The organism is Pseudomonas sp. AP42 (genome assembly GCF_001728935.1).
Taxonomy (GTDB): domain Bacteria; phylum Pseudomonadota; class Gammaproteobacteria; order Pseudomonadales; family Pseudomonadaceae; genus Aquipseudomonas; species Aquipseudomonas lactis.
On sequence record NZ_LYSO01000042.1, the window covers coordinates 1 to 48,271 of the forward strand.

43 protein-coding genes and 1 pseudogene are annotated in these 48,271 nt (G+C 60.8%); 21 read left to right on the forward strand and 23 right to left on the reverse strand.

Features of this window, described 5'->3' with window-relative positions; all coding sequences use genetic code 11:
- Window positions 1-233: 233 nt before the first annotated feature.
- Entirely contained in the window at window positions 234-1,730 is a 1,497-nt protein-coding gene (locus A7K61_RS16530; RefSeq protein ID WP_069557949.1) for a YifB family Mg chelatase-like AAA ATPase, read from the forward strand.
- Between the two features lie 122 nt (window positions 1,731-1,852).
- Here the strand turns inward: A7K61_RS16530 and A7K61_RS16535 are convergent, their stop codons facing one another.
- Together A7K61_RS16535 and A7K61_RS16540 are read right to left on the reverse strand one after the other, a co-directional pair.
- A complete protein-coding gene (locus tag A7K61_RS16535; RefSeq protein ID WP_069557950.1) occupies window positions 1,853-3,829 on the reverse strand; it encodes a methyl-accepting chemotaxis protein in 1,977 nt (658 codons plus the stop codon).
- A 176-nt stretch (window positions 3,830-4,005) separates the two neighbouring features.
- The gene (locus A7K61_RS16540) at window positions 4,006-4,926 is read right to left on the reverse strand and encodes a LysR substrate-binding domain-containing protein (protein WP_003195439.1); all 921 of its coding nucleotides are present in this window, start codon (window positions 4,924-4,926) and stop codon (window positions 4,006-4,008) included.
- A 152-nt stretch (window positions 4,927-5,078) separates the two neighbouring features.
- Between A7K61_RS16540 and A7K61_RS16545 the strand changes: the two genes are divergently transcribed.
- The gene (locus A7K61_RS16545) at window positions 5,079-6,482 is read left to right on the forward strand and encodes a NorM family multidrug efflux MATE transporter (protein WP_044269818.1); all 1,404 of its coding nucleotides are present in this window, start codon (window positions 5,079-5,081) and stop codon (window positions 6,480-6,482) included.
- Window positions 6,483-7,047: 565 nt separating this feature from the next.
- Here A7K61_RS16545 and A7K61_RS16550 read toward each other — a convergent pair.
- Window positions 7,048-8,712, reverse strand: coding sequence for a bifunctional diguanylate cyclase/phosphodiesterase (locus A7K61_RS16550; protein ID WP_020302860.1), 1,665 nt, complete (start codon window positions 8,710-8,712; stop codon window positions 7,048-7,050).
- A gap of 267 nt (window positions 8,713-8,979) precedes the next feature.
- Between A7K61_RS16550 and rep the strand changes: the two genes are divergently transcribed.
- Window positions 8,980-10,989 carry a DNA helicase Rep gene (gene rep / locus A7K61_RS16555; protein WP_003195444.1) on the forward strand — a complete coding sequence of 670 codons (2,010 nt, stop codon included), beginning with the start codon at window positions 8,980-8,982 and terminating at the stop codon, window positions 10,987-10,989.
- 58 nt (window positions 10,990-11,047) lie between these two features.
- Window positions 11,048-11,620 (forward strand): xanthine phosphoribosyltransferase, encoded by a 573-nt coding sequence (locus A7K61_RS16560; RefSeq protein WP_003195447.1) that lies wholly within the window; start codon window positions 11,048-11,050, stop codon window positions 11,618-11,620.
- 132 nt (window positions 11,621-11,752) lie between these two features.
- On the opposite strand, the gene A7K61_RS16565 is transcribed toward A7K61_RS16560, so the two are convergent.
- The 6 genes from A7K61_RS16565 to dadA form a co-directional block, all read right to left on the reverse strand.
- Window positions 11,753-13,675, reverse strand: coding sequence for an acetyl-CoA hydrolase/transferase C-terminal domain-containing protein (locus A7K61_RS16565; RefSeq protein ID WP_069557951.1), 1,923 nt, complete (start codon window positions 13,673-13,675; stop codon window positions 11,753-11,755).
- 138 nt (window positions 13,676-13,813) lie between these two features.
- Window positions 13,814-14,224 (reverse strand): cytochrome c5 family protein, encoded by a 411-nt coding sequence (locus A7K61_RS16570; protein WP_003195451.1) that lies wholly within the window; start codon window positions 14,222-14,224, stop codon window positions 13,814-13,816.
- A gap of 182 nt (window positions 14,225-14,406) precedes the next feature.
- Entirely contained in the window at window positions 14,407-14,955 is a 549-nt protein-coding gene (locus tag A7K61_RS16575) for a cupin domain-containing protein (protein WP_044269825.1), read from the reverse strand.
- A gap of 116 nt (window positions 14,956-15,071) precedes the next feature.
- Entirely contained in the window at window positions 15,072-16,145 is a 1,074-nt protein-coding gene (gene alr / locus A7K61_RS16580; protein WP_032894547.1) for an alanine racemase, read from the reverse strand.
- A 77-nt stretch (window positions 16,146-16,222) separates the two neighbouring features.
- Complete coding sequence (locus A7K61_RS16585; protein ID WP_044269829.1) at window positions 16,223-16,576, reverse strand: RidA family protein; 354 nt, start codon at window positions 16,574-16,576, stop codon at window positions 16,223-16,225.
- On the reverse strand, window positions 16,548-17,849 hold the full coding sequence (gene dadA, locus A7K61_RS16590; RefSeq protein ID WP_003195458.1) for a D-amino acid dehydrogenase: 1,302 nt from the start codon (window positions 17,847-17,849) through the stop codon (window positions 16,548-16,550). The genes A7K61_RS16585 and dadA overlap by 29 nt, the downstream gene beginning before the upstream one ends.
- 156 nt (window positions 17,850-18,005) lie before the next feature.
- Between dadA and A7K61_RS16595 the strand changes: the two genes are divergently transcribed.
- On the forward strand, window positions 18,006-18,494 hold the full coding sequence (locus A7K61_RS16595; RefSeq protein ID WP_003176896.1) for an Lrp/AsnC ligand binding domain-containing protein: 489 nt from the start codon (window positions 18,006-18,008) through the stop codon (window positions 18,492-18,494).
- A 132-nt stretch (window positions 18,495-18,626) separates the two neighbouring features.
- On the opposite strand, the gene A7K61_RS16600 is transcribed toward A7K61_RS16595, so the two are convergent.
- Entirely contained in the window at window positions 18,627-18,980 is a 354-nt protein-coding gene (locus A7K61_RS16600) for a YkgJ family cysteine cluster protein (RefSeq protein WP_003195461.1), read from the reverse strand.
- A gap of 115 nt (window positions 18,981-19,095) precedes the next feature.
- Between A7K61_RS16600 and A7K61_RS16605 the strand changes: the two genes are divergently transcribed.
- On the forward strand, window positions 19,096-20,388 hold the full coding sequence (locus A7K61_RS16605) for an FAD-binding oxidoreductase (protein WP_069557952.1): 1,293 nt from the start codon (window positions 19,096-19,098) through the stop codon (window positions 20,386-20,388).
- Here A7K61_RS16605 and A7K61_RS16610 read toward each other — a convergent pair whose 3' ends face one another.
- The gene (locus A7K61_RS16610; RefSeq protein WP_069557953.1) at window positions 20,389-20,613 is read right to left on the reverse strand and encodes a DUF1127 domain-containing protein; all 225 of its coding nucleotides are present in this window, start codon (window positions 20,611-20,613) and stop codon (window positions 20,389-20,391) included.
- Between the two features lie 166 nt (window positions 20,614-20,779).
- Here A7K61_RS16610 and A7K61_RS16615 point away from each other — a divergent pair, with 166 nt between their 5' ends.
- Entirely contained in the window at window positions 20,780-22,198 is a 1,419-nt protein-coding gene (locus A7K61_RS16615; protein ID WP_044269838.1) for a PLP-dependent aminotransferase family protein, read from the forward strand.
- Between the two features lie 2 nt (window positions 22,199-22,200).
- Here the strand turns inward: A7K61_RS16615 and A7K61_RS16620 are convergent, their stop codons facing one another.
- The 4 genes from A7K61_RS16620 to A7K61_RS16635 form a co-directional block, all read right to left on the reverse strand.
- Window positions 22,201-22,716, reverse strand: coding sequence for a hypothetical protein (locus A7K61_RS16620; RefSeq protein ID WP_069557954.1), 516 nt, complete (start codon window positions 22,714-22,716; stop codon window positions 22,201-22,203).
- Window positions 22,717-22,730: 14 nt separating this feature from the next.
- The gene (locus A7K61_RS16625; RefSeq protein ID WP_256557884.1) at window positions 22,731-25,178 is read right to left on the reverse strand and encodes a fimbria/pilus outer membrane usher protein; all 2,448 of its coding nucleotides are present in this window, start codon (window positions 25,176-25,178) and stop codon (window positions 22,731-22,733) included.
- On the reverse strand, window positions 25,178-25,885 hold the full coding sequence (locus A7K61_RS16630; protein ID WP_069557955.1) for a fimbria/pilus chaperone family protein: 708 nt from the start codon (window positions 25,883-25,885) through the stop codon (window positions 25,178-25,180). The genes A7K61_RS16625 and A7K61_RS16630 overlap by 1 nt, the downstream gene beginning before the upstream one ends.
- A 141-nt stretch (window positions 25,886-26,026) precedes the next feature.
- Entirely contained in the window at window positions 26,027-26,677 is a 651-nt protein-coding gene (locus A7K61_RS16635) for a DUF1120 domain-containing protein (protein WP_044269845.1), read from the reverse strand.
- Between the two features lie 316 nt (window positions 26,678-26,993).
- Between A7K61_RS16635 and A7K61_RS16640 the strand changes: the two genes are divergently transcribed.
- On the forward strand, window positions 26,994-28,490 hold the full coding sequence (locus tag A7K61_RS16640; RefSeq protein ID WP_256557885.1) for a phospholipase D family protein: 1,497 nt from the start codon (window positions 26,994-26,996) through the stop codon (window positions 28,488-28,490).
- A 123-nt stretch (window positions 28,491-28,613) separates the two neighbouring features.
- On the opposite strand, the gene A7K61_RS16645 is transcribed toward A7K61_RS16640, so the two are convergent.
- Both A7K61_RS16645 and A7K61_RS16650 read right to left on the reverse strand, forming a co-directional pair.
- The gene (locus tag A7K61_RS16645; protein ID WP_069557957.1) at window positions 28,614-29,756 is read right to left on the reverse strand and encodes an MFS transporter; all 1,143 of its coding nucleotides are present in this window, start codon (window positions 29,754-29,756) and stop codon (window positions 28,614-28,616) included.
- 159 nt (window positions 29,757-29,915) lie between these two features.
- Window positions 29,916-31,409, reverse strand: a complete 1,494-nt coding sequence (locus tag A7K61_RS16650; protein WP_003195472.1) for an aldehyde dehydrogenase — start codon at window positions 31,407-31,409, stop codon at window positions 29,916-29,918.
- Between the two features lie 230 nt (window positions 31,410-31,639).
- Here A7K61_RS16650 and A7K61_RS16655 point away from each other — a divergent pair, with 230 nt between their 5' ends.
- Window positions 31,640-32,002 (forward strand): cupin domain-containing protein, encoded by a 363-nt coding sequence (locus tag A7K61_RS16655; protein WP_014720478.1) that lies wholly within the window; start codon window positions 31,640-31,642, stop codon window positions 32,000-32,002.
- A gap of 71 nt (window positions 32,003-32,073) precedes the next feature.
- On the opposite strand, the gene rpmG is transcribed toward A7K61_RS16655, so the two are convergent.
- Together rpmG and rpmB are read right to left on the reverse strand one after the other, a co-directional pair.
- Entirely contained in the window at window positions 32,074-32,229 is a 156-nt protein-coding gene (gene rpmG / locus A7K61_RS16660) for a 50S ribosomal protein L33 (protein WP_003176906.1), read from the reverse strand.
- Window positions 32,230-32,240: 11 nt separating this feature from the next.
- Entirely contained in the window at window positions 32,241-32,474 is a 234-nt protein-coding gene (gene rpmB, locus A7K61_RS16665) for a 50S ribosomal protein L28 (RefSeq protein ID WP_003176907.1), read from the reverse strand.
- A gap of 457 nt (window positions 32,475-32,931) precedes the next feature.
- Here rpmB and A7K61_RS16670 point away from each other — a divergent pair, with 457 nt between their 5' ends.
- The gene (locus tag A7K61_RS16670; RefSeq protein WP_069557958.1) at window positions 32,932-34,524 is read left to right on the forward strand and encodes an ABC transporter substrate-binding protein; all 1,593 of its coding nucleotides are present in this window, start codon (window positions 32,932-32,934) and stop codon (window positions 34,522-34,524) included.
- Window positions 34,525-34,651: 127 nt separating this feature from the next.
- Here A7K61_RS16670 and radC read toward each other — a convergent pair whose 3' ends face one another.
- Complete coding sequence (gene radC, locus A7K61_RS16675; protein WP_047712074.1) at window positions 34,652-35,326, reverse strand: DNA repair protein RadC; 675 nt, start codon at window positions 35,324-35,326, stop codon at window positions 34,652-34,654.
- A gap of 142 nt (window positions 35,327-35,468) precedes the next feature.
- On the opposite strand from radC, the gene coaBC reads away from it, so the two are divergent.
- From coaBC to argB, 4 genes and pseudogenes are all read left to right on the forward strand, one after another.
- Window positions 35,469-36,677, forward strand: a complete 1,209-nt coding sequence (gene coaBC, locus A7K61_RS16680) for a bifunctional phosphopantothenoylcysteine decarboxylase/phosphopantothenate--cysteine ligase CoaBC (protein ID WP_003195481.1) — start codon at window positions 35,469-35,471, stop codon at window positions 36,675-36,677.
- 5 nt (window positions 36,678-36,682) lie between these two features.
- Window positions 36,683-37,138 carry a dUTP diphosphatase gene (gene dut / locus A7K61_RS16685; protein WP_003195482.1) on the forward strand — a complete coding sequence of 152 codons (456 nt, stop codon included), beginning with the start codon at window positions 36,683-36,685 and terminating at the stop codon, window positions 37,136-37,138.
- Between the two features lie 254 nt (window positions 37,139-37,392).
- A pseudogene (locus A7K61_RS16690) lies at window positions 37,393-38,799 on the forward strand (phosphomannomutase/phosphoglucomutase); the annotation flags it as partial.
- A gap of 19 nt (window positions 38,800-38,818) precedes the next feature.
- Window positions 38,819-39,724 (forward strand): acetylglutamate kinase, encoded by a 906-nt coding sequence (gene argB / locus A7K61_RS16695; protein ID WP_032894535.1) that lies wholly within the window; start codon window positions 38,819-38,821, stop codon window positions 39,722-39,724.
- Between the two features lie 197 nt (window positions 39,725-39,921).
- Here the strand turns inward: argB and pyrE are convergent, their stop codons facing one another.
- The gene (gene pyrE, locus A7K61_RS16700; RefSeq protein ID WP_003195489.1) at window positions 39,922-40,566 is read right to left on the reverse strand and encodes an orotate phosphoribosyltransferase; all 645 of its coding nucleotides are present in this window, start codon (window positions 40,564-40,566) and stop codon (window positions 39,922-39,924) included.
- An 82-nt stretch (window positions 40,567-40,648) separates the two neighbouring features.
- On the opposite strand from pyrE, the gene A7K61_RS16705 reads away from it, so the two are divergent.
- Window positions 40,649-41,428, forward strand: coding sequence for an exodeoxyribonuclease III (locus A7K61_RS16705; protein ID WP_003195493.1), 780 nt, complete (start codon window positions 40,649-40,651; stop codon window positions 41,426-41,428).
- Between the two features lie 59 nt (window positions 41,429-41,487).
- On the opposite strand, the gene A7K61_RS16710 is transcribed toward A7K61_RS16705, so the two are convergent.
- Window positions 41,488-41,856 (reverse strand): DUF4870 domain-containing protein, encoded by a 369-nt coding sequence (locus tag A7K61_RS16710; protein ID WP_044269858.1) that lies wholly within the window; start codon window positions 41,854-41,856, stop codon window positions 41,488-41,490.
- Window positions 41,857-41,878: 22 nt separating this feature from the next.
- A complete protein-coding gene (gene rph / locus A7K61_RS16715) occupies window positions 41,879-42,601 on the reverse strand; it encodes a ribonuclease PH (RefSeq protein WP_003195497.1) in 723 nt (240 codons plus the stop codon).
- 287 nt (window positions 42,602-42,888) lie between these two features.
- Between rph and A7K61_RS16720 the strand changes: the two genes are divergently transcribed.
- The 6 genes from A7K61_RS16720 (at window position 42,889) to A7K61_RS16745 (ending at window position 48,182) form a co-directional block, all read left to right on the forward strand.
- On the forward strand, window positions 42,889-43,752 hold the full coding sequence (locus tag A7K61_RS16720) for a YicC/YloC family endoribonuclease (RefSeq protein ID WP_003195504.1): 864 nt from the start codon (window positions 42,889-42,891) through the stop codon (window positions 43,750-43,752).
- 10 nt (window positions 43,753-43,762) lie between these two features.
- On the forward strand, window positions 43,763-44,383 hold the full coding sequence (gene gmk, locus A7K61_RS16725) for a guanylate kinase (protein ID WP_003195506.1): 621 nt from the start codon (window positions 43,763-43,765) through the stop codon (window positions 44,381-44,383).
- Window positions 44,384-44,550: 167 nt separating this feature from the next.
- Window positions 44,551-44,814, forward strand: a complete 264-nt coding sequence (rpoZ, locus tag A7K61_RS16730) for a DNA-directed RNA polymerase subunit omega (protein ID WP_003195508.1) — start codon at window positions 44,551-44,553, stop codon at window positions 44,812-44,814.
- A 60-nt stretch (window positions 44,815-44,874) separates the two neighbouring features.
- Window positions 44,875-46,980, forward strand: coding sequence for a bifunctional GTP diphosphokinase/guanosine-3',5'-bis pyrophosphate 3'-pyrophosphohydrolase (spoT, locus tag A7K61_RS16735; RefSeq protein ID WP_003195510.1), 2,106 nt, complete (start codon window positions 44,875-44,877; stop codon window positions 46,978-46,980).
- A gap of 24 nt (window positions 46,981-47,004) precedes the next feature.
- Window positions 47,005-47,385: a RidA family protein gene (locus tag A7K61_RS16740; protein WP_003176922.1), complete on the forward strand. Its 381-nt coding sequence runs from the start codon at window positions 47,005-47,007 to the stop codon at window positions 47,383-47,385.
- Window positions 47,386-47,441: 56 nt separating this feature from the next.
- Window positions 47,442-48,182, forward strand: coding sequence for a hypothetical protein (locus A7K61_RS16745; protein ID WP_047712077.1), 741 nt, complete (start codon window positions 47,442-47,444; stop codon window positions 48,180-48,182).
- The last annotated feature ends 89 nt before the right edge of the window (window positions 48,183-48,271 follow it).

Genomic DNA, 48,271 nt, shown 5'->3' on the forward strand with positions numbered 1-48,271 from the left:
GGTTACCTTGCTGCGACAGCCTACAAAGTTGTGTAGATACCTAAGCTGCGATGGCGGTGCATCAGCGGATGATTCTTTGCTGACACACCGCCATCGCAGGCAAGCCCGCTCCCACATTTGTTTTGCATTGCCGCCCGGATACGTTCTGTAAAACCTCCCCCGCCCCGCTCCATCTCCCCTCGTCTACCCTTGAAAAAACCGCAGGAAGCGGCCCTCCCATTCAAGGAACGAGCATGTCCCTCGCCATCGTCCACAGCCGCGCCCAGGTCGGTGTAGAAGCCCCCGCCGTCACCGTCGAAGTGCATATGGCCAATGGCCTGCCGTCTCTCACCCTGGTGGGCTTGCCCGAAACCGCAGTGAAGGAAAGCAAAGACCGCGTGCGCAGTGCCATCCTCAATTCGGCGCTGCAATATCCGGCCCGCCGCATCACACTCAACCTCGCGCCCGCCGACCTGCCCAAGGACGGCGGGCGTTTTGATCTGGCGATTGCCCTGGGCATCCTGGCGGCCAGTGTGCAGGTGCCGGCCTTGACGCTCGATGACGTGGAGTGTCTTGGGGAACTGGCGTTGTCCGGCGAGGTGCGTGCGGTGAAAGGGGTATTGCCGGCCGCGCTGGCAGCGCGCAAGGCCGGGCGCACCGTGATAGTGCCGCGCGCCAATGCCGAGGAGGCGTGCCTGGCGTCGGGGTTGAAGGTGATTGCGGTGGATCACTTGCTGCAAGTGGTGGCGCACTTGAATGGGCATGTACCGATTGAGCCCTATAGGTCCGACGGCTTGCTGTACTTGAACAAGCCTTACCCGGACCTGAGTGAAGTACAGGGCCAACTCGCGGCCAAGCGCGCATTGCTGATCGCGGCGGCGGGCGCGCATAACCTGCTGTTCAGCGGGCCACCGGGTACCGGCAAGACCTTATTGGCCAGCCGGCTACCGGGCTTGCTGCCGCCATTGAGCGAGCAGGAAGCGCTGGAGGTGGCCGCAATCCAATCCGTGGTCAGCCTGGCCCCTCTGAGCCATTGGCCCAACCGCCCGTTTCGCCAGCCGCACCACTCGGCATCCGGGCCGGCGCTGGTGGGTGGCGGCTCGAAGCCACAACCGGGGGAAATCACCCTGGCCCATCACGGGGTGTTGTTCCTGGATGAGCTGCCAGAGTTCGATCGCAAGGTGCTGGAGGTGCTGCGTGAGCCGTTGGAGTCGGGGCATATCGTAATCTCCCGGGCCCGAGACCGTGTGAGTTTCCCGGCGCGCTTTCAACTGGTCGCGGCGATGAACCCCTGCCCTTGCGGCTACATGGGCGAGCCCAGCGGGCGTTGTCGGTGTACACCGGAGCAGATCCAGCGCTATCGCAACAAGCTCTCCGGGCCGTTGCTGGACCGGATTGATTTGCACCTGACCGTCGCGCGGGAGGCCACTGCCCTGAGCCCCACACAACAGGCGGGCGATACCACGGCCGATGCCTCGGTGCGGGTAGCGCAAGCACGCGAGCGTCAGCAGCGACGCCAGGGGTGTGCCAATGCTTTTCTGGACCTGCCGGGGCTGCGCCAGCACTGCAAGCTGCCAAAGGTCGACGAGGGTTGGCTGGAGACCGCCTGCGAGCGACTGACACTGTCACTGCGGGCGGCCCATCGACTGCTGAAGGTGGCGCGCACCCTGGCGGACCTGGACCAGATGGACGCCATCACCCGTGACCATTTGAAGGAAGCCCTGCAGTACCGCCCCACATCCGTGACTTGAGCCTTACGCAATATCAATGTGGGAGCGGGCTTGCTCGCGAATGCGGAGTGTCAGTCACCCATTTGCTACTGATTTACCGCATTCGCGAGCAAGCCCGCTCCCACAATTTGTTTGGCGGTGCGTCAGCGAAACCGATCCACCTCATGGCGCAAGCCTGCTGCCAAGGTCTCCAGTTCCTTGGCGGTAACCGCCAGGTTCGACACCACTTCGCGCTGCTCGCTGTTGGCCAGCGCAATGCTCTGAAGGTTGGCGCTGAGCAAGGTCGCGGTGCTGCTCTGCTCCTGGGTGGCGGTGGTGATCGCAGCAAATTGCTGGCCGGCCGAGCGGCTTTGCTCGTCGATACGCGCCAGGGCCGAGGCCACGTCGGCGTTGCGCGACAGGCCTTCCTGCATCAGCGCATTACCATGCTCCATGGTGCTGATGGCGTTGCCGGTTTCCTGCTGGATGCTCTGGATCATGCCGGAAATTTCATCGGTGGCCTGGCGGGTGCGCGAAGCCAGGTTGCGCACTTCGTCGGCGACCACGGCAAAACCACGGCCTTGCTCACCGGCACGGGCGGCTTCGATGGCGGCGTTGAGCGCCAGCAGATTGGTCTGTTCAGCGATGGCGGTAATTACGCCGACGATCCCGCCGATTTCCTGGGAACGCTGGCCCAGGGTGTTGATCACGGCAGCGGTGCTGTTCAGCGCGGTGGCGATATGTTCCAGGGACGATGAAGCCTCTTGCATCGAGGTACGGCCGATACGGGTTTGCTGGGCATTCTCTTGAGCCAGGCGCTCGGTGTTGCCCATGTTGTCGGCAATGTTCAGCGAAGTAGCACTGAACTCTTCCACCGCACCGGCCATGCTGGTGATCTCGCCGGACTGTTGCTCCATGCCTTCGTAGGCACCGCCGGACAAGCCCGACAGCGCCTGGGCGCGGCTGTTGACCTGTTCGGCGGCGGTACGGATATGCGACACCATGGTCGACAGCGCCTCACCCATCTGGTTGAAACTACGCGCCAACTGGCCGATTTCGTCATGGCTGGACACATTGAGCCGCGCACTCAAATCCCCCGCACCCAGGGCCTGAGCCTGGCGTACCAGCTCGCTCAATGGCGCCAGCTTGCTGCGCAACAGCCACACCGTGGCGCCCACTGCCAGCAACATCGCCAACACGCTGCCGATCACCAGGCGGATGCCGACTTCCCAGGTCACGGCGCGAATCTCAGCCTTGGGCATGCTCGCTACCACCGCCCAAGGGCCGCCTTCGAACGGCACCGAGACGCTATAGAAATCTTCGTTCTTGTCGCTCCAGAAACGGCCTGCACCCGGCTTTTTCGCCAGGTCGAGCATCACGGCAACCGCCTGATCCGGCGCTTGCACGCCAGCCGGCGGCACCAGCCAGTGCTTTTGCTCATCGAGCAGCGCGAGGGAGCCGGTCTGGCCAATGCGGAAGTGCTTGAGGTTTTCAAACTGGGCGTTCTGGGCATCGGTGTAATCGAAACCGATGAACAGCACGGCAATGACCTGGCCACTACTGTCACGCACGGGGCTGTATTGGGTCATGTAGGAACGGTCGAACAACACGGCACGGCCGATGTAGGTCTGCCCGCTCACAACGCGCTGGTAGGCCGCGCCCTGACGGTCAAGCACGGTGCCAATGGCGCGATTGCCATCCTGCTTGGTCAGGGAGGTGCTGACGCGGACAAAGTCGTCGCCGCTGCGCACGAACACCGTGGCCACGCCACCGGACATCTGCTTGAACTCATCCACTTCTTCGAAGTTGTTGTTCAGCACCTCGTTGCCCAGGTAGAGGCTCGGCGTCTGCACGCCGGCCACGGCCACGGGCTGGTCCGCACGCACACTCAAGCCGGCACCGAAGCGCTTTTCAAACAGCCCGCTCAAACGCTGGGTGCTTTCGCGCAAGGTGCTGTGGAAGGTGTTGAGTTGGTCGGCGAGCAAGCGCGCCTCGCTGGCCAGGTGTTCCTCGCGGGTGGCGAGGTTGGCGGAGTCGAGGGTACGCAAGGCAAAGACCGTACTGCCACTGATGACGACAGCGAGAATCACGGCGAGTGCGAGGCCTAACTGGGAGGCAATCCGGGCACGGGGTTGAGACATGACAGCTCCTGGCCGAGGCCAGGATCATCCTGATCTCATAGCGCTGCTCGGCAAATTATCTAGTGGGAAACGTTGATGCACGATGGTTCCAACCCCCTTCTTCGGCGGCATCTGGCAATACTTGAGCGAATCACAGGGGTATCCCGCAAACGATTGCACTAACAACTCGCCGCCACTCAATCGAGGCGTTCGACCTGGGGCAATTCCATCGCCTTGACTTCCCCCTGAAGAAATTCCGCCAGCCGTCGCAAGCGCTCCCCACCCGGACGAGTTTTCGGCCATACCAGGTAGTAGCTTTCTCCGCTGGCGACCGCCGTCGGCCAAGGCAGGCTCAAGCGCCCCTGTGCTACATCTTCGGCCACCATCAGCAAATCACCCATGGACACGCCATAGCCTCGGGCGGCGGCGATCATGCCCAGCTCAAGCGTGTCGAACACCTGCCCACCCTTGAGTGAAACCTGAGACGACAGCCCCATGCGCTGCAGCCAGTAACGCCAGTCTCGGCGGTCCGGGGTCGGGTGCAGCAGTTCGGCGGTTGCCAACCGCGTCACGTCCCAGGGACCGTCGTCCAGCAGATTGGGCGCTCCCACCGGGATGAGCATTTCCGCAAACAGATAACTGGCCTCCCAGTCCGCCGGAAAGTGCCCGTTGCTGAGCAACACCGCGCAGTCGAACGGTTCTTGGTTGAAGTCCACTTCATCGATGCTCATCCACGCACTGGTGAGCTGCACCTCATTGCCTGGCTGCAAGGCGCGGAAGCGACTCAGCCGCGCCAGCAGCCAGCGCATGGTCAAGGTGGACGGCGCCTTCATGCGCAGGATGTCATCTTCGGCATTCAAGGTATGGCAAGCACGCTCGAGGGCAGCGAAGCCTTCCCGTACGCCAGGCAGCAACAAACGCGCCGCTTCCGTGAGCTGCAACGTGCGACCGCTGCGCTGGAACAACCGGCAGGCGAAATAATCTTCGAGCGTGCGGATATGCCGGCTGATAGCACTTTGGGTAATCGACAATTCTTCAGCCGCACGGGTAAACGAGTGGTGGCGGGAGGCGGCCTCAAATGCCCGCAAGGCGTAAAGAGGAGGAAGACGACGGGACATGCTGAAAGCTCCGACTGCGCAATCTGGAAACCCTACCAGAATCGCTCAAGTATGAGTTTTAATCATGCAAACGATCGCTTTTATCCTTTTGTGCAATGCGCTGAATGCGCCGAGAATCAACCCTTCCCCACTGTCCTGACTATTCGAGTGTGATGATCATGCAACATCCGGCACGTACCGAACTCTGGGCCATTCTGCGGCTATCGGGGCCGTTGATTGCCTCACAGTTGGCGCACATGCTGATGGTGCTGACCGACACCCTGATGATGGCGCGCCTGAGCCCCGAGGCCCTGGCCGGCGGAGGCCTGGGCGCGGCGAGCTATTCGTTCGTGGCGATCTTCTGCATCGGCGTGATTGCAGCCGTGGGCACCCTCGTCGCCATTCGCCATGGCGCCGGCGATATCGACGGCGCCACTCGCCTGACCCAGGCCGGGCTGTGGCTGGCGTGGTTGATGGCCCTGGCGGCGGCGCTGCTGCTATGGAACTTGAAGCCGGTGCTGTTGATGTTCGGCCAGACCGAAACCAACGTGCAGGCAGCCGGGCAATTCCTGACGATCCTGCCCTTTGCCCTGCCCGGCTACCTGAGCTTCATGGCCCTGCGCGGCTTTACCAGCGCCATTGGCAAGGCCACCCCGGTGATGGTGATCAGCCTATGCGGCACCGTGGTCAACTACCTGCTCAACCATGCGCTGATCGAAGGCATGTTCGGCCTGCCGAAACTGGGCCTGATGGGCATTGGCCTGGTGACCGCCATCGTCGCCAATGGCATGGCGCTGGCATTGATGTGGTACATCCGCAGCAACCGCGCCTACGCCGCTTACCCGCTGGGCACCGGCCTGCTGCGTCTGAATACCCACTACCTGCGCGAACTGTGGCGCCTGGGCCTGCCGATTGGCGGCACCTATGCGGTAGAGGTCGGGTTATTTGCCTTTGCGGCGTTGTGCATGGGCACCATGGGCAGCACACAGTTGGCGTCGCACCAGATCGCCCTGCAGATTGTGTCGGTGGCCTTCATGGTACCGGCGGGGATGTCGTACGCGGTGACCATGCGCATCGGTCAGCACTACGGCGCCGGGCAGTTGCTGCAAGCACGCTTGGCCGGGCGGGTCGGCATAGGGTTCGGCGCCATGGTGATGTTGGGATTTGCCGCGGTGCTGTGGCTGTTTTCCGACCCGCTGATCGGACTGTTCCTCGACCATGACGACCCGGCATTCCATGACGTCATCGTCCTGGCGGTAAGCCTGCTGGCCGTCGCCGCCTGGTTCGAATTGTTCGACGGCGTGCAAACCATCGCCATGGGTTGTATCCGTGGCTTGAAGGACGCCAAGACCACCTTCCTGGTGGGGTTGGGTTGCTATTGGCTGATTGGTGCACCGTCGGCCTGGTTGATGGCGTTCACCCTGGGCTGGGGGCCAACCGGCGTCTGGTGGGGCCTGGCACTGGGCCTGGCGTGTGCGGCGGTGAGCCTGACCTGGGCGTTTGAGGCGAAGATGAAACGGATGATTCGGCAGGAGCCGGATGCTCCTGTTGGATTCCAAGCGGCACTGCCTGACTAGCGAATGCACGCGGTCCATGTGGGAGCTGGCTTGCCTGCGATAGCGGTAGTGAATCCAACACCGCCATCGCAGCACAGGATCTACACAACTTTGTGGGTTGTAACAGCAGACGGTAACCACGATGCGAAGCGAGTCGCTCTTGATCTGCTTTTGATCTCAGGCGCCCCGTTAAACCACGCTGGCCGAACGCAGGCTTGAATTCGTGGGTAACCCGGCAGGACGCCGGGTTAGCCGCCCCGCGCCATGGATGGCGCGTGGCGGCGGCCCACGAATTCAAGCCTGTGTTCGGGCACACCGAGCCCAAGCGAGGTGCCGAGTGGTGGGGCAAGAGCGCTTTGCTTACTTTCGCGCTTTTCGAAAGTGAGCCGCCGTCAGGGCGGAACCCTAAGTAGCCGTTACCGCAGCAATGGATATATACCCAATCCAACTGTGTCGCCTGCCAGGCCGCCTTCGCGAGCAAGCCCGCTCCCACAGTGGGATCGTTGGAGTGTCAGGTAGATAGGCGTCGGCTGCCAGGCCGCTATCGCAGGCAAGCCCGCTCCCACATTTGAACCACTTTAAAGGCTTAACCCAACAGCGCCTGCTGGCTTTGCCCGAACAGCAGGTATTCCACCAGTTCTGGCAAGGGCAACGGCTTGCTGATCAGGTAACCCTGGACCTGGTCGCACCCAAACAAGCGCAAAAGCTCAAGCTGCTCGGGGGTTTCCACGCCTTCGGCCACCACTTCCAGGTTGAGGTTGTGGGCCAGGTTGATCATGGCGTGCACCAGCTTGCGGTTTTCTTCGCGTTCTTCCATGCCGCCGACAAAACTCTTGTCAATCTTCAACAAGGCAATCGGCAGGCTGTTGAGGTGCACAAACGATGAAAAACCGGTGCCGAAGTCATCCAGGGAAAACCGCACACCCAACCGGCCAAGGGCATCCATGGTCTGTTTGACCAGGTCGCTGCGGCGCATCACGGCGGTTTCGGTCAGTTCGAACTCCAGCCATTGCGCTTCCACGCCGCGCTCGGCAATCAGGCGGCTGAGGGTGGACAGCAACTGGCTGTCCTGAAACTGGCGAAACGACAGGTTGACCGCCATGTGCAGTGGCGGCAGGCCGCGTTCACGCAGGTCTTGCATGTCGCGCAGGGCGCGGGAGATCACCCAGTAACCCAATGGCACGATCAGGCCACTCTGTTCAGCCAGCGGCACGAATTCGCTGGGCGGCAACAAGCCACGCTCGCCGTGGCGCCAGCGCACCAGGGCTTCGAGGCCAACGATATGGCCGTCGTCCAGGTCCAGGCGCGGCTGGTAATGCAGCTCCAACTCATCACGACGCAAGGCCCGGCGCAGTTCGCTTTCCAGGTCGGCAAGGCTGCGGGCGTTGCGGTTGATGCGTTCATTGAAGATATGAAAGGTACAGCCCTGGGTGCTTTTGGCCTGCTGCATGGCGATATGGGCGTGCCACATCAACGGGTCGGCGCCAGCACGGGCGCGCGCATGGGCCATGCCCAGGCTGCAACCGATCAACAGGCTTTCGCCATCTACCCAATAGGGTTCGGCCATCACTTCAGTGATGCGCTCGGCCATCCATTCGGCGCGCTGGGGCGCCCGGCGGGTATCAATCAACAAGGCAAACTCATCGCTGCCCAGGCGCGCCAGTTGGTCCCCGGCTTCGAGCTGGCTCTTGAGCCGCGACACCACTTGCAGGATCAACCGGTCGCCCGCCTGATGACCGAGGGCATCGTTGGCGTGACGAAAATTGTCCAGGTCCAGATGACCGAGGGCCAGGCCACGGCCGTCGTTGTCCGCCAAGCGCGCGGCCAGCAGGGTCTGGAAGCCCTGGCGGTTGGCAATACCGGTGAGCGGGTCCTGCTCGGCCAGGCGCTGCAAGGTGTTCTCCAGCACGCCGCGCTCGCGCACATGCCGCAGACAGCGGCGCAATGTGTCGGCGTCCAATGCCTCCAGCACCAACCAATCGCTGACACCCAGCGGCGACACCAGTGGCTCCTGCTCCAGCAGCAATACACACGGCAGGCTGCACCGGCCGGGGCCGGGCTGCAGGCTGGGCGTGGTCAATAACACAGCACCCTGGTCGTCATCGAACAGGCGGCTCACCGAGTCCCAGTTGGGCGCACTGATCAGCACAGCCCCTTCGCCCATCGGCGCCAGGCACTCGCGCAACAACGCCGCCCACTCGGGCTCATCGGCCAGCAGCAGCAAACGCAAGGGTTCGACAGGCGTAGACACGCTAACTCCCTAGACTCTGCAAAATTTCATTAGCGGTGCCATTATGACGTGCGGCCTGACAATGACAAAGGATGACAAATGATAGGTGTTATCAAACACGTAGACTGTAAATATTAGTCTCGAATAATCCTTAACATCCTGCGGCAAAGTAGCAAAACCGGCAAATTTAGATCGAGTGGTACGTCACACCGTCGTTCTATGGCAGCAGAATCTTTCCAGCCTGTTAAAATGCCCGCCCTTTTGAACAACGACCCCTAAAAATTCCGTATGTCCCGACTCAATCCCCGGCAGCAAGAAGCCGTGAACTACGTCGGCGGCCCTCTATTGGTGCTCGCCGGTGCAGGCTCCGGCAAGACCAGCGTGATCACCCGCAAGATCGCGCACTTGATCCAGAACTGCGGCATCCGCGCCCAGTACATCGTCGCCATGACCTTCACCAACAAGGCGGCGCGGGAAATGAAAGAGCGCGTCGGCACCCTGCTCAAGGGTGGCGAAGGCCGTGGCCTCACCGTGTGTACCTTCCACAACCTGGGCCTGAACATCATCCGCAAGGAGCATGTGCGGCTGGGCTATAAGCCGGGCTTCTCGATCTTCGACGAGACCGACGTCAAGGCCTTGATGACCGACATCATGCAGAAGGAATACGCGGGCGACGACGGCGTCGACGAGATCAAGAACATGATCGGCGCCTGGAAAAACGACCTGATCCTGCCCGCCGAAGCCCTGGAAGCCGCACGCAACCCCAAGGAACAGACCGCCGCCATCGTCTACACCCACTACCAGCGCACGCTCAAGGCGTTCAACGCGGTGGACTTCGACGACCTGATCCTGCTACCGGTCAAGCTATTCCAGGAGCACAAGGACATCCTGGAGAAGTGGCAAAACAAGGTGCGCTACCTGCTGGTGGACGAATACCAGGACACCAACGCCAGCCAATACCTGCTGGTGAAGTTGCTGATCGGCACGCGCAACCAGTTCACCGTGGTAGGCGACGACGACCAGTCGATCTACGCCTGGCGCGGCGCCCGCCCGGAAAACCTGATGCTGCTCAAGGAAGACTACCCCTCCTTGAAAGTGGTGATGCTGGAGCAGAACTACCGCTCCACCAGCCGCATCCTGCGCTGCGCCAACGTGCTGATCTCCAACAACCCCCACGAGTTTGAAAAACAACTGTGGAGCGAGATGGGCCATGGCGACGAGATCCGTGTGATCCGCTGCCGCAACGAAGACGCCGAAGCCGAGCGCGTGGCCGTGGAAATCCTCAGCCTGCACTTGCGCACCGACAGGCCCTACAGCGACTTTGCGATCCTGTATCGCGGCAACTACCAGGCCAAGCTGATCGAGCTGAAATTGCAGCACCACCAGGTGCCGTATCGCCTTTCAGGCGGCAACAGCTTTTTCGGACGCCAGGAAGTCAAAGACCTGATGGCCTACTTCCGGTTGATCGTGAACCCGGACGACGACAACGCCTTCCTGCGCGTGATCAACGTGCCGCGCCGGGAAATCGGCTCCACCACCCTGGAAAAGCTCGGCAACTACGCCACCGAACGCAAGATCTCGATGTACGCCGCCACCGACGAAATCGGCCTGGGCGAACACCTGGACACGCGCTTCACCGATCGCCTGTCACGCTTCAAGCGCTTCATGGACAAGGTGCGCGAACAGTGCGCCGGCGAAGACCCGATCAGCGCCCTGCGCAGCATGGTCATGGACATCGACTATGAAAACTGGCTGCGCACCAACAGCTCCAGCGACAAGGCCGCGGATTACCGCATGGGCAACGTCTGGTTCCTGATCGAGGCACTGAAGAACACCCTGGAAAAAGACGAAGACGGCGAAATGACCGTCGAGGACGCCATCGGCAAGCTGGTGTTGCGCGACATGCTCGAGCGCCAGCAAGAAGAGGAAGACGGCGCCGAAGGCGTGCAGATGATGACCTTGCATGCGTCCAAGGGCCTGGAATTCCCCTACGTGTTCATCATGGGCATGGAAGAGGAAATCCTTCCGCACCGCTCCAGTATCGAAGCCGACACTATCGAAGAAGAACGCCGCCTGGCCTACGTGGGCATTACCCGCGCACGTCAGACCCTGGCCTTCACCTTTGCCGCCAAGCGCAAGCAATACGGTGAAATCATCGATTGTGCCCCCAGCCGGTTCCTGGATGAACTGCCGCCGGACGACCTGGCCTGGGAAGGCAATGACGACACCCCCACCGAGGTGAAGGCCGTTCGCGGCAACACTGCCTTGGCGGATATACGCGCGATGCTAAAGCGCTAGAATCGACTACTTTTTAATCTACTTTCGGCGCACAACGCGCCATTAGAGGAAGCTTTCCGTGGAAGCACTGCACAAGAAAATTCGCGAAGAAGGCATCGTGCTTTCCGATCAGGTCCTCAAGGTTGACGCCTTTTTGAACCACCAGATCGACCCGGCGCTGATGAAACTGATCGGCGACGAATTCGCCGCGCTGTTCAAGGATTCGGGCATCACCAAGATCGTCACCATCGAAGCCTCGGGCATTGCACCGGCGATCATGACCGGGCTGAACCTGGGCGTGCCGGTGATCTTCGCCCGCAAGCAGCAATCCTTGACCCTCACGGAAAACCTGCTGTCGGCCACGGTGTATTCCTTCACCAAGAAAACCGAAAGCACCGTGGCGATCTCCCCGCGCCACCTGACCAGCAGCGACCGCGTGCTGGTGATCGATGACTTTTTGGCCAACGGCAAGGCGTCCCAGGCACTGATCTCAATCATCAAGCAGGCCGGCGCGACCGTCGCCGGTTTGGGCATTGTGATCGAGAAGTCGTTCCAGGGTGGGCGGGCGGAGCTGGACGCCCAAGGTTATCGGGTTGAGTCACTGGCGCGGGTGAAGTCGCTGGCCGGTGGTGTCGTGACCTTTATCGAATAACGTCTGCCTGAACATGGGTAAACATGTGGGAGCGGGCTTGCTCGCGAATGCGCAGTGTCAGTTGATATATTCATCACTGACCCACCGCCTTCGCGAGCAAGCCCGCTCCCACACTTGGTTTTGCGCTGGATTTTAATCCGTGGTGGCCTGCAAGCCCGCCAGCAGCAAGCGTTGATACAGGTCTTCCTTGATGCCCTCCGGCTTATCCAAGCGCATGCGCTGCAAATGCTTGGGAAAGGCCTCCGGCTCCGGCGCGTCGAGTGCCGCCTTGCCCAACTCCAGAATCTCGGTGAGCTTGAATTTGCTCTTGAGCCAGTTCAGCGCCCGCAACAAATCCCGCTCCTCATCCGTGAAGTCGCTGCCCAAGGGGTATTCCGGGAACAGGCGACGATGCTTGGCCTGAATCGCCTGAAGCCGCTCTGGCGTGTTGTCGGCAAAACGCGGATCCAGTTGGAAATCCTTGGGCAATTTGCCGGCCTTTTGCGCCTGTTCAATCAAGTCGCGCTGGAACCTGGAGTCGGTGATGTTCAGCAGCGCTTCGATCACCTTGGCATCCGTCTGGCCGCGCAAGTCGGCAATGCCGTATTCGGTAATGACAATATCCCGCAGGTGCCGGGGAATGGTGCAGTGCCCGTACTCCCAGACAATATTGGAACTGACCTCTCCCGCCGACTCACGCCAGCTGCGCAAAATCAGGATTGAGCGTGCGCCTTCCAGTGCATGCCCCTGGGCTACGAAATTGTACTGCCCACCCACACCGCTGAGCACGCGACCGTCTTCCAACTGATCGGCCACGCCCGCGCCGAGCAAGGTGACCATGATGGCGCTGTTGATAAACCGCGCATCCAGGCGCTGCAAGCGCTTGAGTTCTTCCTGGCCGTACAGCTCGTTGATGTAGCTGATGCGGGTCATGTTGAATGCCTGGCGCTTGGCGTGGGTCATTTCCTGCAGGCGCTGGTAAAAACTGCGCGGCCCCAGGAAGAAACCGCCATGGATCGCCACGCCGTCGGGTTGCGCGGCGTCGTCCAGGGCGCCCGCGTTGGCCTGCGTCTGGGTCGCCACATCCGGGTAGACCTTGCGCCGCACAATACCGGCATCGGCCAATACCAGCAGGCCGTTGACGAACATCTCGCTGCAACCGTAAAGGCCACGGGCAAACGGCTCGACACCGCCTTCGCGGCTGATCAACGGCGCCCACTGGTACACATCCAGGTCGGTGAGCAACAGGCGATAGGCCTCGTTGTCGGCTTGGCGCGCCAGCAAGGCAGCGGTCAGCGCATCGCCCATGGAGCCGATACCAATCTGCAACGTACCGCCATCACGCACCAGGGTACTGGCATGCAGGCCGATAAAATGGTCTTGAAAGCCCACCGGCATATTCGGCGTGGAGAACAACGTGGTGCTGTCTTTTTCATCCAGCAGGTAGTCGAACTCATCCATGCCCAGCTCGGCATCACCGGGCATGTAGGGCAAGTCGCTATGGACCTGGCCAACGACCAGAATGGTCTCCCCGGCCGCGCGGCGCTTGGCGATCATGGGCATCAGGTCGAGGGTGATATCCGGGTTGCAGCTCAGGCTCAGGCGGTCGGGATGCTCGCTGCTACTGGCAACCAGTTGCGCCACCAGGTTCAGGCCGGCGGCATTGATGTCGCGCGCCGCATGGCTGTAGTTGCTGCTGACGTAATCCTGCTGCGCCGCGGCGCTGTGGAGCAGGCTGCCAGGCTGCATGAAGAATTGCTGCACACGGATATTCTTCGGCAGGCTGCCCTTGTGCAGGTCGGCGAGAAAGTCTAGTTCGGGGTAGTCGCCAAACACCCGTTCGATAAAGGGTTCGAGAAAGCGTTTCTGCAAGCCATCCCCCATCGTCGGGCGACCCAAGCTCAACGCGGTGTAGATAGTCAGCGCCCGCTCCGGCAACTTGGCGATGCGCCGGTACAGCGCGTTGACGAACAAATTGGGCTTGCCCAGGCCCAAGGGCATGCCCATGTGGATATGCGCCGGCAGGCGCTCCAGTACGTCGTCAACTGCTTGCTCGATTGAACACAACTGCACCATCCGACTGCTCCCGAACATTCCATGAATTGGAGTTGGACCGAGCTTGCCGGGTCTTTGCTGCAATGAACAGCCTCAATACATAAATCGCAGGCACAAAAAAGCCGCTCGTAAGCGGCATTTTTGGCGAAGATCGGCCGATTACAGCCCGGACATCTTCTTGATCGCACCCTTGAGGTCGTCATCCGAGCAATCAGCGCAGGTGCCTTTAGGCGGCATGGCGTTGATACCGGTGATGGCCTTGGCCAGGATGCCATCAAGGCCACCTTGATGGTCGGCGCGTTCTTTCCATGCGGCGGTGTCGCCAATTTTCGGCGCACCCAACAAGCCCGTGCTGTGGCAGGCATTACAGTGCTTGGCGATGATCTCGTCCGGGGTTTTCGCGCCACCGCCGCCCGCTGCCACGGCGACTTCCATGCCCTTGCATTCCTGGCCCTGGACGCAAACCTGGCCCACAGGCTCCAGGCGCTTGGCAATGTCGTCGTTGGTCGCAGCTTGAGCGCTGACAGCCCATAGGGCCAGTACGGTTGCTGGTGCAGCCAGCATTTTCATAATTAGGTTCACGCGTTCACCCTCAATGGTGGCTATTCACGCCTGCGGCCACGGTTTCGCAGGCGGCGAAAGTATAACGGTTAGCCCGCTCGGCCGAAACAACCCTATTAAATAAAGGGAGATTCGGCCTCACGGTGTACAACTGCGGGAACCTCTGCAACGCTGGCAGGGCGCCTCTATTCTTAAAAGTTCGCGGGGGTGGCTGCGCTGATTAGTCGCGCCGGCACGTCGAACGGATTGCGAAAACGATGGGGCTTGGTACTTTCAAAGTAGTAGCTATCGCCCGCCTCGAGCACAAAAGTTTCAAGACCGACCACCAATTCCAGGCGACCTTCCACCAGAATCCCGGTTTCTTCGCCTTCATGGGTGAGCATTTCTTCGCCCGTGTCGGCACCTGGCGGGTAGATCTCGGTGAGAAACGCGATGGCCCGGCTCGGGCGCGCCCGGCCCACCAGTTTCATGGTGACGGCACCGTCAGAGATGTCGATCAGCTCATTGGCTTTATAGACGATCTGCGTCGGTATTTCCTGGAGGACTTCCTCGGAGAAGAACTCGACCATGGACATGGGGATACCGCCCAGCACCTTGCGCAGGGAGCTGATCGAGGGGCTGACGCTGTTTTTCTCGATCATCGAAATGGTGCTGTTGGTGACACCCGCACGCTTGGCGAGCTCACGCTGGGAAAGACCTTTGAGTTTACGGATGGATTGCAGTCGTTCGCCGACGTCCAATGCAGGAGCCTCCTAGGATTCAGGCTTTGTTGTAATTGAGCGTTATCATGGCGACAGCGTTCAGTATTTACAACACTTGGGCCTAAATCCCGGCCTGCTCGGTTCGTTGCCGGCGGCTAAGCGCCGCAATAGAGCCTTGGCACTCGGCGCAGGTTGCAAAAAATCTGATAGGGGATGGTCTCGGCGGCGACGGCAACGTCACTGGCGAGGATGTGCTTGCCCCACAGTTCCACAGTGGAACCGAGGCCCGCTTGGGGCAAGTCGGTGAGGTCGACACACAGCATGTCCATGGACACGCGCCCCAGCAACCGGCTGCGCTGGCCAGCCACCAGCACCGGTGTGCCGGTCGGCGCATGGCGCGGGTAACCATCGGCATAGCCCATGGCAACCACACCGACGCGCATCGGCTTGGGCGTGACGAACCTGGCGCCGTAGCCCACCGGCTCACCGGCTGGCAATTCGCGCACGCAGATCACTTTGGACTCCAGGGTCATCACCGGCTGCAAGCGCGCGGCGAGTGCCTGGTCTTCGCCAAAGGGCGTTGCGCCGTACAGCATGATGCCGGGGCGCACCCAGTCACTGGACACGCTCGGCCAGCCCAATACAGAGGGTGAGTTGCGCAGGCTGACTTCAGCCGCCAGCCCCTGACGCGCCGCCTCGAAGACCGTTACTTGTTCGTTGCTGCTGACGCAATCGAGCTCATCGGCGCGGGCAAAATGGCTCATCAACACAATTTTCGCCACTTTGCCGCTGGCCAGCAGGCGCTGATAGGCCTCCTGGTAATCCTTGGGGTGCAGGCCCACACGGTGCATGCCCGAATCCAGCTTCAGCCACACTGTGAGCGGTTTGCTCAGGCGCGCCTGTTCGATGGCCTCCAACTGCCACAACGAATGCACCACGCACCACAAATCCTGCTCGATGATCAGCGGCAACTCGTCGGCTTCGAAAAAACCTTCCAGCAGCAACACCGGCGCACGAATGCCGGCGGCTCGCAGTTCCAGCGCTTCCTCGATGCACGCCACGGCAAACCCGTCAGCTTCGGCTTCCAGCGCCTGGGCCACGGGCACCGCACCATGGCCGTAGGCATCGGCCTTGATCACGGCAAGGGCCTTGGCCCCGGTGACTTCTCGGGCCAGTTGGTAGTTATGGCGCAGGGCTTGGAGGTCGATCAGGGCACGGGCTGGACGCATGGCGGCAGGCTTCTAGGCAGCAAAGTAAAAAAAACCGGTGCCGACCAACAACCTCGGCACCGGGAGAGGGATCGTTGTTAAGGCAGCGCAGCCACGACAGACAGCTCTACCAGAATCTCGGGTTCGCACAGCTTGGCTTGCACGGTGGCGCGGGCCGGGGCGACGCCTTTGGGCAGCCATTTGTCCCATACCGCGTTCATCAGGGCGAAGTCGGCGTCAATATCCTTCAGATAGATCGTCACCGACAGCAACTTGGTCTTGTCGGTACCGGCAAGGTCCAGCAAGCGCTCGATATTGGCCAGGGTTTCACCGGTCTGTTGTTCAATCCCGGCGCTCATATCGTCGCCGACTTGCCCTGCCAGATACACGGTACCGCTGTGGACAACGATCTGGCTCATGCGCTCATTGGTGAGCTGGCGCTGGATTGACATGTTGTGCGGACTCCTGGTGGTTGCCATAACGGGAAATATCGAGGCCTGCGGCGCTGATCTGCGGCGTTTTTTTCGCCATCAGGTCGGCCAGCAAGCGACCGGAACCACAAGCCATGGTCCAACCGAGGGTACCGTGGCCTGTGTTCAGGAACAGGTTCTTGAACGGCGTGGCACCCACAATCGGCGTGCCGTCCGGGGTGGTCGGGCGCAGGCCGGTCCAGAAACTGGCTTGGGCCAGATCGCCGCCCTGAGGATAAAGGTCGTTGACGATCATCTCCAGGGTTTCGCGTCGCCGCGGGTTCAGCGACAGGTCAAAACCGGCTATTTCAGCCATGCCACCGACGCGAATGCGGTTGTCGAAACGGGTGATCGCGACTTTGTAGGTCTCATCGAGAATGGTCGAGGTCGGCGCCATTGCCGGGTTGGTGATCGGCACAGTCAGCGAATAACCCTTGAGCGGGTACACCGGCGCCTTGATCCCGAGTGGCTTGAGCAGCTTGGGCGAGTAACTGCCGAGGGCCAGGACATAGCGGTCGGCGGTTTCCAGCTTGCCGTCGATCAGCACACCGTTGATGCGGTCGCCTGCGTAGTCCAGGCGCTGGATGTCTTGTTCGAAGCGGAATTCCACGCCCAATTGTTTGCACATGTCGACCAGGCGCGTGGTGAACATCTGGCAATCGCCCGTCTGATCGTTGGGCAGGCGCAGGGCCCCGGCGAGGATATCGGTGACGCTGGCCAGCGCCGGTTCAACCCGCGCAATGCCGGCACGGTCGAGCAATTCGAACGGCACACCGGACTCTTTCAGCACGGCGATGTCCTTGGCGGCGCCATCGAGCTGGGCCTGGGTGCGGAACAATTGGGTGGTCCCGAGGCTGCGGCCTTCGTAGGCAATGCCGGTCTCGGCGCGCAGTTCGTCGAGGCAGTCGCGGCTGTACTCGGACAGGCGCACCATGCGCTCCTTGTTCACCGCATAGCGGCTGGCCGTGCAGTTGCGCAGCATCTGCGCCATCCACAAGTATTGATCGATATCGGCAGTGGCCTTGATCGCCAGCGGCGCGTGGCGCTGAAGCAGCCATTTGATGGCCTTGAGCGGCACACCCGGCGCGGCCCATGGCGAGGCGTAGCCAGGGGACACCTGGCCGGCGTTGGCGAAACTGGTTTCCATGGCAGCGGCAGGCTGACGATCAACCACCACAACGTCGAAGCCGGCCCGCGCCAAATAGTAGGCACTGGTCACCCCAATGACGCCGCTACCCAAGACCAGAACGCGCATTTTTATATCCTCATCGCGGGCTTGGCCGCTGACGTGTGTTATTCGAGCAATGATGGGCGCAGTGTAAAAAACAATCGGCAGTGCATTTCACTATATAAATGCCTATATTTGGCGACAATTCTTGGCAAAAACCCTTTTGACAGAGGCGTATCCCCTATGCGTACCAACACCCAGACCAAGCGGGAGCTGGACAAGATCGACCGCAATATCCTGCGCATCCTGCAAACCGACGGGCGTATCTCGTTCACGGAGCTGGGGGAAAAGGTCGGACTGTCCACCACGCCCTGCACCGAGCGCGTGCGGCGCCTGGAGCGCGAAGGGATCATCATGGGCTACAACGCACGGCTCAATCCCCAGCATTTGAAGGGAAGTTTGCTGGTATTTGTCGAGATCAGCCTGGATTACAAGTCGGGTGACACCTTTGAAGAATTTCGTCGCGCGGTGCTGAAACTACCCCATGTGCTTGAGTGCCACCTGGTGTCGGGGGATTTCGACTACCTGGTGAAAGCGCGCATTTCCGAGATGGCGTCGTACCGCAAATTGCTGGGCGATATCCTGCTCAAGCTCCCTCATGTGCGCGAATCCAAGAGCTATATCGTGATGGAAGAGGTGAAAGAGAGCCTGAACCTGCCGATTCCGGACTGACCCACTGACACAACACGGTCAAATGTGGGAGCTGGCTTGCCTGCGATAGCGTCGGTTCAGAGGCATAGGTGCTAGCTGACCCACCGCTATCGCAGGCAAGCCAGCTCCCACAGTTTTAACCGAGTACATCCGCTAGACCAGCACCTGCCGGGTGCTCGCCATGTACTCGTGAATCTGCTTCTCCACCCGCGGATGAATCAGCTCCACCGGCCGGCGGCCATTAGGGCACGGCAAGGTCTTGGTGGTGCCGAACAGGCGACAGATCAGCGGCCGCTCGTCATACACCGTGCAGCCCTTGGGCCCCAGGTGCACGCAGTTCAGCTCGTCCATCGCCGCCTCTTGCTCGGCGGCGGTCTTGCGCGGCAGGCGCGACATTTCCTCGGGCGAGGTGGTCACCGGCCCACAGCAGTCGTGGCAACCCGGGACGCACTCAAACGAAGGAATCTGGCGACGCAGCGCGCTGATTTTCTGACTGTTGCAACTCATCGAAACCCATACCGAACGGCGAATAGACGTGGATTCTGACGCAAAACGCCCCGCGCAGACAGCGTCGTGCGACCACTGTATCCTGCGTCAAATTTTCCAGACAGGGAGGTTCCCCATGACCGCCAGCGCCCGGCACACCGCTTCCTACTACGCTGCCAGCAGCGTGCCGCAACCGGATTACCCGACGCTGACGGGTGAGGTGAACGCCGATGTCTGTGTGATCGGCGGGGGGTTCTCCGGGCTCAACACCGCCCTGGAATTGGCCGAGCGCGGCTTTCGCGTGGTGTTGCTGGAGGCGCGCAAGATCGGCTGGGGCGCCAGCGGGCGCAATGGCGGCCAGTTGATTCGCGGTGTCGGCCACGGGCTGGATCAGTTCACCCAGGTGATCGGCAGCGACGGCGTGCGCCAGATGAAGCTGATGGGCCTGGAAGCCGTGGAGATCGTGCGCGAGCGTGTCGAGCGCTTCCAGATCCCCTGCGACCTGACCTGGGGCTACTGCGACCTGGCCAACAAACCCCGCGACCTGCAGGGCTTGGCCGAGGATGCCGAAGAGCTTCGCAGCCTGGGTTACCGCCACGACGTGCGCCTGTTGCAAGCCAGCGAGATGGGCACGGTAATCGGCTCTGATCGCTATGTAGGCGGCATGATCGACATGGGTTCCGGCCACCTGCACCCGCTGAACCTGGCACTGGGTGAGGCCGCCGCTGCCCAGCAGTTGGGCGTGGCGCTGTACGAGCAATCCCAAGTGACCCGCATCGACTATGGCCCTGAGGTCAAGGTGCATACCGCCCAAGGCACTGTGCGCGCCAAAACCCTGGTACTGGCGTGCAACGCCTACCTGAACGGGCTCAACCCGCAACTGAGCGGCAAGGTGCTGCCCGCCGGCAGCTACATCATTGCCACCGAGCCCTTGAGCCAAGCGCAAGCCATCAGCCTGTTACCGCAGAACATGGCCGTGTGTGACCAGCGCGTGACGGTGGATTACTTCCGCCTGTCCGCCGACCGTCGCCTGTTGTTCGGCGGCGCCTGCCACTACTCCGGTCGAGACCCCAAGGACATCGGCGCCTACATGCGGCCGAAGATGCTGCAGGTATTCCCCCAATTGGCTGACGTGAAGATCGACTACCAATGGGGCGGCATGATCGGCATCGGCGCCAACCGCCTGCCGCAAATTGGCCGCCTGGCCGATCAACCCAACGTGTATTACGCCCAGGCCTATGCCGGCCATGGCCTCAACGCCACGCACCTGGCGGGCAAGCTGTTGGCCGAGGCCATCAGCGGCGAGCAACAGGGGCGCTTCGATCTGTTCGCCCAAGTGCCTCATATCACCTTTCCCGGCGGCAAACACCTGCGTTCGCCGCTGCTGGCCCTGGGGATGCTCTGGCACCGTCTCAAAGAACTGCTCTGATCAATCGCGCCAGAAGGGTTTCAAACCCTCACGGCGCGCCTGCTCGGCGGTCAGCCCGATGTCGCGTAACTGCTCGCGGCTCAGGTCCAGCAGGGCCTTGCGCGTATGGCGACGGCGCCAGAACAGACTCCAGCGGCCAGGCGCAGGGGCAGTGATCACCTGTTCCTGCGCCATTTCCAGTTCCTGACTGCGTAACGCCAGCCGTACATCGCTCATGCCGCTCATTTGACTGCCCCTCATTGGCCTGTTGCCTTGAGTGACCAGCATGCGCGGGCGGCCAGAACCATGACAGATTCAGCAAACTTTTATTAAACCCATACAGATACTCCCTCTGCGCGGCTGAATCCTGTATTTTGCCTCTATCTGTACTGGTCCCTCGGGAGTGAGCACCATGACCCTTTACGTCAACCTCGCCGAATTGCTCGGCACCCGCATCGAACAGGGCTTCTATCGGCCGGGCGATCGGCTGCCTTCAGTGCGGGCTTTGAGCGTGGAGCATGGGGTGAGCCTGAGCACCGTGCAGCAGGCGTATCGGTTGCTCGAAGACAACGGTTTGGCGACGCCCAAGCCCAAGTCGGGCTATTTTGTGCCGGTGGGCCGTGAACTGCCGGCGCTGCCCGAAATAGGCCGCCCGGCCCAACGGCCAGTGGAGATCTCCCAGTGGGACCTGGTGCTGGAACTGATTCGTGCGGTGCCGCGCAAAGACGTCATACAGATGGGTCGGGGCATGCCGGATGTACTGTCGCCTACCTTGAAGCCGCTGCTGCGTAGCCTCGCCCGTGTCAGCCGCCGCCAAGACCTGCCGGGGCTGTATTACGACAACATCCTCGGCTGTATGGAGCTGCGTGAGCAAATTGCCCGGCTGTCATTAGATTCTGGCTGCCAACTGAGCGCCGAAGACATCGTGATCACCACCGGTTGCCACGAAGCCCTCTCCGCCAGCATTCACGCGATTTGTGAGCCCGGCGATATCGTCGCGGTGGATTCGCCCAGCTTCCACGGCGCCATGCAGACCCTCAAGGGCCTGGGCATGAAAGCCCTGGAAATCCCCACCGACCCGCTCACCGGCATCAGCCTCGAAGCCCTGGAACTGGCGCTGGAACAGTGGCCGATCAAAGTCATCCAGCTCACCCCAAACTGCAACAACCCCTTGGGCTACATCATGCCGGAAGCGCGCAAACGCGCCTTGCTGACCCTGGCACAGCGCTTTGACGTGGCGATTATCGAAGACGATGTGTATGGCGAACTGGCCTACAGCTACCCGCGCCCGCGCACCATCAAATCCTTCGATGAAGACGGCCGTGTGCTGCTGTGCAGCTCCTTCTCCAAAACCCTGGCGCCCGGCCTGCGCATTGGTTGGGTCGCACCGGGACGCTACCTGGAACGGGTGCTGCACATGAAATACATCAGCACCGGTTCTACGGCCACACAGCCGCAGATCGCCATTGCCGAATTCCTCAAAGGCGGGCATTTCGAGCCGCATTTACGCAGGATGCGCGCCCAATACCAGCGTAATCGCGACTTGATGCTTGATTGGGTCAGCCGTTATTTCCCCGCTGGCACGCGCGCCAGCCGGCCCCAGGGCAGCTTCATGCTGTGGATCGAACTGCCTGAAGGGTTCGACACCTTGAAGCTCAACCGCGTGCTGTTGGAACAAGGCGTACAGGTGGCGGTGGGCAGTATCTTCTCAGCCTCCGGCAAGTACCGTAACTGCTTGCGCATGAACTACGCTGCCAAGCCAACGGCGCAGATTGAAGAGGCCGTGCGCAAGGTGGGTGCAGCCGCTGCGGCATTGCTTGCAGAAGCCTGAGCCTATTCAAGCCGGAAGCTGCCCAGGGCCTGGAACTGGCTCAAATCAGTAATACTCACGGCCTGCCGTTTGACGATAGGCTCAACGATCATCTCAACCTGCCATTGCTGACCCTGGGTCAACGCTGCGTTTAGCCCTGGCCGAAGACGGTCGCCCGGCCGCAACAGTGAAGCGTTACGCACGCCGTCAGGCTCCCGTGACCATTCGATCATTCTCCCATCGAGCCGAGCAGAGACCACTCGCAACTGCAACTCACCCGGACCAAACCGATAAGTATCCCGACTTGCCGCCGGCGCATCGAAGCGCACTTCGAGCGCCTGCATGCGCGGGCAGTCCACACTCAATCTCACGCGCCGCTCGCCGAAACTCAACGCTGCGCCATGCCCGGAAACTTGAAGCATATTGAGCGTGCGTGCCTCATAACTGACTGAGGAGGGACTGAGCGCCAGCGTGCAATCGCCGTTCGCGTTCGCAGCGCTGGCACACACCAGCGTGGTCAGTAAAAAAAAACTTTTCATGGCTATCCTGTCGGTCAAAGGTCAATCACCCGACAACTGGCATCAGCCGTCTGGTAGGGCGCATTGGTTTGCGCAGGCTGGCGCGTGTCCAATTCAACAATACAGCGGCGCTCACCAGGTAATGGCAGGTGCAATACGACAATGGGCTCAGGCGCATCGTCCAGGTACACCACACCGGTATCAACCACCGTGGTCAAGTAGCGACCATTGCGGTCGTACACCCCCCCTCCCTTGGGTACCCACTCTCCGGTGTCGGTACGCACATTCAACATCAGCGGTCGGTGATTGCTGACGGCAAAATCGAGCCTTGGCACTGCGCCACGTCCTGCTTCAACTTGCTGAAAACCGTTGAGGACCTGCGTTTTGCTCCCTAGGCTGGCATGGTCAACTTCCAGCCGGCTCAGTTGGTAGGCCGGCAGGCTAGGTGCAACAGCGCGTCCGGCACGGTCTGTCCAAACCGGCCCTTGAGGCGTACGGACCTTGACGCCAGCGGCATCTCCGACCTTGATCAGACCAAAAGTGTCCTGCAGCGCATAAGGCGATGCAGTCACACCCTGGTCATGAATAGCCAAGCCACCTTCCACGGTCAGATCATAACTACGGTTGCCTCTGCTGCTACGGGAATGCCCGACATCGACACTGGCGTAGCGCGGCACCAGGCCGAGCCGCGCATTGAAGTCCGCCTGGCCAGTCTCGGTGCGGTCGGTGGCAAGGCTGTACCGCGCGGTGTCGCTGAGTTGCTCACTGTAGCGAGCCCCCGTGCGAGCTCCGCGATGGTCATCGCGGCGAGCGTAGACACTCAAGTTGCGACTCTGCCCCAACGGCACGCTCAACGTCGCGTAAACCCCAAGGCCCCGCGCATTGGCGCCGCTGTCGCGGTCCATGCTCAATGACAGATTTACCCCCTGGAACGAGCGCGACCAACCCGCCCCCACTCTCGATATACCGCCTGCGCTGCCGCCGTCGTAACGCGAAAACGAACTGCTCAGTGCGCCCCAATAAGGGTCTGCGTAGCTCAACGAGGCACTCCACTGGCGTTCTGTCCGGGCGAAGGGGTTATCGATCGGGACGTCGGCGTCGGTGTCGTCCAAGGTTCTGAATTGCTTGCTGCGGCGAATCGCCGTGAGGTTGGCGGAAAGCTTAGGCCCGACAGAAACATTCAAACCAACCTGAGTGCTTTGACCTATTCCAGTCGACGCAGCGGAAGAACTCAATTGTTGAACATTACCCCTCAAATAGCGCGTCAACGCATGCTCCAACCCTAGGCCCAGCACGTGATAATCGGTGGCCGCCATCGCTCCGGCAGTGAACAATGTCGCCGTGTCCCACTGCCACTCCTTAGTCCCGGCAACGAAATTCGGACGATCACGCTTATCGTTGGAAAACCTGCGCACTTGCCCCCCCGCCAAAGCGAATCCTGGTGTGTTCACTACACCCGCCGGACGCAAATTGGCCGCAGGTACCCAGAATTTACGCGGCTCGGCGCCTTCCTCGATGATCGTCACTTCAAGGTCCAACTGCAGGCTCAAAAGTGGCAAATCACGCAAGGTAAAGGGGCCGCTGGGCACCAACGTGGTGTAAATCAACGCACCATTCTGTCGCAACTCAATACGCGACGGCCCATACGCCACCCCTTCCACAGCGGATCCCGAGCCAAGCAACCCGCCGTTCCTGGACGTAAGCCCGGTATCAGGCAGCACTTGAACCCCGCTGAAGGCACCGCCCCCAAATAACGAAGAACGCAAAGTGAGCTGCCCCAATTGCACATTGGCCTGATAACGCTCCCACGTCCTCGATGCCTGGGTGTAGACGTTTTCAAACCGGGAGCGGTTATCCGACTGGGTGTAATTCTGTCGACTGCGCAATACCCAATCGCCAGCGTTCAAACCGACTTCCGTATTGATGTGGCGATACTGGTTTGACGTTGAAGGGCCAGATACCGCAACCGCCAATGCGCTGTAATTCAAGACCCCGGCTACACCACCACGGGACCAGGTGCGCTGTAATGGCGAGGACTTGGTCAGCCAATCTACAGGCACCAGCAATGAGACCTGCTGCGTGCCAGGATCTGGACGCACCAACACATCAGTAAAATGCTGGGCCAAACGCGGACACCGAGCCTTGCCCAATGCCTCAGGCACTGCCGATACCGGAGCCTCGATGCCGGCTTGTTGAAGCAACTGCGCATCGAGACATAGATGCCCCTCGTCATCAAAAAGGGCCAATACCTGCCCGACGGAAGCACCATTGACTATCAACTCCACCTGATTTGGCCCGGCGTCGAACCGTGGTGCTGCCCGAAAGTACTCGGCCACTTGTGGACTTAGCCCCCGCGCTTCAAGCACTGCCGAATCAAAATTGATCCATTCCTGACCCCAAGCGTTTCCAGCGACAGTCATCTGTGCGGTCACGCCCACGCGTAAAGCGCAGCGAATAATGAGCTGACTCACCCCCTTGAGCATTAATGACGGCTCAGTGGGGCGTCGTAACTGCCGACGGCAAATCCGTAGGCACTTGCGGGGGAAAGCCTTACATGCGTCCCCAGCAACGAGCTTGCTTCAAGCACCAAGCGCTCATCGGGCAAGATATACGTGCGGCCCAGGTCCAGGACAGCGCCACCGGGGAGCAAGGTCACGGACTTGGCCAGACGGACAACATACGGGCTGGGGTTACTGACCTCCACCTTGTCGCCCACGACGCTCCAGACCAACCGCCTCCAAGGTGTGCGATCAACCGCCAGATTGGCTGGACGCACAATGAGCGGAATATTCTGTCTGACCCCAAGGCTGATACGCGCGCCCGTGCCGTCCTGGCTCGGCTTGATGCCCTCGAACACCACACGCTTGAGCCGCTCTGTTTTGAGTGGCGCAGTAGCGCGCATGATAAATCTGACCTGCTGGCTCTTGCCCGGCTCGACCCTTGCAACAGGAGGAGCCAGCAGCACCAACGGTTCGCTATCCTCGGCAATATGTTCGAGGGTGCTATAAAGCAAGGCGGGTTGATCGTCGCTGTTTTTCACATTCAACGTGGCTTCTCCCAAGCCCTCGTCGACAATCACAATGGGTGTTTCCGGCACCATGCCAACAGCGCACGCGCTAGAGCTGGTAACAAAAGCCAGGCACGACAACGTCATGGCGACGAGTGCGCGTAAAGAAATAAGGCAGTGCATGCCACTCTCCGAGAGGGCCTCGTCCGCCGTGTGCAAACTCACGCCGGACGACGCCCAGTGATGCGTTGATCACGAGCCGAGAGCCTCCGTGCGAGGCATCCCGGTCAAATCAGAATCTAAAGCTCCACGCAGTACGTGGGCTCACAGATACTTCATTTCGAAGGTGACCGAACCGTCGAGCTTGTACTCGTCAGTAACGGCTGGTAGCTGGGAGGTGGGACGGATAACTGCCGCCACTCTCATTTCCAGTGCGTGCTGGGTTACTGCGACGGGGCCTTGTGTAGCGTTCACACCCCACGAATAGGAGAGTGGAGCCCCCAGCACCAAACCATTGCTTGCAACCCCCCACACGGGATTAAGCGAGCTACGCACGAGGAGTTCATGCGGGTAGCCACCGGCATAAGCCCTGTTGGCCAGTAGGGCAAAACCACCAATGCCCACGCCTTGAACGTTACCCAACCCATAATAATTGGCATCAGAAGTCTGATTATTGAAGATCAGCCCTGGTGCTTTGGTGGCAAAGCGGTTATCCACCACCGACACTTCAACCGCAGCCGGGGCGTCACACTGGATCCTCAGCGTGACGTTACGTGTCGGCAGATTATTTTGTGCAGTCGGGCTCAAAGCCGCGGAATGAATACGCCCCAGGTCAACGGTCGAACCACCGTTGAATGACGGAACGCAGGAAGTCGGAATAACCGTGCCGGTCACGAGCAGATCAACGCTTGCCGCCTGTGCTGCAAAGGGTGTCATGGCAGCGACCAGCGTGACGCTCAGGAGTTGCTTTTTCATAGAAATACCAAAGTGAAGGTGGTTGAAATACACAAGATCAAAAGCGTCTCCCTACGGATCCAGTGCACACCGATCATTTCGAATCTTGAAAGAGCAACACACAGGAATAATCCAACCGAAGCGTAGGAAGCGTCACCCTTCCTAGTAATCGGCTCCACAAATCGCATGTGGGATCTTTCGAGCTTGCTGTGGTCCGATTCCGTACCATGCAGCAACGTCCCCCCACCCGAGGCACCGCACTTTGAGACTTAGCCTGCCCCTTCTACTGGCTTTGGTACTTGCGCTGCCTCTGGTCGGCTGCGCCAACGTTGAATCCATGCGCCAACCAAGCCAGGCTCTGCCGGCCGCGCAATCGTCGTTCGGTCGCTCGATCCAGGCCCAGGCCGCCCCCTACCAAGGGCGCTCGGGCTTTCGCTTGCTGCCCAACAGCCGTGAGGCCTTCATGGCGCGCGCCGAGTTGATCCGCAACGCCCAGACCAGCCTCGACTTGCAGTACTACATCGTGCACGACGGCATCAGCACACGCATGCTCGTGGACGAACTGCTCAAAGCCGCCGACCGCGGCGTGCGCGTGCGCATTCTGTTGGACGACACCACCAGCGATGGCCTCGACCAGATCATCGCCACCCTCGCCGCCCACCCCAAGGTGCAGATACGCCTTTTCAACCCGCTGCATCTGGGGCGCAGCACCGGCGTTACACGCGCCATGGGCCGGGTATTCAACCTGTCACTGCAACACCGGCGCATGCATAACAAACTGTGGCTGGCCGATAACAGCGTGGCCATCGTGGGCGGGCGCAACCTGGGCGACGAGTATTTCGACGCCGAACCCAATCTGAATTTCACCGACATCGACATGCTCAGCGTCGGGCCGGTGGCCGAGCAATTGGGTCACAGCTTCGACCAGTACTGGAACAGCGCCCTGAGCAAGCCGATCGATGACTTTGTCTCGAACAAACCCTCCAAGGTCGACCTCGCCGTCGCCCGCGGGCGCCTTGAGGCCTCCCTCGCCCAATCCCGTCAGCAGAACCACGCGCTGTATAACCGCCTGCGCACGTACCAGACCCAACCCCGCATGGACATCTGGCGCCGCGAGTTGATCTGGGCCTGGAACCAGGCGCTGTGGGACGCACCGAGCAAGGTACTGGCCAAGGCCGACCCCGACCCACGACTGCTGCTGACCACTCAGCTGGCGCCAGAGCTTGCGGGGGTCAGCCATGAACTGATCATGATTTCGGCTTACTTCGTGCCAGGCCAACCTGGGCTGGTCTACCTTACAGGGCGCGCCGATGCGGGTGTTTCGGTGCGCCTGCTGACCAACGCCCTCGAAGCCACCGACGTGCCGGCCGTGCATGGTGGTTACGCACCGTATCGCAAGGCGTTGCTGGAGCACGGGGTGAAGCTCTATGAACTGCGCAGGCAACCCGGCGACCCCAGCGCAAGCAGCGGCCCGCGCCTGTTTCGGCATGGCAGCTGGCGCGGCTCGGACTCCAGCCTGCACAGCAAGGCGATGATTTTTGATCGAGAAAAGTCGTTTATCGGCTCATTCAATTTCGACCCGCGCTCAGTGCTGTGGAACACCGAAGTCGGCGTACTGGTGGACAGCCCCGAGCTGGCCGAACACGTACGCAACCTCGCGCTGCAAGGTATGGCGCCAGCGTTGAGCTATGAGGCCAAACTGCAGGACGGCCAGTTGGTGTGGGTGACAGAAGACAACGGCCAGATGCACACCCTGACCCGCGAACCGGGCAGTTGGTGGCGGCGGTTCAACGCCTGGTTCGCCACCAGTGTTGGCCTGGAACGCATGCTCTAAAAACCCTGTAGGAGCGAGCTTGCTCGCGAAAACGCCAACGATAACGCAGCGCATCTGGTTTAACGCGGCGCCCTCCGGTTTTTCGCGAGCAAGCTCGCTCCTACAATGGGTTGCATTTCGAGGTCAGGCCGGCTGCGCGGCACCGAATGCACCTTGGCGCAGCAACAGCACCACCAACCCCAACGCCCCAGCCGCCATCAGCAGCGGCAGCGCATGCCCGCTGATCCACTGGCTGCCCGCTCCCGCCACTAGCGGCCCGATCAGGCAGCCAATGCCCCACAGCTGCGCCACGTGAGCGTTAGCACGCACCAACGCATCGTCGCGGTAGCGCTCGCCAATCAAAATCAGCGACAAGGTAAACAACCCACCGGCACTCGCACCGAACACCACCCACACCGGCCAGATCAGCAACGTGTGCATCAATACCGGCACCGCCAGGCTCGACGCCAGCAACAGCAGCGCACAGGCCAGGAACAGGGTCCGTCGCGGCAGGTAGTCGGCCAGTGCGCCAATGGGCAATTGCAGCAACGCATCGCCCACCACCACCGTACTGACCATCGCCAAGGCGATCTCGGCGGTAAAACCCTGTTGCAGGCAGTACACCGGCAACAACGTCAGAATCATCGCTTCGAAGGCAGCGAACAACGCCACGGCCCAGGCAATCGCTGGCAGGCCCAGGCAAAAGCGCCACAGGTCGCCAAACGTCACGCTGAACGAATCCGCCGTCGGCGCCCCGGTGCGTCCCAGCAACAGCAGCGGCGCCACCACCAAAAGGCCCGCGCCGACCCAGAAGCCGTAGTCATGGTCGGTGCCAATCAGGCCCAGCAGCAACGGTCCCGACAGCTGGCTCAAGGCATAACTGCAGCCATACAGCGCCACCAGCCGGCCACGCCACTGTTCGACCACCAGTTGGTTGATCCAGCTTTCGCCAAGGATGAATACGATGGTCAGGATCACCCCGATCATCAGCCTGAGCACCAGCCACACCGGGTAGCTGGGCAGGATCGCCAGCAAGCCGATGGACACCGCACCAGCCCACAGGCACAGGCGCATCAGGTTGGCAGTGCCGAGCCAGGACGCCATGCGGCTGGAGATCTTGGCCCCCAGCAGCACGCCGAACGCCGGCATCGCCGCCATCACGCCAATGGCGAAACTGCCATAACCCCAGCCTTCCAGGCGCAGGGATACCAACGGCATACTGACCCCCAGGGCCAGGCCAACGCTGAGTACCGAGGCCAGCACGGCGAAATAAGTCGCCCAACGCATTGCCACGCTCCTGTGGATAATTCTGGTTTGCAAAACGAACTGTAGGAGCGAGCTTGCTCGCGAAAAACGTTAACGATGACGCGTTCATGCTGGATAAACGCGGCGCCTTCAGGTTCTTCGCGAGCAAGCTCGCTCCTACAGGGGGATCAGCAGTGTTGCTTAGAGCTTGATCCAGGTCGCTTTCAGTTCGGTGTACTTGTCGAACGCATGCAGCGACTTGTCGCGGCCATTACCCGACTGCTTGAAACCACCGAACGGTGCGGTCATGTCGCCGCCGTCGTACTGGTTAACCCACACGCTACCGGCACGCAGAGCCTTGGCCGTCAGGTGTGCCTTGGAGATATCCGCCGTCCACACCGCTGCGGCCAGGCCATATTGGGTGTCGTTGGCGATGGCGATGGCCTCTTCGGCGCTGTCGAAAGTGATCACCGACAGGACTGGGCCAAAGATCTCTTCCTGGGCGATCTTCATGGCATTGGTCACGCCGTCGAAAATCGTCGGCTCGACGTAGGTGCCGCCGGACTCTTCCAGGGTGCGCTTGCCACCTGCGACCAGCTTGGCGCCGTCGGCGTGGCCGGCTTCAATGTACGACAGCACGGTGTTCATCTGCTGCGTATCCACCAAGGCACCGACCGTGGTGGCTGGGTCCAGCGGGTTGCCAGGCTTCCAGCCCTTGAGGGCCTCGATCACCAGCGGCAGGAAGGTGTCCTTGATCGAACGCTCGACCAGCAGCCGCGAGCCAGCGGTGCAGACTTCGCCCTGGTTGAAGGCAATGGCGCTGGCGGCGGATTCGGCGGCCGCTTGCAGGTTCGGCGCATCGGCAAACACGATGTTCGGGCTCTTGCCACCGGCTTCCAGCCAGACACGCTTCATGTTCGACTCGCCGGAGCGGATCAACAGTTGCTTGGCGATCTTGGTGGAGCCCGTGAACACCAGGGTGTCGACGTCCATATGCACCGCCAGGGCGTTACCCACGGTGTGGCCATAGCCAGGCAGCACGTTGAACACGCCTTTTGGAATACCAGCCTCAACGGCCAACGCGGCAATGCGGATGGCAGTCAGCGGGGATTTTTCGGACGGCTTCAGGATGACAGAGTTACCGGTGGACAGCGCCGGGCCGAGCTTCCAGCAGGCCATCATCAACGGGAAGTTCCACGGCACGATGGCGCCAACGACGCCGACGGGCTCGCGGGTCACCAGGCCCAGTTGATCGTGAGGCGTGGCGGCGACTTCGTCGTAGATCTTGTCGATCGCCTCGCCGCTCCAGCTCAGGGCTTGCGCCGCCCCGGGGACGTCGATGTTCAGGGAGTCGCTGATGGGCTTGCCCATGTCCAGGGTTTCGAGCAGCGCCAGCTCTTCGGCGTTGGCCTTGAGCAGCGCGGCGAAACGGATCATGACGGACTTGCGCTTGGCCGGCGCCAGGCGCGACCACACGCCGGAATTGAAAGTGGCACGCGCATTTTCTACGGCGCGCTGGGCGTCGCTGGCATCACAGCTGGCGACAGTGGCCAGCAAGCGCCCATCCACCGGGCTGATGCATTCGAAGGTGTCGCCGGAAACGGCGGCGGTGTATTCGCCATTGATATAGGCGCGGCCTTCGATCTTCAGAGCCTTGGCGCGTTGTTCCCAGTCGGCACGGGTCAGGGTGGTCATGCGAGTGTCCTCCTCTTATTGAATACAAGGGCCTGGGAGGTTTATCCCGGCGCCATCACGAATGCTTGCCCGACCAGCCTGCGGTTCGGCTCAAGGCAGCTGCCACCCTAAACCAGCGGCTGGGGATGTTTCAATATATTTGACATAACGGTGGCAAACGCCCTTGCGATGTTCATTTTAATAAACATAGACTTTGGGCTCTCCAACCGCAGGCCAGACGGGAAATGCACATGAGCATCCAGGACATCGTCGATTTCAGCCAAGCCAACACCGCCCCCGAACGTTACCGCCCTGCCGCCGAGAAAATCCTCAAGGGCGATCCCGAGCAGACACTCTACAACCACTACAACAGCCCATGCGGCCAGATGAACGCCGGCGTCTGGGAAGGTGAAGTGGGCCAGTGGAAAGTCAACTACACCGAGCATGAGTACTGCGAGATCGTGCAAGGCGTGTCGGTTTTGCGCGATGCCGAGGGGAATGCCAAGACCCTGCGGGCCGGCGACCGCTTTGTGATCCCTGCCGGTTTCAGCGGTACCTGGGAAGTGCTGGAAGCGTGCCGCAAGATCTACGTGGTGTTCGAAGAGAAAGCCTGATCACCAAACTCCAGGCAAAAAAAAGCCCGCATCGTGAGATACGGGCTTTTTTTCACAAGGAAGAAAATCAATTACTTGATTTTGCCTTCTTTGTAGATCACGTGCTTGCGAACGCGCGGGTCGAACATTTTCTTTTCGAGCTTGTCCGGGGTAGTACGCTTGTTCTTGTCGGTAGTGTAGAAGTGACCAGTACCGGCGCTAGAGATCATTCGAATCAATTCACGCATGATAGAGCTCCTTAGATCTTGCCAGCGGCACGGATTTCGGCCAGCACGACAGTGATGCCACGCTTGTCGATAATACGCATGCCTTTAGCAGATACACGCAGGCGAACAAAACGTTTCTCTTCTTCAACCCAGAAGCGGTGATGCTGCAGGTTCGGCAGGAAACGACGACGGGTTTTGTTATTTGCGTGGGAAATGTTATTCCCAGTCACCGGACCCTTACCGGTAACTTGACAGACTCTCGACATGCCTCAGCCCTCTAAAACCACATGCCCAACCCGGCATGGGTTGGCCGCTTAATCTCTCAGTCATTTGGCGCCAGGCGCCGCGTTTCTTTAGGGTCTTACCGGCTACACCTACAGTGAAGGAACCGGGCCCCTAGAAAAGAGCGCTGCTTTATACCAGAAAGACCCCAGTGCAACAACAACCAGTGTACTTTTAGCAGCGTAAATCGTGACCACAAGCGCCTGAACCGCTGCCAGGATGGGCCGCTGTAACAGCCGACCGCTCGTCGCACAGAATGATTTACAACGCCTGCGGTCACAGGGAAGTGCACGGCGCAACACGCGCAGGCGCCATCAAAACAGCATTTTGGCCAAAAGCACAGGCAAAAATGGGCTAGTCATTTATCAATCAGACCTCTACGGTAGGCTTTTTCCAGACTGCACTCGCAGATGGGCCTTCGATCTGCACAGGAAACCGAATATGCGCCTCGCTGCCCTACCGCTATTGCTTGCCCCTCTCTTTATTGCGCCAGTGGCCGTTGCCGCCACCAATTTGAGCGTTTGCACCGAGGCCAGCCCCGAAGGGTTCGATGTGGTGCAGTACAATTCGCTGACCACCACCAACGCCTCGGCCGATGTGCTGATGAACCGCCTGGTGGAATTCGACGCGGCCAGTGGCAAGTTGGTACCCAGCCTTGCAGACAGCTGGGAAGTGTCGCCCGATGGGCTCACGTACACCTTCAAGCTGCACCCCGATGTGAAATTTCATCGCACCAGCTATTTCAGCCCTAGCCGCACCTTGACCGCCGAAGACGTGCGTTTCAGCTTCGAGCGCATGCTCGACCCGGCCAACCCGTGGCACAAGATCGCCCAGAGCGGTTTTCCTCACGCCCAATCCCTGCAATTGCCCACACTGGTCAAGAAAATCGACGCCCTTGACCCGCTGACCGTGCGCTTCACCCTCGACCACGCCGACTCCACCTTCCTGCCGGCACTGAGCATGGGCTTTGCCTCGATCTACCCGGCCGAATATGCCGACAAACTGCTCAAGGCCGGCACACCCGGGAAGCTCAACAGCCAACCCATCGGTACCGGCCCGTTTGTGTTCGTGCGTTTCCAGAAAGACGCCGTGGTGCGTTACAAGGCCAACCCGGACTACTTCGCCGGCAAACCGGCGGTGGATAACCTGATTTTCGCCATCACCCCGGACGCCAACGTACGCCTGCAGAAGCTGCACCGCGATGAATGCCAGATCGCCCTGTCGCCCAAGCCCCTGGATGTGGGCGAAGCGGAAAAGGACCCGGCACTGAAAGTCGAGAAAACCGCTGCGTTCATGACCGCATTCGTCGCCATCAACAGCCAGCACCCGCCACTGGACAAGCCCGAAGTACGCCAGGCAATCAACCTGGCCTTTGATAAGGGCAGCTACCTCAAGGCCGTGTTCGAAGGCACCGCCGAAGCGGCCAACGGTGTCTACCCGCCGAACACCTGGAGCTATGCCAAAGAGTTGCCAGGCTACCCGCAGGACCTCACCAAAGCCAAGGCGCTGCTGGGCCGCGCCGGGCTCAAGGACGGCTTCAAGACTACGATATGGACACGCCCTACCGGCAGCCTGCTCAACCCCAACCCGAACCTCGGCGCCCAACTGTTGCAGGCCGACCTGGCCAAGGTTGGCATCCAGGCCGAGATTCGCGTGATCGAATGGGGCGAGTTGATCCGCCGCGCCAAGGCCGGCGAGCACGACTTGCTGTTCATGGGCTGGGCCGGCGACAACGGCGACCCGGATAACTTCCTGACGCCGCAGTTCTCCTGCGCGGCGGTGAAGTCCGGTACCAACTTCGCCCGCTATTGCGACCCCACCCTGGATAAGTTGATCAGTGCCGGCAAAACCACCAGCGAGCAAGGTGTGCGCAGCAAGCTGTATCAACAGGCCCAGGCGCAGATCCAGCAACAAGCGCTGTGGTTACCGCTGGCGCACCCAACGGCGTTTGCCTTGACCCGCAAGAACATCGATGGGTACCAGGTAAGCCCGTTCGGCCGCCAGGACTACTCGAAGGTCAGCCTCAAGCCCTAAGCCCCACCACCTGTAGGAGCGAGCTTGCTCGCGAAAATCGACAACGATGACGCGGCAAGCCTGACGCCCCGCGGGGTTCTCAGGTTTTTCGCGAGCAAGCTCGCTCCTACAGACAGAGGCGGGGTTATTACAGCCAACCGTATTCAGCCATCGACAACGGATCACCATCGCCCACGATGATGTGGTCCAGCACACGCACATCCACCACATCCAGCGCCTTTTGCAGCAATTTGGTCAATTTTCGATCAGCCGCGCTGGGCTCCGCGCTCCCCGACGGGTGGTTGTGACACAGGATCAACGCCGCCGCGTTGTACGCCAAGGCGCGCTTGACCACTTGTCGCGGATAGACAATCGCAGCGTCGATGGTGCCCTGGGACATGACCTCGAACCCCAGCACCCGATGCTTTGAGTCCAGGAACAGGCAGCCGAAGATCTCATGGGGCTCATGGCGCAGCAGCGCCTTGAGGTACTCGCGCACGGCCAACGGGCTCTCCAGCACCGAGTCAGCCCGCAAGCGCTCGGCCAGGTGGCGCCGGGACATTTCCAGCACCGCCTGCAGTTGAGCGAACTTCGCCGGCCCCAGCCCCAGATGCTGGCTGAACAGCGTCTGGCTGGCCTCCAGTAACGGGCGCAGGCCACCGAATTGCGCCAACAGATGGCGCGCCAAGTCGACCGCACTTCGGCCGGCAACTCCCGTACGCAGGAAGATCGCCAACAGCTCGGCATCGGACAGGCTCGCCGCGCCACCGTCCAATAACTTCTCCCGCGGACGCTCCGCCACGGGCCAATCACGAATACTCATCCCACCTCCCTGTATCTGCTCCGCTGTTGCCCGGCGGGCGCTGTGTTATCGTAGGGCCCTCTTTTTTGCCGGCGATTTCACCTGGGGAGGGGTCATCGCAGGCGTCACTGAACTGGCATCACTGAACTGGAAAGGCAAACCAATGCAGCGTCTGTATCGGAAACGCATCGTTCTCGGCGTCGGCGGCGGCATTGCCGCCTACAAGAGCGCAGAGTTGGTTCGCAGGCTCCTGGACCAGGGCGCCGAAGTGCGCGTGGTCATGACCCGTGGTGGTAGCGAGTTCATCACCCCGCTGACCATGCAGGCCCTGTCCGGCCACCCGGTTCACCTCGACCTGCTGGACCCGGCAGCAGAAGCCGCCATGGGCCATATCGAACTGGCCAAATGGGCCGACCTCGTGCTGATCGCCCCGGCCACCGCCGACCTGATCGCCCGTCTGGCCCAGGGCATTGCCGATGACCTGCTGACCACCCTGGTATTGGCCACCGACGCCACCGTCGCTATCGCACCGGCCATGAACCAGGCCATGTGGCGCGACCCGGCCACCCAGGCCAATACCCAACTCCTGCAAACCCGCGGCCTCAAGGTGTTCGGCCCGGCGTCCGGCAGCCAGGCCTGCGGCGACGTCGGCCTGGGCCGCATGCTCGAAGCCACCGACCTTGCGCAGTGCGCCGCCGAGTGCTTCCAGCACCTGGCCCTGACCGGCAAGCACGTGCTGATCACCGCCGGCCCAACCCAGGAAAACATCGACCCGGTGCGCTACATCACCAACCATAGCTCAGGAAAAATGGGCTTTGCGTTGGCAGAAGCCGCGGTCGAGGCAGGCGCACGGGTCACGCTGATCACAGGCCCCGTGCATTTGCCAACCCCTGATCGCGTCACGCGAATCGACGTAGTCAGCGCCCGGGACATGTTGGCGGCCTGCGAAGCTGCCATTCCTTGCGACCTGTTTATCGCCTCGGCAGCGGTTGCGGATTACCGCCCGGAAGTCGTCGCCCCGCAGAAGCTCAAGAAAGACCCTACGAGCGGCGACGGCCTGCTCCTGCAAATGGTGCGTAACCCAGACATCCTGGCCACCATCGCTACCCGTCCAGACCGTCCGTTCAGCGTCGGCTTCGCTGCCGAGACCGAGCACCTGCTGGACTACGCCGCACGCAAACTGAAAGACAAAAACCTCGACCTGATCGTTGCCAATGATGTCGCCAACCCGAGCATCGGCTTCAACAGCGAGGAAAATGCGTGCAGCGTGATCGACCGCGAACTGCACGCCACCCTTTTCGCCCAGACCAGCAAGGGCAAGATTGCCCGCCAACTGATCTCTTTTATCGCCCAACGGCTGAACCAGGTTTAATCTCCATGCACGCTTTGCAAGCCAAGATCCTCGATCCACGCCTCGGCAACGAATTCCCCCTGCCGGCCTACGCAACACCCGGCTCCGCCGGCCTGGACCTGCGCGCCATGCTCAAGGAGGACACCGTCCTTGAGCCGGGCCAGACCATCCTGATTCCTACTGGCCTGTCGATCTATGTCGGCGATCCAGGCTTGGCGGCGTTGATCCTGCCGCGCTCCGGCCTGGGCCACAAACATGGCATCGTGCTCGGCAACCTGGTCGGCCTGATCGATTCGGACTACCAGGGCGAGTTGATGGTGTCGTGCTGGAACCGTGGCCAGACGGCTTTCAACATCGCCATCGGCGAGCGCATCGCCCAACTGGTACTGGTGCCGGTGGTGCAGGCGCATTTTGAATTGGTGCAGGAATTTGACGAAACCCAACGCGGCGCAGGCGGTTTTGGGCATTCCGGCAGTCACTGACTAAGCTGAACGTGGCCGGACGCCATCGTCCGGCCACGCGCCACCGCCCGGCTTTTCAGGATGAAGAATGCGCGGAAATAATCATCGAGATTTCTCTAATGAAATCAAAGGACTACGTAAAAATAATGCTAAAGCCAGAGCGCCGATGGCATTTTTACACCACGAACTCTCTGCCGAAAACGCCGTCATACCCTTCAGTTTGAGCCTGCCGGCCAGCCACATCAGGCCAGCCTTGCCCCCTTTCAGATGGAGTTTCCCCCGCGATGAGTACCGCAGCCCGCGTAGCCCCGACCTTTCCCGACAGCATTTTTCGCGCCTATGACATCCGTGGCGTGGTCCCCAAGACCCTGACCGCCGAAACCGCCTACTGGATCGGCCGCGCCATCGGCTCCCAGAGCCTGGCCCAGGGCGAACCCAACGTTTCGGTAGGCCGTGACGGCCGCTTGTCTGGCCCGGAGTTGGTCGAGCAACTGATCCAGGGCCTGGCTGACAGCGGCTGCCACGTCAGCGACGTCGGCCTGGTACCAACCCCCGCGCTGTACTACGCCGCCAACGTACTGGCGGGCAAATCCGGGGTCATGCTCACCGGCAGCCACAACCCGTCGGACTACAACGGCTTCAAGATCGTCATCGCTGGCGACACCCTGGCCAATGAACAGATCCAGGCCTTGCACACCCGCCTGAAGACCAACGACTTGACCAGCGGCACCGGCAGCATCACCAAGGTCGATATCCTCCCGCGCTACTCCGATGAAATCACCCGTGACGTCAAGCTCGCCCGCCGCCTGAAAGTCGTGGTGGACTGCGGCAACGGCGCAGCCGGCGTGATTGCCCCGCAACTGCTCGAAGCCCTGAACTGCGAAGTGATCCCACTGTTCTGCGAAGTGGACGGCAACTTCCCCAACCATCACCCAGACCCAGGCAAGCCGGAAAACCTGGTGGACCTGATCGCCAAGGTCAAGGAAGTGGGCGCCGACGTCGGCCTGGCCTTCGATGGCGACGGCGACCGTGTAGGCGTGGTGACCGAAACCGGCGAGATCGTGTTCCCGGACCGCCTGCTGATGCTGTTCGCCCGTGACGTAGTGGCGCGCAACCCCAACGCCGAGATCATCTTCGACGTGAAATGCACGCGTCGCCTCACGCCATTGATCAAGGAATACGGCGGTCGCCCGCTAATGTGGAAGACCGGTCACTCGTTGATCAAAAAGAAAATGAAGGAAACCGGCGCGCTGTTGGCCGGTGAAATGAGCGGCCACGTCTTCTTCAAGGAGCGCTGGTTCGGGTTTGACGACGGTATTTACAGCGCCGCTCGTCTGCTGGAGATCCTCAGCAAGGAGAAATCCACGGCGCAAGAGCTGTTTCAGACCTTCCCGAATGATATTTCTACGCCTGAGATCAATATCCATGTGACCGAGGAGAGCAAATTCAGCATCATTGACGCATTGCACGATGCGCAATGGGGTGAAGGCGCCAACCTGACCACCATTGATGGTGTGCGAGTCGATTACGCCAAAGGCTGGGGCCTGGTTCGCGCGTCCAACACCACACCGGTGCTGGTCCTGCGTTTCGAGGCGGATACCGAAGCGGAGTTGCAGCGCATCAAGGACGTGTTCCACGCCCAGTTGAAACGTGTTGCCCCTGATCTCCAATTACCGTTCTGATTTTTGCCCGGAGCCCTGAATGACCCTCGAACGCGAAGCCGCTGCCAACACCGCCAAGGTCCTGTCCGAAGCGTTGCCTTATATTCGACGCTACGTCGGCAAGACGCTGGTGATCAAGTACGGCGGCAATGCCATGGAAAGCGATGAGCTGAAAACCGGCTTTGCCCGCGATATCGTGCTGATGAAGGCCGTGGGGATCAACCCCGTGGTCGTCCACGGCGGCGGCCCGCAAATCGGCGACCTGCTCAAGCGTTTGTCGATCGAGAGTCACTTCATCGATGGCATGCGCGTCACTGACGCGCAAACCATGGACGTGGTGGAAATGGTCCTCGGTGGCCAGGTCAACAAAGACATCGTCAACCTGATCAACCGCCACGGCGGCAGCGCCATCGGCCTGACCGGCAAGGATGCGGAGCTGATCCGTGCGAAAAAGCTCACCGTTACCCGCAAGACACCTGAAATGACTCAGCCGGAAATCATCGATATCGGCCAGGTGGGTGAAGTGGTGGGCGTGAACACCGACCTGCTCAACCTGCTGGTCAAGGGTGACTTCATCCCGGTGATCGCGCCGATCGGCGTGGGCGCCAATGGCGAGTCGTACAACATCAACGCCGACCTGGTGGCGGGCAAAGTGGCGGAAGCGTTGAAGGCTGAAAAGCTGATGCTGCTGACCAACATCGCCGGCCTGATGGACAAGGAAGGCAAGGTACTGACCGGCTTGACCACCCAACAGGTGGATGACCTGATCGCCGACGGCACCATCTACGGCGGCATGCTGCCCAAGATCCGCTGCGCGCTGGAAGCAGTGCAAGGCGGCGTCGGCAGCTCGCTGATCATCGATGGCCGCGTGCCGAATGCGGTACTGCTGGAAATCTTCACGGATACCGGTATGGGCACGCTGATCAGTAACCGCAAGCGGCCTTAATCGCTGCAAACAAAAAAGCCCCGCTCAATTGAATTGAGCGGGGCTTTTTTGCATAGAGCGTGAGGACAATGGAGATCCCCTGTGGGAGCGGGCTTGCTCGCGAATGCGCAGTGTCAGTCACTGATTAGGTTGCTGACCCACCGTATTCGCGAGCAAGCCCGCTCCCACACAAGCTCGCTCCTACAGGGAGAGCCGCGTCAGACGCCGAACTGCTCGCGGTATGCACGCACCGCTGGCAAATGCTGCTTGAGCTGCGGGTCATCTTCCAGGAACTGCAACACTTGGTTCAACGACACGATGCTCACCACCGGAATGCCGAAATCGCGCTCCACTTCCTGGATCGCCGACAACTCACCGTTGCCGCGCTCCTGGCGGTTCAAGGCGATCAGCACACCGGCAGCCTTGGCGCCGTCCTGGGAAGCAATGATCTGCATCACTTCACGGATAGCAGTACCCGCGGTGATCACGTCATCGATGATAAGCACATCGCCGGTCAACGGTGCGCCGACCAGGCTGCCGCCTTCACCATGGGCCTTGGCTTCCTTACGGTTGAAACACCACGGCAGGTCCTGCCCGTGATGCTCCGCCAGAGCGACCGCCGTCGCCGCAGCCAGGGGAATACCCTTGTAGGCCGGGCCAAAGAGTACGTCGAAGGAAATACCGCTCTCAACGATGGCTGCCGCATAGAAACGGCCCAACTGAGCCAGGGCCGAACCTGAATTGAACAGGCCCGCATTGAAGAAGTACGGGCTGGTGCGCCCGGACTTGAGGGTGAACTCACCGAAGCGTAAAACGCCGCGATCGATGGCAAAACGAATGAAATCGCGCTGATACGCCTGCATGAAAAAAGCCTCAGATACCACGGATTTAGCTAATTGGGTGGACGGCGTGTATCATACACGCACGCGATTTTTGGGGCCATTTATGCGGATCATCAGTGTGAACGTTAATGGTATTCAGGCTGCAGTCGAGCGTGGTTTGCTCAGTTGGCTGCAAGCACAGAATGCCGACGTCATCTGCCTGCAGGACACCCGTGCCTCCGCCTTTGAACTGGACGACCCAGCCTTCCAACTGGATGGCTACTTCCTTTATGCCTGCGATGCCGAAGTGCCCACCCAAGGTGGCGTGGCTTTGTACTCGCGGTTGCAACCCAAGGCGGTCATCAGCGGCCTCGGCTTCGAGACAGCCGACCGCTACGGGCGTTACCTGCAAGCCGATTTCGACAAGGTCAGCATCGCGACCTTGCTGCTTCCTTCCGGGCAGAACGGCGATGAAGACTTGAACCAGAAATTCAAGCTAATGGACGATTTCGCCCGTTACTTGGATAAACAGCGACGCAAACGTCGTGAGTACATTTATTGTGGCTCGCTGTACGTGGCGCAACAGAAGCTGGATATCAAGAACTGGCGCGACAGCCAGCAATCCCCAGGATTCCTGGCGCCGGAACGCGCCTGGATGGACGAGATTGTCGGCAACATGGGCTATGTCGATGCCCTGCGCGAAGTCAGCCGCGAAGGCGACCAGTACAGCTGGTGGCCGGATAACGAACAGGCCGAGATGCTCAACCTTGGCTGGCGTTTCGACTACCAGCTGCTGACCCCTGGCCTGCGCCGGTTCGTACGTAGCGCACGCCTGCCGCGCCAGCCGCGCTTCTCGCAGCACGCGCCGCTGATCGTGGACTACGATTGGACATTGACCATCTGAGGTCATTCTCCAGGCACAAAAAAACCGACAGTGATGTCGGTTTTTTTGTGGCCGCTCGGTTACTTGACCAGGCGCCAGGTCCACGGATAGCGATAGGCAATGCCTTTGTTGGCCTTGATACCGGCGATGATCGTCAGAATCAACGCACCCATCACCAGCACGGTCATCAGCAAGAAGCCGACCACCACAAAGCCCAACAACAGGCACACCAGCCAGGCGATCGCCACGGTGATCTGGAAATTCAGCGCTTCCTTGCCCTGGTCATCGACGAGCGGGTCCATGTCCTTCTTGAACTGCCACAGGATCAACGGCCCCAGCAGGCTGCCGAAGGGAAATACCAACCCCAGGAATGCCGCGAAATGACACAACATTGCCCACTGGCGTACTTCCTTGGACGGTGCCGGAACTGGCAACTGGCTGTCATTCATGGTGCTTCTCCTTGGGGCCGACTCAGTCAGCCAGCGCGGCGTTCTGCAATTCAAAGATTTCGGTCATGCCCTTCTGGGCCAAGGCCAGCATGGCGTTCAGCTCAGCCGGCTGGAATGGCGCGCCTTCGGCAGTGCCCTGCACTTCGATGAAACCACCGGTGCTGGTCATGACCACATTGAGATCGGTCTCGGCAGCCGAGTCTTCCAGGTAGTCCAGGTCCAGCACAGGCTCGCCCTGGTACATACCGACCGATACAGCGGCGATCATCTGCTTGAGCGGATCACCCGCTTTCAGGCCACCGCGTTTTTTGATCACTTTCAGCGCGTCGACCAGGGCCACCATGGCGCCGGTGATGGACGCCGTGCGGGTGCCGCCATCTGCCTGGATCACGTCGCAATCGACGTAGAGGGTGACGTCACCCAGCTTGGACATATCCAGAGCGGCACGTAGGGAACGGCCGATCAGGCGCTGGATTTCCAGGGTGCGCCCGCCTTGCTTGCCACGGCTGGCTTCACGCTGGTTACGCTCGCCAGTGGCGCGCGGCAGCATGCCGTATTCAGCGGTCAACCAACCCTGGCCCTGGCCCTTGAGGAAGCGCGGCACGCCGTTTTCGACGCTGACCGTGCAGATGACCTTGGTATCGCCAAACTCGACCAGTACAGATCCCTCGGCGTGTTTGGTGTAGTTGCGGGTGATGCGGATCGAGCGGAGCTGATCGGCAGCGCGACCACTTGGACGTTTCATAGGGGATACCTGTACTGAGGACGAAAAACTGCCGAGCATTATAGAGCCGCGAACCGGTTCGGGGCACTTCTAAAAAATCCGGTTACCAATGCCCGGGTTTGGGTGACCCCCTCCCACTGCGCTACAATCCTGCGCCTCCAGACGGTAGGAGCGAGCCTGCTCGCGAAAAACGTCAACGATTACGGGGCCTTCCTGATTCAACGCGGTGCCCTTGCGTTCTTCGCCAGCCAGCTCGCTCCTACAGGTCGGCCAGGTCAATTTCTATTTATCCAACGCGAGGTACCTCCATGGTGCACAGCATGACCGCCTTCGCCCGTGTCGAAAAAGCCGGGGCCCAAGGCACCCTCAGCTGGGAACTGCGCTCGGTCAACAGCCGTTACCTGGAGCCGCACCTGCGCCTGCCAGAGTCGTTCCGCGACCTCGAAGGAGCGGTGCGTGAAGCGCTGCGCCAGGGCATCTCCCGTGGCAAGCTGGAATGCACCTTGCGCTTTACCGAAGAAACCACCGGCAAGCCGCTGCAGGTTGACCGCGACCGCGCCGCCCAACTGGTGGCCGCGGCCGAAACCATCGCTGGCCTGATCAAGCAGCCGGCCGCATTGAACCCTCTGGAAGTATTGGCCTGGCCCGGCGTGCTGGTGGCCGACGCGGCCGACCCGCAGGCCCTGAATGCCGAAGCCCTCGCCCTGTTCAACCAGGGCCTTAAGGAACTCAAGGCCGGCCGCGAGCGCGAAGGCGCCGAGCTGGCGCGCCTGATCAACGAGCGGCTGACGTCGATCGAAGCCGACGTGGTGACCCTGCGCGAACTGGTACCGCAGATGCTCGCCACCCAGCGCCAGAAGGTCCTCGACCGCTTTACCGACATGAAAGCCGACCTCGACCCGACGCGCCTGGAACAGGAAATGGTCCTGCTCGCGCAGAAGAGCGACGTGGCCGAAGAACTCGACCGCCTGAGCACCCATATCCTTGAAGTGCGCCGCGTACTCAAGTCCGGCGGTGCCGCCGGTCGGCGCCTGGACTTCCTGATGCAGGAACTCAACCGCGAAGCCAATACACTGGGCTCCAAGGCGTTCGACCCGCGCAGCACCACGGCGGCGGTCAACCTCAAAGTGTTGATCGAGCAAATGCGCGAACAAGTACAGAACATTGAGTAAGGCACCCTCCATGACCCACAGCACCGGCACCCTTTACATCATTTCCGCCCCTTCGGGCGCGGGCAAAAGCAGCCTGGTCAAGGCTTTGACCGACGCCGACGAGCAGATCCGCATTTCGGTCTCCCACACCACCCGCGCCATGCGCCCGGGCGAAGTGGACGGCGTGCACTATCACTTCGTAGAGCGGACCGAGTTCGTCAAGATGATCGAGCACGGTGACTTCCTGGAGCGCGCCGAAGTGTTCGGCAACCTCTATGGCACCTCGCAAAGCCACCTGCAACAGACCCTGGACGAAGGCCACGACCTGATCCTGGAAATCGACTGGCAGGGCGCCGAGCAAGTGCGCCAGCTGATGCCCAAGGCGCGCTCCATCTTCATCCTGCCGCCCTCGCTCCAAGCCCTGCACCAGCGCCTGACCAACCGCGGCCAGGACAGCGATGAGATCATCGAGGGCCGCATGCGTGAGGCCGTCAGCGAAATGAGCCACTACGTCGACTACGACTACCTGATCATCAATGACGACTTTGCCCACGCACTGGACGATTTGAAGGCGATTTTCCGCGCCAACCAACTGCAGCAAAAGCGCCAACAGCAACGTTTCGGCAAATTACTCGCCGAATTGCTCGGCTGATTGGCTCTTCCCAAAACGGCTGCAAGGGCCTTACATTGGCACTTGTAGCGGTTTTGCGAAGGCCTGCGAAAAATCAGCGCTTCCCTAAACGCTGGTGATTTTTTAAACTGCTCAGTCCGCTCGCCCAACCGGGCAGCGCGCATCTTGCATTCGCTCCGAGGAATACCATGGCCCGCGTAACCGTTGAAGACTGCCTAGAACACGTGGATAACCGCTTTGAGCTGGTCATGCTCTCTACCAAGCGTGCCCGTCAACTGGCCACTGGCGGCAAAGAGCCCCTGGTCCAGTGGGAAAACGACAAGCCTACCGTTGTAGCCCTGCGTGAAATCGCTGAAGGCCTGATGAGCTACGAGTTCATCGCCAACGCCGAAATCGTTGAAGACGAACCGCTGTTTGCAGCGTTCGAAGGCGAGTCCAACGAGGACGTCTAAGCCTATGCCTGGTCGACGTAGCACGGCGCGGGGTCACAGCCATCGGCAGGAGTTCACACTTTGCCGAGCATAGACGCCCTCGCCGATCGCTTATCGGCCTACCTCGGCGCCGACCAGGTCAACCTGGTTCGCCGAGCGTATTTCTACGCCGAACAAGCCCACGACGGCCAACGCCGCCGTAGCGGTGAGGCGTATGTCACCCATCCTCTTGCGGTGGCCAATATTCTTGCCGACATGCACATGGACCATCAGAGCCTGATGGCCGCGATGCTGCATGACGTGATCGAAGACACCGGCATTGCCAAGGAAGCGCTCAGTGCGCAATTTGGCGAAACCGTGGCCGAACTGGTCGATGGGGTCAGCAAGCTGACCCAGATGAACTTCGAGACCAAGGCCGAAGCCCAGGCGGAAAACTTCCAGAAGATGGCCATGGCCATGGCCCGAGACATTCGGGTGATCCTGGTCAAGCTGGCTGACCGGCTGCACAACATGCGCACGCTGGAAGTGCTGTCCGGCGAAAAACGCCGACGCATCGCCAAGGAAACCCTGGAAATCTATGCGCCCATCGCCAACCGGCTGGGCATGCACGCCATTCGTATCGAATTCGAAGACCTTGGCTTTAAAGCCATGCACCCCATGCGCTCGGCGCGCATCTACCAGGCGGTCAAGCGCGCACGGGGCAACCGCAAGGAAATCGTCAACAAGATCGAAGAGTCTCTGAGCCATTGCCTGGCGATCGACGAGATCGAGGGCGAGGTCAGCGGCCGGCAGAAGCACATCTACGGCATCTACAAGAAGATGCGCGGCAAGCGTCGGGCTTTCAACGAGATCATGGACGTGTATGCGTTCCGGATCATCGTCGACAAGGTCGATACCTGCTACCGCGTGCTGGGCGCTGTACACAATTTGTACAAACCCCTGCCGGGCCGCTTCAAGGACTACATCGCAATTCCCAAGGCCAACGGCTACCAGTCCCTGCATACCACGCTGTTTGGCATGCACGGGGTGCCGATCGAGATCCAGATCCGCACCCGCGAAATGGAAGAGATGGCCAACAACGGCATCGCCGCCCACTGGCTGTACAAGTCCAGCGGCGACGAGCAGCCCAAAGGCACCCATGCCCGTGCGCGCCAATGGGTCAAGGGCGTGCTGGAAATGCAGCAACGTGCCGGCAACTCCCTGGAATTTATCGAAAGCGTGAAGATCGACCTGTTCCCGGACGAGGTCTACGTGTTCACGCCCAAAGGCCGGATCATGGAGCTGCCCAAAGGCTCCACAGCGGTCGACTTTGCCTACGCGGTGCACACCGATGTCGGTAACAGCTGCATCGCCTGTCGCATCAACCGGCGCCTGGCCCCGCTGTCCGAACCGCTGCAAAGCGGCTCCACGGTGGAGATCGTCAGCGCACCGGGCGCTCGCCCGAACCCGGCCTGGCTCAACTTCGTGGTCACCGGCAAGGCGCGTACGCATATTCGCCACGCCCTGAAATTGCAGCGCCGCTCCGAGTCCATCAGCCTGGGCGAACGCCTGCTGAACAAGGTGCTCAACGGCTTCGACAGCGCCCTGGACAAGATCCCGCAAGAGCGCGTGCAAGCGATGCTCCACGAGTACCGCCAGGAAACCATCGAAGACCTGCTGGAAGATATCGGCTTGGGCAACCGCATGGCCTACGTGGTTGCGCGCCGCCTGCTGGGCGAAGGCGAACAGCTGCCGAGCCCTGAAGGCCCGCTGGCGATTCGCGGCACCGAGGGCCTGGTACTCAGCTACGCCAAATGTTGCACGCCGATCCCGGGCGACCCGATTGTCGGCCACTTGTCTGCCGGCAAAGGCATGGTGGTGCACCTGGACAACTGCCGCAACATCACCGAAATCCGCCACAACCCGGAAAAATGCATCCAGCTCTCGTGGGCCAAGGATGTCACCGGCGAATTCAATGTCGAGCTGCGGGTGGAGTTGGAACACCAGCGCGGCCTGATCGCCCTGCTGGCCAGCAGCGTCAACGCCGCCGACGGCAATATCGAGAAAATCAGCATGGACGAACGCGATGGTCGCATCAGCGTGGTCCAGCTGGTGGTCAGCGTGCACGACCGCGTGCACCTGGCCCGCGTGATCAAAAAACTGCGCGCCTTGACCGGTGTGATCCGCATCACCCGCATGCGTGCATAACCGATCCATTACAAGGAGTCATTCATGACCAAGACAGTTATCACCAGCGATAAAGCTCCAGCTGCCATCGGCACTTATTCCCAGGCGATCAAGGCGGGCAACACCGTCTACATGTCCGGCCAGATCCCGCTGGACCCAAAGACCATGGAACTGGTTGAAGGCTTCGAAGCCCAGACCGTACAGGTCTTTGAAAACCTCAAGTCCGTGGCTGAAGCTGCCGGTGGTTCGTTCAAGGACATCGTCAAGCTGAACATCTTCCTCACCGACCTCAGCCACTTCGCCAAGGTCAACGAGATCATGGGCAAGTACTTCGAACAACCTTACCCAGCCCGCGCCGCCATCGGCGTTGCCGCCTTGCCAAAGGGCGCACAGGTTGAGATGGACGCCATTCTGGTCATCGAGTAAAACACCCGGCGCAGCTCCAACAGGCTGCGCCGACTTCGTTTCAGAAGGATTTCGTAATGCGCAAAGCGCTTGTAGCCTCCTCGTTGCTCGCCCTGCTGCTCGGCGGCTGTGCCAGCAACCCCGCCGACCTGGATGTGAGCGGCACCTGGATCAACCAGGCCGCCATCGACGCGGCAGCCAAAGGCGGCCCTTTGCGTGAAGCCCTGCAGTCCTATGGCCCCAACCTTGAGTGGGAGGTCAACACCAAGGCCTTGCAGGCGCGCTACTACAACGGTTTTGAAGTAGCGGAAGGCAAGTTGTCGGGTGAAAAACCCGGCGCGTGGAACGTGGACTTCTATGGCAGCTCTGCCACCGAACTCAAGCGCAAAGGCAAGCAACTGCTGCAAGTGGCCAACGACAATGAGCCCGAGCAGCTGTTTGCCCGCGCCAAAGACCCGGCCCCAGAAGGCGCGCCACTGGGCGCCAACTTCGAACGCGCACTGTACGCGGCCTACATGGGCGGCGACTGGAAGATCAGCGACGGCACCGGCAGCGGCGCCACGGTGCAGTTCCAGGCAGACGGCAAGGTCGCCGGCCTACCGGGGGTTGATCGTTATTCACTCTGCCTGGCAGGCGACTGCGCCTCCATGAGCGGCGGCTATGACAGCATCTGGCTGCAACTGAACGGCCAGGGCAACCCTTGGATCTTCGCGCGCAAGGGTGAGCAACTGGAGATCTTCCAGGCGATCAATACTGCGCAGGCCGATGAAGTGCCCCAGTTCACGCCTGGCCCTCGCCAATGGTTGCTTGAAAAGTAAGAAAAGCCTCACTTGATCAAAATGTGGGAGCTGGCTTGCCTGCGAAGACGGCCTGACAGCCGACCAGGATGTTGGATTCGACCGCGTAC

Bases quoted from the DNA above. Each gene is read 5' to 3' on its own strand.
- alr (WP_032894547.1), bottom strand. From the start codon at position 16,145: ATGCGTCCAGCCCGTGCCCTGATCGACCTCCAAGCCCTGCGCCATAAC.
- A7K61_RS16600 (WP_003195461.1), bottom strand. From the start codon at position 18,980: ATGAGTTGCAACAGTCAGAAAATCAGCGCGCTGCGTCGCCAGATTCCT.
- A7K61_RS16625 (WP_256557884.1), bottom strand. From the start codon at position 25,178: ATGCTCAAGGGGGTGAGTCAGCTCATTATTCGCTGCGCTTTACGCGTG.
- A7K61_RS16535 (WP_069557950.1), bottom strand. From the start codon at position 3,829: ATGTCTCAACCCCGTGCCCGGATTGCCTCCCAGTTAGGCCTCGCACTC.
- radC (WP_047712074.1), bottom strand. From the start codon at position 35,326: ATGAGTATTCGTGATTGGCCCGTGGCGGAGCGTCCGCGGGAGAAGTTA.
- gmk (WP_003195506.1), top strand. From the start codon at position 43,763: ATGACCCACAGCACCGGCACCCTTTACATCATTTCCGCCCCTTCGGGC.
- A7K61_RS16720 (WP_003195504.1), top strand. From the start codon at position 42,889: ATGGTGCACAGCATGACCGCCTTCGCCCGTGTCGAAAAAGCCGGGGCC.
- A7K61_RS16670 (WP_069557958.1), top strand. From the start codon at position 32,932: ATGCGCCTCGCTGCCCTACCGCTATTGCTTGCCCCTCTCTTTATTGCG.
- argB (WP_032894535.1), top strand. From the start codon at position 38,819: ATGACCCTCGAACGCGAAGCCGCTGCCAACACCGCCAAGGTCCTGTCC.
- A7K61_RS16710 (WP_044269858.1), bottom strand. From the start codon at position 41,856: ATGAATGACAGCCAGTTGCCAGTTCCGGCACCGTCCAAGGAAGTACGC.
- rpmB (WP_003176907.1), bottom strand. From the start codon at position 32,474: ATGTCGAGAGTCTGTCAAGTTACCGGTAAGGGTCCGGTGACTGGGAAT.
- rpoZ (WP_003195508.1), top strand. From the start codon at position 44,551: ATGGCCCGCGTAACCGTTGAAGACTGCCTAGAACACGTGGATAACCGC.
- A7K61_RS16705 (WP_003195493.1), top strand. From the start codon at position 40,649: ATGCGGATCATCAGTGTGAACGTTAATGGTATTCAGGCTGCAGTCGAG.
- A7K61_RS16630 (WP_069557955.1), bottom strand. From the start codon at position 25,885: ATGCACTGCCTTATTTCTTTACGCGCACTCGTCGCCATGACGTTGTCG.
- A7K61_RS16650 (WP_003195472.1), bottom strand. From the start codon at position 31,409: ATGACCACCCTGACCCGTGCCGACTGGGAACAACGCGCCAAGGCTCTG.
- A7K61_RS16635 (WP_044269845.1), bottom strand. From the start codon at position 26,677: ATGAAAAAGCAACTCCTGAGCGTCACGCTGGTCGCTGCCATGACACCC.
- dadA (WP_003195458.1), bottom strand. From the start codon at position 17,849: ATGCGCGTTCTGGTCTTGGGTAGCGGCGTCATTGGGGTGACCAGTGCC.
- A7K61_RS16640 (WP_256557885.1), top strand. From the start codon at position 26,994: ATGCGCCAACCAAGCCAGGCTCTGCCGGCCGCGCAATCGTCGTTCGGT.
- A7K61_RS16570 (WP_003195451.1), bottom strand. From the start codon at position 14,224: ATGAAAATGCTGGCTGCACCAGCAACCGTACTGGCCCTATGGGCTGTC.
- A7K61_RS16565 (WP_069557951.1), bottom strand. From the start codon at position 13,675: ATGGTGCAGTTGTGTTCAATCGAGCAAGCAGTTGACGACGTACTGGAG.
- A7K61_RS16610 (WP_069557953.1), bottom strand. From the start codon at position 20,613: ATGAGCGGCATGAGCGATGTACGGCTGGCGTTACGCAGTCAGGAACTG.
- A7K61_RS16740 (WP_003176922.1), top strand. From the start codon at position 47,005: ATGACCAAGACAGTTATCACCAGCGATAAAGCTCCAGCTGCCATCGGC.
- rph (WP_003195497.1), bottom strand. From the start codon at position 42,601: ATGAAACGTCCAAGTGGTCGCGCTGCCGATCAGCTCCGCTCGATCCGC.
- A7K61_RS16615 (WP_044269838.1), top strand. From the start codon at position 20,780: ATGACCCTTTACGTCAACCTCGCCGAATTGCTCGGCACCCGCATCGAA.
- A7K61_RS16545 (WP_044269818.1), top strand. From the start codon at position 5,079: ATGATCATGCAACATCCGGCACGTACCGAACTCTGGGCCATTCTGCGG.
- A7K61_RS16605 (WP_069557952.1), top strand. From the start codon at position 19,096: ATGACCGCCAGCGCCCGGCACACCGCTTCCTACTACGCTGCCAGCAGC.
- rep (WP_003195444.1), top strand. From the start codon at position 8,980: ATGTCCCGACTCAATCCCCGGCAGCAAGAAGCCGTGAACTACGTCGGC.
- rpmG (WP_003176906.1), bottom strand. From the start codon at position 32,229: ATGCGTGAATTGATTCGAATGATCTCTAGCGCCGGTACTGGTCACTTC.
- dut (WP_003195482.1), top strand. From the start codon at position 36,683: ATGCACGCTTTGCAAGCCAAGATCCTCGATCCACGCCTCGGCAACGAA.
- A7K61_RS16585 (WP_044269829.1), bottom strand. From the start codon at position 16,576: ATGTCAATCCAGCGCCAGCTCACCAATGAGCGCATGAGCCAGATCGTT.
- pyrE (WP_003195489.1), bottom strand. From the start codon at position 40,566: ATGCAGGCGTATCAGCGCGATTTCATTCGTTTTGCCATCGATCGCGGC.
- A7K61_RS16645 (WP_069557957.1), bottom strand. From the start codon at position 29,756: ATGCGTTGGGCGACTTATTTCGCCGTGCTGGCCTCGGTACTCAGCGTT.
- A7K61_RS16655 (WP_014720478.1), top strand. From the start codon at position 31,640: ATGAGCATCCAGGACATCGTCGATTTCAGCCAAGCCAACACCGCCCCC.
- A7K61_RS16595 (WP_003176896.1), top strand. From the start codon at position 18,006: ATGCGTACCAACACCCAGACCAAGCGGGAGCTGGACAAGATCGACCGC.
- A7K61_RS16540 (WP_003195439.1), bottom strand. From the start codon at position 4,926: ATGTCCCGTCGTCTTCCTCCTCTTTACGCCTTGCGGGCATTTGAGGCC.
- A7K61_RS16745 (WP_047712077.1), top strand. From the start codon at position 47,442: ATGCGCAAAGCGCTTGTAGCCTCCTCGTTGCTCGCCCTGCTGCTCGGC.
- A7K61_RS16620 (WP_069557954.1), bottom strand. From the start codon at position 22,716: ATGAAAAGTTTTTTTTTACTGACCACGCTGGTGTGTGCCAGCGCTGCG.
- A7K61_RS16530 (WP_069557949.1), top strand. From the start codon at position 234: ATGTCCCTCGCCATCGTCCACAGCCGCGCCCAGGTCGGTGTAGAAGCC.
- coaBC (WP_003195481.1), top strand. From the start codon at position 35,469: ATGCAGCGTCTGTATCGGAAACGCATCGTTCTCGGCGTCGGCGGCGGC.